Below are 57,671 nucleotides of genomic sequence, written 5' to 3'. Positions count from 1 at the left end.
ATCTGGCGTATAATCTCTGCCTGCAACAAGGTTATGCCAAGGCCGATCTGTCGGTCGTCTATCCGGTCGCCCGCGGGACGGGGCCGCTTCTGTCGGTGCTCGGGGCGTTTGTTCTGCTGCAAGAGCCTGCCAGCCTCACGGGCATCGCGGGGATGCTCTGCGTGGTGACGGGGATCGTGCTGATCGCGTCACAAGGACGGCTGGCGATGTTCTGGCGACCGGAGGGGCGGACGGGCCTGCTTTGGGGGCTGCTCACCGGCAGCCTGATTGCCTGCTACACCCTGACCGATGCGACCGCCGTCAAGCTGCTGGGGGTGGCACCTGTCCTGCTGGAATGGGTGTGCAACCTGATGCGCGTGGCCATGCTGGCTCCTCTGGCCCTGAAAAACCGCCATCTTGCAGGTCAGCGCATGCGGGGGCACTGGCGACGGGCAGCGGCCATCGGGCTCTTTTCGCCACTGGCCTATATTCTGGTGCTCACCGCCATCGCGCATGGGGCACCGCTCAGCCTCGTGGCCCCGCTGCGCGAAAGCTCGATGATGGTCGGGGCCTTGCTGGGAATGGTGCTGCTGAAAGAGGCTGTCGGTCCGGCACGTCTGGCAGGATGCGCCATTCTGGTGCTGGGGGTCGTCTTGCTCTCGGGCAGCTAGGCTCGCCTGCGCAAAGCTGGTATGGGCGGAACCACCGATGATGATGAAAGGATGTCCCCATGATCGCCCCCACCGCCTCTTTCAAAGACAATCTGGCGCTTTTGCCACCCATCGACGGGCTGAGCCATATCGAATTGCTGGATGCGACAGGGACGGTTCTGGCCCGCATCGAGAACCAGCCGGGCAAACAGGGCTCGCTTGCCGTCTATCACTATCTCGCCCAGATGTTCGGGGCGCTGGATGCACAGGCCGCAACCTACGCCATCGCGCTTTTTGCCGAACATAGCCTTGATGCCAAGGCCCGCCCCGGGGCGCATCCCAATATCGACCGGCTGTTCGAGATCACCCAAGGAGCGCCCGCGCAGATGCTGCGCGTGGTCGCCAAGGCCTAGACATAAAACGCCCCTCCCCGCCAAGCGCGCGGGAAGGGGCGGCCATAGGGCGATGGCTCAGCCAACCAGCGCGGCGTCGTCACGCTTGACCGCGATCACGGTCGAACGCGGCAGGCCGCTGTCCGAAGGCCAGCTTCCGCCGGGGTGCTGGATGCCGACAAACATCGTGCGGCGGTCTGCCGACCAGCACAGGCCGGTGATCTCGCAGCCCGTCGGGCCGGTCAGGAAGCGCGCAATCTCGCCGGTGACGGGATCGCCCGCAAGTTGCTGGTTGTTGCCCATGCCTGCGAAATCACCTTCATTGCTGTCTTCGCCATCGGTCTGGATCCACAACAGGCCCGCGCTGTCGAAGGTCATCCCGTCGGGCGAGTTGAACATATTGCCCTGCGTGACATTTTTCGAGCCGGCATAGGCATCGCCATGCACGGTCGGGTTGCCCGCCATTACGAACAGATCCCATCTGAACGTATCCTTCGCATGGTCATCCTCGTCGGGATACCAGCGTACGATCTGGCCGTAATGGTTGGCCTGACGCGGGTTCGGGCCACCAACGGGGGTCTCGTCACCACCGGCATTGGGCTTCACACCACGGTTCTTGTTATTGGTCAGGCAACAATAGGCCTCGACCGCATAGGGGTTGACGGCGATCCATTCGGGACGGTCCATCGTGGTCGCGCCCAGCTTCGAGGCCGCCTGACGCGCAAAGATCAGCATCTCGGCCTTATCCATGCCGGTGCTCTCCGGCGTCAGCGCCATCCATTCGCCGGTCTGGTCATCATTGAACTTGGCCACATAAAGCGTGCCGTCATCCAGAAGACCATCCGTCGGCTGACCCGCGACATAGGGGTTGGTCGACACGTAGCGATACAGGAACTCGCCGCGCTCGTCATCGCCCAGATACACCACCACACGCCCGTCGGGCGCCAGCGTCACCTCGGCGTTCTCGTGCTTGAAACGGCCCAGAGCGGTGCGTTTGACCGGCGTGCTATCGGGATTGGTCGGATCGATCTCGACCACCCAGCCGAAGCGATGCGGCTCGTTGGGGTTATGCGAAAGATCGAAGCGCGCATCGAATTTCTCGTAACCATACTGGCTTTCGTCTGCCAGCCCGTACCGTTCGTAACCGGCCTGCACCAGATCCGACAGCCCCTCGGCCTTGCCACCGAAATAGCCGTTAAAGTTTTCCTCGCAGGTCAGATAGGTGCCCCACGGGGTTTTGCCCGCCCCGCAATTTCCCATCGTGCCCAGCACATTCCGGCCCTCGGCATCCGCAGCCGTCTGCAACAGCGCATGACCCGCTGCCGGACCGGACATGGTCATCGGCGCATTGTGATGCAGCCGCCGATTGAAGCGCGATCCCTTGACCGGCGCGAAACCGCCCTGCCCTTCGGCGATTTCCATCACCGTGACACCTTGGAAATTCTGCAGCATCCGCACATCCTCAGCCGATTGCGGCACGCCGTCCTTGGTGTGGGGAAGGTTGGTTTCGGGGTTCACATATTCATTGTTCACGGCAAGGATCTCGTGCCCGCCGATCTGGAAGGTCTCCATACCGTCGGTATTCTCGCCAAAGACCTTATCGGAGTCTGCCAGCGACACACCTGTGGTGGCCTCGAACCCGCGCACATCCTCGAACAGGGCATCGCCCCAGCTGACCATCGGCTTCCAGTTCCAGCCCTCGGGGACGTGGACGGTCATATCGGTCTGCGCGTCAATCGGCGTGAAAGGGAAGCGCGACACGGCCTGCGCCTGTGCCGAGGTCGAATTCAGAAGCCCCGCCCCCATCGCGACCGCGCCCGAACCAAAGGCTACGATCCCGCTCAGGAAACCACGGCGCGAGATTGCGCGTTCGACAACACGATCGAAGTCATTCTCTTCCGGACGGGGGAAATGCAGCTCGTCCCATTCATCTGCGGGCATCTTGTGTGGCGGCAGCTTGCTCATCTTGGCGATCCTCAAAGGTAATTCGTGAGCAAGGAGTTAATAAGCCCATGAAAAAGTTTCGTGACAGTCCGGACAAGAAATTGCGACACACATGCCGCGGGAATGCTGTGAGCGCTGACAGAAGTATTTTGCGATTTATGTAGAAAAAATCTTGACTTGTCAGCCAAAGCCCCCAAATCTTGCAATGACATGGTGGGCAGAGGTTGTGCCCCGCGCCAAAGATCAAGCAAACCACTTGTTCAGGCGGCATGTCAGGTAAGGTCCCGATTGCGCCGCATTCCGGCCCAGTTCGGGCATTTACCGCCTGTGTCAGAAACATCTTTCGGGATGCACGGCACATTGTTCTCCGGCTCGCCAGCTTGGAAAATTCATGAAACTGTCATGGATTTGTTTCCAATTTGGAAAGTTTCGGGGCGCATACTCTTCTCGTCCTCCCTCTGCAACCTGCAGGAAGACGAAACACACCAAGCTTGCTTTACGAGCATATAATAAAAAAAGGAAATCCGAATGGGATTGAAACTGACTGAACTGAACAACCATCGCGCCAGCGGCGAACTCGATGGACAACCTTTCGAACTGATCGTCGAAAACGGTCAATACTATGTGCGTATCACATCGGAAGACGCAGCCACCGGCACGGACTGGACGCTTGCAGATACCTTTGTGGCCCCCGCATCCGCCCGTAAGGGCGTGGCAGATCGCGTCCGCTCCTATGCCTATGCAGCGACCGCGAAATACCGCCAGTTCCAGCGCTTCGGCACGATCTGAAGCTCTGGCTGAGCCTCTGGTTTTTTCCAGACAGGATTGACCAGCCCCAGCAGAGCGGCCTTGTCTGGCACCGCCACGCTCGGGCTTTGGTCCGCCATTCCCCCGCGCCAATCCCCGTGCAAAGACCGCCACGGCTTGGCGCTGCGGCCCTCGGGACAGACGGCCTGCGCCCGATACCCCGTTTCCTCCGCATTTCCTCCGGCCCTACCCGAGATCGCCACCGCCCCGCACGTGGTCCGGTTCCATCCGGTCGGGAAAGCTCTTGCCGCCAGCCGCATTCGGGGCTGGCTTTTCCACATCCGGTTCCTGTCGCCTCAATGCGGCAGACCGGGAGATGAAACCATCTCCCGGCCCGTCGGAGGTACCACTTAAAGGAAACATCCCGGGCGGAGGACCCGGAACATACACTCAGTATGCGGCTTCGAGGATGGCAATCACCTCCTGCAACGAGGCCTTGCGCGGATTGGTCAGCATGCAGGCATCCTTCTGGGCATTCTGCGCCATCAGCTCGAAATCTTCCCGCTTCACGCCCAGCTCTTCCAGTCCGGACGGAATCCCGACCGACACGGTCAGATCACGGATGGCATCAAGGCCGGCCCGCGCGGCAGTCATATCATCCATGCCTTCGGTATTGACCCCGAGCAGTTGCGCGATCTGCGCATAGCGTTTCGGAGCCGCGATCAGGTTGAAGGCGCAGACATGCGGCAGAAGCACCGCGTTACACACGCCGTGAGGCAGGTTGTAAACGCCCCCCAACTGGTGTGCGATGGCGTGAACATAGCCCAGCGAGGCGTTATTGAAGGCCATACCCGCAAGGAACTGCGCGTAGGTCATCGCGTCACGGGCCTCGATATTCTGGCCATTGGCCACCGCCGGACGCAGATATTCGGAAATCAGCTTGATCGCCTTTTCCGCGCAGGCATCGGTGATGGGGTTGGCTTCCGTCGAGACGAAGGCCTCGATCGAGTGGGTCAGCGCGTCCACACCCGTGGCCGCCGTCAACGCGGCAGGCTTGCCTTCCATCAGGCGCGGATCGTCAATCGCGATCAGCGGTGTGCAGCGCCAGTCGACAATCGCCATTTTCACATGCGTATCGGAATTGGTGATGATGCAGAAGCGGGTCATCTCGGCGGCGGTGCCCGCCGTGGTGTTGACCGAGATCAGCGGCGTCATCGTAACCGTGCTCTTGTCGATCCCCTCGTAATCGCGGATATGGCCACCGCCCGCAGTCACCAGCCCGACGCCTTTGGCGCAGTCATGGGCCGAGCCGCCCCCGAGCGAGACGATAAAATCACATGCCCCGCCCTGATAGGCCTTGACCCCGTCATGCACATTGAGATCGGTCGGGTTGGGTTCGGCCCCGTCAAAAACCACGGTCTCGATACCGACCTCGCCCAGTTGCCGGACGATCTGGTCGGCAATACCAGCGGCGACGATCCCCTTATCGGTCACTAAAAGCGCCTTCTTATAGCCAAAGGCCTTCGCGCGCGGGCCAACCTCGGCCGAAACACCCGGGCCGATCAGACTGACATTCGGAATGAAAAAGCTATAGGTGCGATCCGCAAGCTGCTTGAAAGACATAAATTTCTCCTCCCAGAGATTTTGTAAGGCGGCCTGGGTCCTCCCCGCCTCAGGGATTATTTATGTTATAACGTAACTAATTTGAGCAACCCAATTTCCGGCATTTCAAAGCCCGAAAACCATACTCCCACCTGAAAACTGTCTCAGTTCCGAGACAGGGCGCGCACCAGCACCCGCCTAGCGAAGGTCGAAACTGGTGATGGCCAAAGCGGTGCCCGGGGTCATGGCGGCCTCGGCAAGCGGCATCACATCCTTGGCCAGATGGCCCAACTTGCCGCGCAAGGCCGCCAGAGGTTCATCGCTGGCCAGTGCCAGCACCAGATAGGAGGTGTCGCGCGCCGGACCGACCCGTGTCACCGGCACCGCGAAATCGGCGCGATTCTCGCCAAAAAGACTGAAACGCTGCAGATCCTGCACAACACCATTGGTGTCCACCAGCATCAGCACGACATACCGGCCCGAAGTGCCGCGCACCCCGCCCCGCAACCAGCCACCGCTTGCCGTCGTACTGGCCTCAAGCGAGACCCCAAGACGTGTCGCGGGGTAGTTCGGGCTATGGGCCACGAAATCGAGCGCCGCGCATTGACGCGGGTCGACAAGACGCCGCGTCTGCACAAGCGGGGCATCCTCGGTGCCGAACCCTTTGGACAGGGCGGCGCCATATTGCTCCATGAGGGTTTCCGAGGCGCCCAGCATTTCCAGCCCGAGCCCGCCCTGCAAGGTCCGCCGCGGCAGGGCCACCACGCAGTCGGGCTGCGGGGTCTCGCGGATTTTGCGGATCAGGTCGCCCGCAGCCAGGTCGATGGCCCGCGCGGCAACCGCCCCTGTCCCGTCAGGCCCGACCGTTTCGGCGGCATTCCCTGCGCCGCTGGGCTCTTGTGCCACATCCGGATCGGACGATGGTTCGGGATCTTCCGCCCGCGACATCGCCGGATCTGCAGCCCCGTCCTGCGGCACGGGCAATGCAACTTCCGGCTCTGGCGCAGCAGGCGCCACAGCCGCCCCGCCCGCCCCCACGGCTTCGCCTTCGGCTGGCAACAAAGGCGACGTCCGCGAGGCAGGTTCCGCCAAAGCAACCGGCGGATCTTCGGGGGTCTGCTGTGTCTCTGGCGGCACTTTGACGGCATCCGATCCCGTTTCAGAACCCGTTTCCGGCCCAATATCCGACCCTGTATCCGGCACATTCTCGGGCCCTGCCTCAGGAGACGGCGTGTCCTCGGGCGGCTCCGGCATCGCGGTCAGCGCGGTCTCGGACAAAGGCGGCGATACGGCGGCGGGGTCGGTCGCAGGCATGGGGGCGACCTCGGGCATGGCGCCCTTCTCGGGGTCGGGCAGGCGCGTGCCCGCACCGGCATCGCCATTGGCGATTCCGTTAGAAAGGGACATCCCCGCCAGAGTATCGGTGTCCAGCCGCTGCAAACTGATCGTGAAGGCGGGCTCGGGCGTATCGGGCGCAGGCGCGGGCGCATAGGTCAGCGCCCACCAAAGTCCGCCCAAAGCCATGCCATGCAGGCCCAAAGCCGCCACACCGGCCCAAGCCCAATCGCGATAGACCCAGCCCCTGTTTCCGCCGAAGGAATAAGGCAGATAGCTCATGGCTGCGGCCCCGCCTCCGGTTGACTATGGACCGTCACCAGCACGATATCATGGCCGCTCAGCCCCGGTAGTGCCAGCAGCGAGGTCAGCTCGAAAGCGGGCGCGGTCTTGTCGATCAGCACATACACATCCCCGACAGGCGCAAGCGCGTTGCCAAGCGCGTCGGGCGTCACCGGCGCATCATCCAGATACAGCCCGCCATCGGGACGTTTTTCCAGCAGCGGTTTCGGCAGTTGCGTCACCGCCAGATCGGTGGTCTGCGACAGGCTGACGCTGCTGGGCGCCGCGCGGTTGAACAGCGCCCCAGTGGCCAGAAAGAACATGATAAGCAGCAGCACCACATTGACGATTGCCAAAGCCATATCGGGCTTTTCGCGCGCGGGGGCAGGCGGCAGAAGCGGGGATTTGCGCGCCATCAGCGACCACCTTCCGCATCAATGGCCAGCCGCACATTCTGCAGCCCCTGCGCGTGCAACCGCGCCATAACGGTCACCACATCCTGCACATGCGCCTCGGCGCGCGCCACCAGAACGACATCCGGCACCGGTTCTTGCTGCGCCAGCGCCTGTGCGAGAGCGTCGATCTGGGCGAAGGGGAAATGCTGGCCATTGGTCTCGACATCGCCCGCGCCGATACGCCAGAGCCGCTGGTCCTGATCACGACCTCGCGCCGGTTGCGCCGCCCCCTGCCCCGTGCCGGATGCGGTCATGGTCTGGCCACCCGCCCCCGAGGCACCGCTAAGCCCCAGCAGCGAATAGGGGGTCAAGCCCGAAGACAGCATGAAGAAGATCAGAAGCTGGAACATCGTATCCGCCAGAGGCGTCAGCGCCACGCGACGCGTGCGGCGCGGCGGAGGCGGCAGAAGGGGACGGGCCGCACACATCGGGCCTTATCCCTTATGCGCCGGATCAACCCGCCCGTAGATCGCCGCGGAAATCAGCGCCTCGGCCATGATCCGTTCCTGATCGATGCGGCTTTCGAACCATGTGGTGATGAAACTTGCCACCAGCGCCAGAGCCAGCCCCGCCGCCGTGGTCGTCAGCGCCGTCCAGATCCCTCCGGCAAGGCTGGCCGGATCGGCCATCCCCTGCGTGACCGACAGCGTGGCGAAGGCGTCGATCATGCCCAGCACCGTGCCCAGAAGCCCCAGCATCGGGGCCGATTGCACACAGATATCAAGGAAGCGCATGTACCGCCCCATCCGCGCCAGTTCGACAAGCGCGGTCTGGCGCCCCAGCTCTTCGGCAAATCCGGTATCGCCCGGGCGGGCCTGAAGCCCCGAGATCACTCCGGCCAGAACACGCCCCAGCACGGTCTTCTGGGTGCGCGCGGCGGTAACCGCCTCGTTGACGCGCCCCGCAAGCCACAGATCCAGCGCGGCCTCTGCCTTATGCCCCCCGCCGACGCCCATCTTGCGGAATTGCGCCAGTTTGCGAAGGGCCACCGTCAGCATGGCCAGAGACAACAGTCCCAAAGCCGCAAAAACAGCGAGTGAAAGCGGAGAAAGAAGCTGTGACATGGCAACCTTGTCAAAATCAAATCGAAATAGGTATGGCAGGGATCTGGCACAAAGGCCCGAACGTCTCTGTGCCGACCTATCATAAGCTATAGTAACATGGCCAGCCCGATCCGCCGCAGAGCGCCGATCGGCTTCCTGTCTCTGCCGCTTGCTCTTCGCACATCATGTCTGGCACTTGCGCAAAAGCCGCCCATAGGTAGCCGTCCTGTCTGTCGCGAGGCGCGGATCATGGCGGCCTTGGGCTTAGACACGCGCCACGGTCCAATCAGCGGGAGAGTGCATGGCGGCGAACTCCGGATCAGCCAGACCCAGCTTGGGCAGCAAACGCTGATAGGTTCTTGCCTCACCTATAGGACTAGGCACGCGGCATCAGGCGTCCAGAACACAACCGAAACACGAACCGCACGGATGCCACCATGCGGAGGATCCGCCGCGACGATTGACAGTTTCTATCCTATATGTCTGACTGGCTTATGATTTTAAGAACCAGGTAGCGCAAAATGTCATTTGATACGGCTGAGGAACACACGCGCGGCCAAGTCGCGTTGGAGCTTGACGTCGCGCAGAAAGTGAATTTTGCATCCTCCCAGAATGGCGTTTCCGTGCTGAAGAAGGTTGCGCTGCAGAACCTGACAGATGTGCCGCTGGAGAAGCTGACCCTCGAGCTGTCCTGTCGCCCCGGATTGATCCGCCCGAAAATCTGGACGGTGGACCGGTTGATGCCCGGCCAAAATCAGCAGTTGCCTGACCTTGAAACGCCGCTTGATACACAGCTCCTTGGGGGGCTCAACGAGGCGGAACGGGGGGAGCTGCGATTTGTCGTCAAACAGGATGGGGCGGCGCTGCTCGACGAATGCCATCCGATCGAGATGCTTGCACGTGACGAATGGGGCGGTGTTGGCGACATGGCGCATCTGCTGGCAGCTTTCGTCTCTCCGAATGATGCGGTCGTCGCAGCTGTCCTGAAAGACGCCGGGCGGCTGCTGGAAAGTGCTGGGCAGAGCGGCGCGATGAATGGCTATCAATCCGGCGACCCGTCCCGATCATGGATGCTGGCAGGGGCGATCTGGTCGGCGGTTACGGGTATGGGGCTGACTTATGCGGTCCCGCCTGCAAGTTTCGAACTGAACGGCCAGAAGATCCGCGATCCCGGACGGATCAAATCCGAGGGTCTGGCGACCTGCCTCGACACGGCCCTCCTACTGGCGGGCTGTTTCGAGGCAGCGGGCCTCAATCCGGTTGTTCTTTTCTCCGAAGGCCACGCCTGGACCGGTGTCTGGCTGACCGGACGCGACTTCGGGAGCATCAGCGAGCCTGATGTGATGACAGTCCGCAAAGCCATCGAGGCGCGTGAATTCGTGGTCATGGAAACCACCTTGCTGACGCATCGGCCCAGCGTGGGATTCGAGCAGGCGGTTGATACGGCGCGAGATCTTGTGTCGGAACGCAATGAACATAACTTTGTCATGGCAATCGACATCCGGCGGGCGCGGGCCGCGCGCATCCGCCCGCTTGCCAGCCATCGCTCCGCACCGGAGGCCGAAGCCGAGGAGGTCGTTGCAAGTCCGGCGGCTTTGCCACGACCGCTTGATCTGGGGCTTCTGCCGGGCGAACTGATCGAGGAGGCCGCCTCGACCCCTGCGGACCGGATCTCGCGCTGGCAACGCAAGCTGCTGGATCTGTCCTTGCGCAACCGGTTGTTGAACTTCAAAGACAGCAAGCAGACGCTTCCCTTGCTCTGTCCCGATGTCTCGGCGCTCGAGGACCAGCTGGCAGAGGGCAGGAAGTTCCGCGCGCTTGCGCTCAAGGACGAAGATCCGGTCGGCACGCGTGACCTTCTGGCAAAAGACGAGCCCAAGCTCCTTGAAGAAGTGGCGAAGGACGCGTTTGCCAAGGGCCAGATTGCGGTACCACTGACGGGCAGGGAAAGCGAGCGTCGGCTGCTGGAGCTGCACCGGCGTGCCAAGAGCGACCTGCAGGAGGGCGGCACGAACACGCTGTTCCTTGCGGCAGGCTTCTTGCGCTGGAAAAAAACCGAAGGGGATACCCGCAGCTATCGGGCGCCGCTCCTTCTGGTGCCGGTGAAAATCTCGCGTAAGTCTGCCCAGTCGGAATTCGTGATCGAACATCACGAAGATGACGTGCGCTTCAACACTACCCTGCTGGAGTTCCTCAAGCGGGACTTCGACCTTAAGGTGCCCGAACTGGAGGGCGAACTGCCGCGCGACGAGAGTGGTTTCGACCTGCCGCGTATCTTCGAGATCATGCGCCGCAAGGTGCGCGATGTTGCGGGGTTCGAAGTGGTCGAGGATCTGGCGCTCTCGACCTTCTCTTTCGCCAAGTTCCTGATGTGGAAGGATCTGGTCGAGCGCACGGATGGCCTGCGTGAAAGCGCCTTGGTGAGGCACCTCGTCGACAACCCGACAGAACCGTTTCTGGCCGAAGGGGCGCCCGGGTTACCGGTTGCGGTTGATGTGGACCGCAGGCTTGCGCCGCGTGATCTGTTCACGCCGCTCCCTGCGGATTCCTCGCAGCTTGCAGCGGTTCTGGCCGCGCAGGAGGGGCATGATTTTGTCCTGATCGGTCCGCCGGGAACGGGCAAGAGCCAGACGATTGCCAATATCATTTCTCAATGCCTTGCCATGCAGAAGACCGTTCTCTTCGTGGCGGAGAAATCGGCCGCGCTGGATGTGGTGCAGCGGCGTCTCGCTTCGCACGGACTGGGCGATGCGGTGCTGGAGTTGCATTCCAACAAGGCCGACCGGAAATCGGTATTGGCGCAACTGGGCCGCAGCTGGGCGCGGGCGAGCAGTGCTTCTGAGGCCGAGTGGATCAGGGTGACAGATGACCTGACGGTCACCCGCGAACAGCTGAACGCCTATGTCGCGGCCTTGCATGCAAAGGGCACGCAAGGCTTCAGCGTGTTTCAGGCCATCGGAAAAGCCGCTGGTCCGGCGCAACCGTTCAGCCTGTCTTTCGCCAATAAAGACGCGCATGATGCACAGAGCTACATGCATTTGCGAAAGCTGGCCGAGGCGCTTGGCCGCTGCCATGACATCATCGCAGGCCGTGCGCCGCTGCCGCTGATCGAGGCGGCGGAATGGTCCTTCGGCTGGCAGGCCGATCTTCTGGAGCGCGGCGCGAAACTGAGCCTCGCCACCCAAGAGCTGTCCGAGGCGGCAGAGGCGCTTGCGCATCAAGCGGGGCTGGCGTGGACAGGTGCGGGCGATACGTCAGAGCTTCAACCGCTTGTGCTTCTGTCGTCGATCCCCGAAAGCGGTGCGGATGTCAGCTGGTCGCTCAAGCGCGATGTCCGCGAGCTACAGGCTCAGACAGAGGCGCTTACGGAAAACCTTACCGCCTACAGGGACGCCGCCGCGCGGACGTCCGGGCGCTATCCGATGGATCGGCTGGACAGTATCCCGCTGGATCAGCTTGATGCCAACTGGCGGCTCGCGCAGACCAAGATGTGGCCGTTCTCGGCCTTTGCCAAATCTTCGGTTCGCAAGCTATTGCAGACCTATGCCGAGGGGGGCAGTGCCGATCCGCAGACCGATATCGTCGCTTTGGCCGATGCCAAACGTATCAGGGCCGGTATTGAAGCCACGCCACTCAACGGGTGTCCTGTGGTCAAAGGCGTGCAAACGGATACCGCACAGCTGAGCGCATGGGTCGATCAAGCGCGCGCGTTACACGCGGCTATTGCCCAAGTCACGCCGATGGTCACCGATCCCGTTCGGTGGGATCTGGCCTGCCAGAGCCTTGCGAGGGAAAGCGGCGGCCTGAGAGACGCGATCACGTTCTTCCGGCACAGGCAGGGTGTGTGGAAGGAACATGCCGATGCCTTCGCGCAGATCGCGCAGGTATCGCCCGACGGTATGGCGCTATCCGATGTGCTGACAGCTTTGCAGGTCATTCAGGACAACAAGGCGCATCTACAGGACTGGACCCGTTGGGTCGAAATACGGACGCAGGCCACGGGCGCGGGGCTTGAGGCGCTGGTTCTGGCTGTGGAAGAGGGGCAGATCGAGGACGATATCGAAGCTGCCTTCACCTCTGCCTATGCGACGTGGTGGTTGCCGCAGGCCATGGATGCCCAGCCCGAGCTGCGCGGATTCTCCCACTGGTCGCATGAGGATGCGATCAAGCGCTTCAGGCAGCTGGATGATCGGGCGACCTCCATGGCGGCGGATCAGGTTCTCTCCCGCATCCAGCACGGGTTGCCCGCGCAAGACGCCGTCGCGCGCCGCTCGGAACTGGGCACATTGCGCCATCAGCTGGGGCTGCAACGGCCCAGCATGCCGATCCGGGAGCTAATCTCGGAAATGCCCGATGCCTTTACCAAGCTGGCGCCTTGCGTGCTGATGTCGCCGCTTTCCGTGGCGCAATATCTGCCTGCGGGACAGGCCGCCTTCGATGTGGTGATTTTCGATGAAGCCTCCCAGATCACCACGTGGGACGCGATCGGTGCGATCGCACGGGGCAAACAGGCGATCATTGTCGGAGATCCGAAACAGTTGCCGCCTACGAATTTCTTCGGACGCAGCGATGCCGGAGAGGAGGATCTGCCGGAAACAGAGCGCGATCTGGCCTCCATTCTGGACGAGGTTGCCGCAGCAGGGATTCCGACGCAGCAGCTTGACTGGCACTATCGCAGCCGGGACGAGGCGCTGATCGCCTTTTCCAACTGGCATTATTATAGCGGTCGACTGGTGACATTTCCCTCTCCGGCGACGGTGTCGGACGCGGTGCAACTGCATCAGGTGGATGGTGTCTACGGGCGGGGCATGGGACGGACCAACGAGTCAGAGGCCCGCGCGATTGTCCGCATGACAGTGCGCCGTCTCAACGAATGGCTGGCTTGGCCGGAAGAAGAGCGGCTGACGCTCGGGGTCATCACCTTCAATGCCGAACAACAGGGGCTGATCCTCGATCTTCTCGACGAGGAACGCCGCAAGAACCCCGATCTGGAATGGTTCTTCGAGGATGCGCGCGAAGAGCCGGTTATCGTGAAGAACCTCGAGAACATCCAAGGCGACGAGCGTGATGTCATGCTGTTCTCCATCACCTTCGGCCCCGATCATGCGGGCAAGCTCTCGATGGCTTTCGGGGCGCTCAACAGTGACGGCGGCGAAAAGCGTCTGAACGTTGCCGTCACGCGGGCCAGAGCCGAGCTGCATGTTTTCGCCTCGATCCGCGCGGACCAGATCGACCTGACCCGGACCAAAGCCATTGGCGTGAAACATCTCAAAGGCTTCCTCGATTTTGCGGCCCGCGGTCCGGTGGCACTTCCGGCGCAGGATAATGGCTCGCTTGGTCCGGTCGAGAATGTCTTCGAGGCCGCGATCAAGCTGGCGATCGAGGCCAAGGGATGGGAGTTGCGTCCGCAGATCGGCGTCTCGGGCTTCCGGATTGACCTTGGCGTTGTGCATCCCGATCACGCGGGCGTCTACCTTGCAGGGATCGAATGCGATGGCGCGACCTATCACGGCTCGGCCACAGCGCGGGACCGTGACAAGGTGCGGCAGGCGGTGCTGGAGAACCTTGGCTGGACGATCTTCCGGATCTGGTCGACCGACTGGTTCCGCAACCCTGCCACTGTGGTCGAGCGTATTCATGCCGCACTGAGCGCGCATCTCGAGGCGGATCGGGCCAGACGTGCGGAAGACGAGGCCGAACGTGAGGCCAAGTTTGTGGAAACGCTGGAGGAAGAAGACACGGACGTTGATGCGGACGAGAGTAACAAAATCGTCTCCGCCGAAACGCCGGTGCCGCAAGAGGTCAGGACATCCCCCGCACCCGCCCGTCAGCCGCCGAAATTTGCCAGCGGCGCGCAGGCAGGTATCGTGGAGCCCAATGATGCGACCGAGATCATTCCCGATCCAAGCAGGTTCTATGATGCCGATTACATTCCCATTCTCGAAAAGATGATCGCGGAGATCGTCGGGCAAGAGGGCCCTATGCCAGTGGCCTTACTCGGCAAGCGTGTGTCGGGGCGCCATGGCTGGCAACGGACAGGACGGCGGATCTCCGAGCAAGTGTCCGCAGCTCTTGGCCATGTCGAAATATATCGCGAGGGAGACGTTGATTTCCTTTGGGTCTCCGGCACGAAGACCGACAGGCTGGCGTTCCGCGCGGGGACGGATCGCGCGATCCGGGACATTTCCCGGGCCGAAATCGCCGAACTTTACGAGCGCCACGCAACCGAGTTGAGCCGAAGCGAAGATCCGGTGCTCGATCTCGCCCGTCACGCGGGGATCGCGAGACTTTCGGCGGATGCGCGTTCGTATCTTCTGACATGCCTAGAATGGCAAAGGGCCACAAGGCTTTAAGGCCGCAGACCTTCGGGGAGGGTCCAGAACTTTGTGTATCGGCCCCGATCCGTGCGGTTTGGATGCAAGGGCGTCGAAGCGCCCGCCACAGGATGGCTAAAGGATTGCGCGGGTCTGTGGTGAACAGCAGTCCCGACATGCTGCAGCTTGGTGCAAATCGGCCGTAGAGTGGAAGGCATCGCGGCTTCAGGCACAGCCAAACCGGCCGGTGGAAACCGTCGATCGCTAGCGATAAACGCCGATAAAATAGCCCGGCTCGGCATCCGTCTGGGCGGCGACCGGTTTGCGCATCTGTGCTGCCTCACGGGGCGGGGCGGCATATGCGTAGGGCACAACCGTTGAAAGAGGCGCCCCTGCCGTGACGGGATAGGCTTCGGGCGCACGCGCTGGCACAGGTGCCGCGCGCAGGGCAACAGACCCTGTCGCCGGTGAAGGGGTCGCAACGGGGCGGTTTTGCGGCAAGCGGACGGGCGCATCAGCGGCGGGGGCAGGCATGGCATCGACAGATGGCAGCGCCGCCTGTTGTGGGAGCGGCACGCGCGGCAGGGTGCCTGCTGCGGGCCGTACGGCTCCGGCGCTTTGCCCCTCATACCGGCCAAGTTCGTAGCGGGTGCTGCGCCTGACTTCGGGCAGGGCCGACGGCGCGGCAAGGCTTGGCGTGGCCGGTGCCTGCGTGCCATGCCAGACGGCCAGACCGACACCGCCTGCAACCGTGCCGCCAATCAGAAATGCCGAAACCACAATAAGTTTAATCATCTGTCGAGCGTAACCCAGAATACGAAAAGCCGATAGGCAAAAATCATTACTCGGCCGCCTCATCAGGAGCAGGATGCAGATGGATCGGTGTCACCCGCACCGAGACCTGTTGCCCCGTCTGCCTGATCTCGGCCAGCAGTCCCGGCATGATCTTGGCGGCCTCTGCGCCATCCTGCAGCGTCGCCAGACCCACAAGCGCCTGCGTGCTGGCGATGCTCAGCACAAGCTGCGTCTGTGCCTGCCCTGCCGCGCCGGTCGAAAGGGCAAAGGCCAGATCCTTGCCCGTCAACCGCCCGCCAAGATTGTAGATCTGTCCCTCGGGCGTCACCAGCCCGACCCATGTCTGGGCCTGCGGATCCGCCTCGAGCGTGGCCCGCAGGGTTTCCCCGGAGGCGATATCGTCATTGGCCACGGTCAACGCCAGATCAGGGCCCGGACGGGCCTGCATCTCGCGGGCGAAATCCAGCACAGGGCATTGTGCATCGGTAATACGGGCATCAAACCGCCCCGGTGCCGCACCGAATGTCTTCGCATAATCGGACACCAGATCCGGTGCCGGCAGAGTGGTGCCCGCATCGGCCGTCGACAGCACCGACAGCACCCCCGTGCGCGGGCCTGCGGTGAGACGATGGGCATAAAAACAGGCCGGAGCCGACGGATAGCTGGCCAGAAACGCATCGCGCGTGCCTGCCTCGCGCGGGGCCAACCCGTTGGCGGCCTCGGCCACAGCCCCCGTCCCTGAGGCCTCCATCTGGCCCTGAGGCCGCAACCAGCCGCTTTGCCAGCCTGCAAAGCCCAGCACAGCGGCAAAAACCACCCCCATCAACAGCACAAGCCGCCGCGGCAGCGGGTCGCGTTTGCGCTTCGGAGCAGACGCCTTGTCCATGCCCGACCGCTCGGGCACAGGGGCCTCGGGCGGGAGCGGCCCCTGCAAGCCGGGCGGCAGGCTCAGACCGGCCACGGGGCGCGGCTGGGCGGGGGCACGCAAAGCCTCGATCTTGGCCAGAAGCGCCTCCATCGAGGCCGGACGGTCCGCCGGATCGGGGGCCAGCATCTGCCGCAGCAAAGGTTGCAACCGCAATGGCACCGCACTGATATCGGGCACCTCGGCACGCCGCTCGATCGCTTCTTCGATCGTGGCGCCCATCTGCAGCGGCTTGCCCTGCAATGCCGCAATGACCAACAGGGCCAGCCCGTAGATATCGGCGCGCGGTCCCGCATCGCCGCCATAAAGGCCAAGCTGTTCCGGAGCCACATATTTCAGCTTGCCCGCAAACTGGTTATCAAGCTGGCGGTCGCTCTGGATAGCCGAGCGCGCGATCCCGAAATCGATCAGCCGCGCCTGTGCGATATCACCGCCCGGCAGCATCACGTTATCGGGCGAAAGATCGCGGTGGATCACTCCCAGCGCATGGGCGGACCCCAAGCCCCCCGCAAGCCGTTCCATCAGAGTCAGCGCCGCTTCCGAGCCAAGCGTGCCACGGCTGACCACGTAATCCGACAGCGCGATCCCGTCGATATATTCCATGACAAGGAAATACCGGTCGAGTTGCGGGTCCTGCACGTAATTGTAATAGCGCACGATGGCCGGATGGGTCAGCTGGCGCAGCGTGCGGGCCTCGCGGCGAAACAGCATGGCGGTCTGCTCGTGCTCGGCCAGAACCGACAGCACCAGCTTGATGGCCACCGGATCCCCCGTCCCGATCTCCACCCCGCGATAGACCGAGCCCATGCCTCCGGCCTTCAACTCGGCGGTGACGCGGTAATTGTTGTTGATCAGCGTCCCGATCTTGAGATCGGCCTGCCCTGCGGATGGCTTGGCAGAAGGGGCGCCCGCTGCCGCCCCCGTATCGAAGCGTGTCGCCTCCTCTGTCGCGGGCGCAAAGGCGAATTGCGTGCGCTCGTCATCGCCTTGCGGCACAGGCGCCTGCACGACCGGAGGCTGCGGAACGGAGGCCTGCGCAGCAGACGGCAGGCCCGCCAGACGGGTCGCTTCCTCATCGCCCTGTGGCGGATCGGTCGGCATATGCGGAGGGCGGGTCATACGGGTTGGGTCGTCTCGTCAAACATGGTCGGGCTGCAGCTTATCACAACCACCGTCACATTATCGCGTGCCCCGCGCGCCAGAGTCTCGCGGATCAGCTGGTTGCAGGCCGCCTGCGGCGGATAATCGCGCACGATGGCGGCAATCTCGCGATCCGCCATATGCTCCATCAACCCGTCCGAGCACAGCACGAACAGATCCCCCGCCCTGAGCTTGCCCGAAACGATGTCGCATTGCGGCTCGGCGGTGACACCGATCGCGCGGGTAATGACATTCTTGCGCGGGTAGCTACGCGCGTCTTCGGGGCGCAGCTGTCCGCCGTCCAGCATGGCCTGCAACTCGGTATGGTCGCGGCTTTGCTGCACCAGATGACCCTCGCGCATCAGATAGGCGCGGCTGTCTCCGGACCAGACGACAAACCAGTCCTCGCCCTGCACGAGGAGCGAAACCACCGTCGAGCCGATGGTCTGCCCGCCCAGTTTGACCGCATGGCTGCGGATCGCCTGATTTGCCCGCACCAGCCGTTCCATATACCGCGCCTGCAGATCCTGTTCCGAGGCCGCCACCCCGACCGAGCCGAGTTCCTGCACGATCATGCCACTGGCATAATCCCCCGCCGCATGGCCGCCCATACCATCGGCCACCGTCCACAGACCGAATTCGGGACGGCAGATCAGACTGTCCTCGTTGATCGACCGGCGGCAGCCCACATCGGTGGCGGCGCCCGTTTCGAAACAGAACACACCATTGCTGAAAAAACCGTCCATCCCCACCGTCTCCTGCCCTTACGCCGCCTCCGGCATGCCCCCCAAGAGCCAACCCATCACCCGCGCATCGGGCATCTGCGGTCCGGCAATCCACTGGGCCGCGCGGCCCGCCTCCCCCTTCGTCCAGAAATGGACCCGCGTCAACATGGCGCGCTCGCGCTCGACCGTCGCAGCCGAGCGCAGCAGCGCCGCAAGGTCGCCCTCGGGGTGATGCGCCCAGACCTGCGGCCCCTGACTGGCTTTCGCAGCCTCGTCGGGCAAGGCCAGATCAAGCCCGTGCAACAGTGCCGCAGCCCCCTGTCCCGGTTGCGCCTTGTCGAGATGCGCCGAGAACCTGTCCCACAGGCTCTGGTCCGAGGCGGGGTCGGTCGGGGCGGGCAGATCCGCCCCCTGCGTCAACAGCAGCAGCGGGAACCGCCGCCCCACCTTGTCATGGGACGGCCGCAGAACCCCCGCCAGCGTCTGACCGAAATGGCCGCGCCCGACCCAGAACCGCAGCTCTTGCGCACGGTCCCAAAAGGCAGGCCAGTCATTGCCCATCTCGTCACGCAGCCCCCCCAAAGAGGCATCAAGCCACTGATTGAGCGCCTCGACAATCGAGGCCCCCAGCCCTGCCTGCAGGAAATCGCCATAGCCCGGATGCTTGCCCAGAAGACCTATCGGCGCGGTGTTCAGAACGGATGCCTCCTGCATGGCTTACTCCACCGAGACGGGACAGGTGAATTCGGACAGTTCCGGCATGAGGAACGGCACCGTGGTGCTGTCGAATTCAAAGCGATAGGTGATCGAGCGCCCGCCCACCTGCTCTGCGACATTGGCGACATTGCCATTGATCTTGACCACGCCATTGCGCAGGAACGACACGATATCCCAACGCCCGTCATTGAAGTTCAGCGCGGAATTGCCCCCCTCGCTTTGCGGATAGAGGCTGAGATTGACCCCCGAGGATTGCCCCGGCCACACCATCTCGGCGGCTGTCGAATTGGGCTGGGTGCGCAGTTGCTTGCCATTCATCGTCAGCACTGCAAGCTGCACCGAAGGGCTGGAGCTGACATGGGTGATCGACATCGACACTTCCGGCTCGGACGAACCGGAGGCAAAAAACGCCATCCGGATCGCTTCGGCCTGCGAGAAAGAGCGCAGGAGTGCGGGCGACAGACGCTGCCCCAGCGCATTGTCGGGCGCGGGTTCCAGACCGTTTTCACCACGGCTGACATAGGGTTGCAGATAGGTGGTGAAATAGCGGTCCATCCGCCCTCCGGGACCGAAGAACTGCCCGAAAATCGCAGGCGACACATGGCGGCCATTTTGCGCGAAGGGGAAATAGGGCGCGATGAATTCGCGGCAGAAGGCCCCCACATCATCATTCAGCGCACGATTGAGCTGGCTGACTGTCGCATCCTGCGCCACCGAGGAGAATTCGCGCTCGACCCCGTTGAGCATGGTTGCCAGCGGCTTGGGCAGGGCCGAATTGTTCATCGTCAGCGTCGCAAGCTGCTGGCGCAGCATGGTTTCATCGGCCGGGGTCGGTGCCAGTGACGCATTGCGCCGGTTCTCGCGCAGCGCCTGCAGGTTCGACAGAACCACGTCAATCGCGCGCCCGCCCTGTTCGCCGTCCAGCAGACGGTGCCAGATCGCGAAATCGCCACTGATACGTTCGACCTGCGCGCGCTGGCTGTCATCGGTGGCCGAGGCCCCGCCCGCGCTTTGCGCGCGGGTCTGGCTCTTGCCGGTCGAGCTGGCGCGCAGCTGGTCCATCACCACGCGCTGGAAGACCCCCGACCCCGCATAGATCTGGTTGAAGGCCGTATCGCCCAGAGCCGCCCCCAGATCGCCCCCGCCTGCGGCCATCTGCGCCGCCTGTTCGGGGCTGAGGGTATCGAGCTTGTCGTAAAGGCGGCTCAAACGGGTCTGCCGGTCCACCTCTTCGACAAGGCGCAGCAGCGGCGAGTTGACCGACGACCCCGCCACGGCCAGTTTATCATAGCGCGGCGGGTCCGCCGACATCCGCTGCAGGGCCAGACGTGACAGCACGTTGTTCCATGCCGCATCGAATTGCTGGCGATACATGCGATGCAGATCGCGCGACAGCGACCCCAGCTGACGCTGGTAATCCACACGGTCGGCGGCATCGCCCAGCACCCAGCGATCTTCTTCCAGACGCGCGCGCGCATTCGTCAGCTCGTCAAGGAAGAAGCCCCAATAGCCCTCGAACGTATACAGACCGGGCACCACAAGCTGATGCAGGTCGGTGCCGTCATTGGTGGTCAGCACCTGATCGACCTGCCCGCCAATGGCATCGGCCAGCCCGAAGGCCGTCTGACCCGAACTGATGGCCCGATCCTTGATCGAGGCATAGGCCTGCTCGGCCAGCGGCAGGTTGACAATGGCATCGCGGGCCTTGGTCACGATGGCATTATCGATACCGATCAGGTCGGTACGGTCACCATCGAGTTGCAGCATGGCTTGCAGATGGCCCATAAGCTGGTCATGGATACGGGTCTCGCCGGGGGCGGAATATCGCGCGCTCCACAGATCGTCGAAATAGCTCTCGACCGCTGCCATATCGGACGATTTCGCAGGCCCCTGCCCGCCCAGCAGCAGATAGACCTTCAGCGCCCGATAGACGCCGGCGGTGTTGCCGTCGGCAATCAGTTGCGGAATGGTGTTTTCAAGATAGAGCACCAGACGCGGGCGCAGCATCCGCTCCAGCCCGTCGGAATAGGCGCGATTGGCCGCCTGATGCAGCTCGCTCCAGCGCGACAGGCCCATATTCTCGATCAGCGGCGGGGCGGTCTTGTCGGCATAGCCCGCGCGCATATCGCGCAGACGCTGCAATTCCGGCAGAACGGGTGCCGGATCATCGTCCGAGATCACCGTCTTCGACAGTTCCTCGCGAGCGGTATCGGCATAATCGCTGGCATCCACCTGCGCCGCGCGCAGCTGGTCGGCGCTTTTCCAGAACGCATAGCCAAAGCCTGCCATTCCCAGAAGCGTCACCACCGAAATCAGCGCCAGCCCGCCGGTATGCAGGATCTGGCGGCGGCGCACGGCCTTGCGGTCAAAGCCCACCCAGTCGCGCTCGGCAAAGATCACCTTGCGCAGAAGGTCATGCAGGAAATAGCTCTTGCCCTTGCCCGACATGAAAGCGGGACGGAAGCCCTCGGACTGGCTGTCACGCGCCATCGCCCCCAGCACCTGATCGACGGGCGTGCCCTCCTGTGTGCCGGAGGTGAAATAGAAGCCGCGCAGGATCGCCGCCGATTTGTAGCGCGTCGGTTCAAAGACCAGCCGCAGGAATTCGGCCATCTTGTCGCGCAGCATCTCCATCTGCCCCGGCAGGCCGAAAATCGCGATCCTCGAGGCGGGATCGGGCTCTTCGGTCATGCGGTCCACGACCTCGTCGCTCAGCCGCGTCAGCAGCGCGTCAAAGGCGGCGGGCACCTCTTCATGGGTGGCGGCCTTGCGGTCGCGGGTCTGGAAGGTATGCCCCCAGACCAGCTTGCGCCGCGACTGCGAGAAGGACCCGAAATATTCGCGGAACCCCGAGATCAGGTCGGCCTTGGTGAAAATCGCATAGACCGGCACATCGATGCGCAGGGTCTCGTGCAGTTCGGCCAGACGGGCACGTACGGTCTCGGCATGGGCCTGAAGACTATCCTCGGTGGCGTTCATCACGTCTTCCACCGAAAACGCCAGCATCACGCCATTGACCGGCTGGTCGGGGCGGCCCTTTTTCAACAGGTCCAGAAACGCCTTCCATGAGGCCTGATCGGCCTGACGGTCGCTGTCTTGCGTGGTGTAGCGGCCAGCGGTGTCGATCAGAACGGCATCCTCGGCAAACCACCAGTCGCAGTTGCGGGTGCCACCAAAGCCGCGCGCATGATCGGCCAGACCGTCCTGCCCCGGAAACTCGATCCCCGAATTGGCCAGAGCGGTCGTCTTGCCCGCGCCGGGCGGACCGATGATGACATACCACGGCAGATCATAGAGATAGTTGCGCCCGCCCGATTTGCGCAGCTTGGCCATCGCCTCCTGCATGCGCTCGTTCAGCACCTTGCTGTCGCTGGCGGGGGCCGAGAACAGGCTGTCTTCCAACGCCTGCGCCTTCTTGCGCCGCTTGCGCCAGCGCAGGAACCAGACAAGCCCCACCACCGCATATAGCAGGGCGATCACCCCGCCGCGAAGCCAGGGCGAGGCCAGAAGATCAAGGCCGGTCATCACAAAGCCGAACCAGATCGCCAGCCCCGCGCCCACCAGCGCCAGCGCGATCATCACACGGCGCACCCATTTATGCCGGAAGCCGGACGCCGTCGCGCGGGCTGCCTTTTTCAGAAGAGAAAATGCCATCTCAGTCCTCCCGCGGGATCATGATCTCGACCCGGCGGTTACGGGCGCGGCCTTCAGCCGTCTTGTTATCGGCCACCGGATCGGTCGCCCCTTTACCTTCGGCGCTGATACGGGCGGGGTCTTTGACCAGCCCCTCGAGCACACCGGCAACGGTCTGCGCCCGCGCCTCGGACAAGGCCTGATTGGTCTTGAAACGCCCGCGGCCCGACATCGGCACCGAATCCGTATGGCCCACCACGCGGATCGGCCCGTTTTCCTTATCCAGCGTCTGCGCAATCGCGCCCAGAAGCGGCATCACCGATTGCGTATCGGCCAAGGTCTCGCGCCCTGTGGCAAAGCGCAGTGCATCGCCCACGCGCACCAGAACCCAATCTGTGCTCTGCGTCACCTCGACCCGCCCCGCATCGATTTCGGATTGCAGCGCATCGCTGATCCGCTGCATCTGGGTCGAGCTGGCCTGATAGGGGGTCACCACGGGCTCTGTCCGCTCGATCGTGACATCGGGGATCCCGCGATGCAGCGCCAGAACCTGATCGCGCACCGTGGCAGACTGGCGGGTCAAAAGCGTGGAAAGCGTCGCAAACAGCGCCACCAGCATCGCACCTGCAATCAGCCCCACCACCCAGACGGGCGTCGCGCCGCGCTGGCGGCGGCCATGCATCGGCACGCCCTCCCAAGCGGGCGAGACATCATCATCGGGGCGCGGGCTGACACGGCGCAGGGTCTCGTAGATAGCGGAGCGGATACGCGCCAGCTCGACCGAGCCATTGGGCAGCGTCCGGTACTGGCCTTCGAAGCCAAGCTGAAGACAGCTCAGCATCAGCTCCAGCAGATTGAAGCTCTGCCCCGGCACCTTCATCGCCTCGTCGACCTTCTGGAAGAAGCCGACACCCGAGGACCGCTCGCCAAAGAAGCGCGCCACCATCGAATATTGCAGCCACATGCCACGGTCGGCACCGGGAAGGTTCTGCACGATATCATCGGCCGTGGCCGAAAGCGCATATTTCGCATCGCGCACCTGCGGCGCGGGCAGGCCACGCGCCAGAGCCCGCGTCTCGAAATCATCAATCGCGCGGGCGACATGGTCCAGCAGCGGGCCGGATTGCATCTCGACCAGCCCCGTGCGCAGACGGCCCAGCAGGATCAGAAGCCCCGTGGCCTCGGCCAGAAGCGGGTTCGAGGCCGCTCCCTCTCCGCTTTGCCGTGCCGAAGCGCGCAGTGCATCAGCCAGTGCGATGCGCGGGGCCACGCGCGCGGCCTGCGCCTGTGGCTGGTTGAGATCGGGAAACATCCCCGCGCCTTCGGGCCGCGCACCGGTATCGGGCTGGTAAAGCGGCTGGCCATAGGGAGTGGCCGCAGGCTGCTGGGGCGGCAGATAGGGGTTGGGACCGGGCGGGTTCTGCCCGGGATAGCCGCCTTGGGGCACGTGCTGCGGTGGTTGTGGCGGCACCGGATGCCCCCAGCCCTGCGGGGGCTGAGGCGCAGGATAGGGCGGCTGTTGGGGGGACGCGGCAGGATAACCCTGCTGCGGCTTCAGCGCCCCGCCAAGCCATGTGTCATCCTCGCGGGCGGGCGGCTGGGGCGCCGCCGGTCGTCCTGCATCCTTGCGCGGCGGGAAAGAGGGCAGCGGCTGCCCGAAGACGGTTTTATCGTCATCATCCGACATCAGGCGCTCTCCGGTACGGCCCAGAGTTCCAGCTTCAGATCCGGCCAGTTACCGGCAAAATGCATCCCGATCGCGGGCGCGGTCGAGAACTCGCGCCAGAGCTGGGTGGATTTGTCCAAAAGAAAATAGACGTTGGTGGACACAACGCGGATCTGCCGCGGCGGATTGGGCAGATGCACCAACCCGATACCCGGGAGGTTGTTGTTGATGATGGTCTTCATCTGGGTCGAGGGCCCGACCTTGCACAGCTGCGGGAACTGGCTTTGCACCTGCGTCAGCGGCAGCCCCGAAGAGACCTCCAGCACGAAGGTCGCCTGCGCGAAAAGCGAGCGGTCATTGACAAGGGCGGCAAAGGAATTGGCGCGCACCTCCTGTAGCGGCAGGCGCACCGCACGGCCCACATCGCGCGCCAGAAGACGCTGGATATCCGAGACCACGGGCTGGAAGCTTTCATTGGGCAGATCATGTTTATAGCCGCCGTAATCGCGCGCATGGCGGTCGCCCTGATCAAAGGTCGTCAGCTCGCCGGCCAGCGCGATCAGCCGTTCATACAGCCGCTCGGGATGGACATTGGCCATGGATTTCAGATGCCGCAGCACCGGAAGCTCGCGGTTGAGCACCATCAGCATCAGATAGTCGCTGGCCTGCATCCCCCCGCCCGAGGTCGGGTCCGAGGCATAGCGGGCCAGCGTCTCCAGCTTGGCCTCGATCCAGCCGATCACACGGCTGAGATAGCCATCATAGGCCGGATGCGCGGGCAGGCGCAGCGCCGAGGGCGGCACGCGGTCATCCAGCGTCACGATGCCGTCGCGCAGCTCCAGCACGCGGCCCAGACGGATGTTCTGATAGCCCGGACGCGGGGTCTTGCGGATGGCGATCTCGAGGCGCGGATGGGCCACTTCGATCACCTGTTCGGACCGGCTGGCGGACTGGTTATCGACCACGGTATCGCTGTCGAGCACATAGCGCGTGCTGGCATCCTTGGCCTGAGGCGCGATGTCCTGACCATTGATCGCCGCATCGGGCAATGTCAGCCAGATATCCAGCCCCGCGCCATCCTCGGGCACCTCGACCGCCAGCGGCAGGGGCGAGACCCCCGGCGCATCGAACGGCGTGCCATCCGGCATGATGCCCGAAACCTCGGTCAGCCCGATCTGGCCAAGCTGGGCCTTGTCACGATCCAGCCGCAGGGTCGCAATCCCCCAAGGATAGGGGCTGAGCACCCCCACACGCGCGCGCGTCAGATACTCGTGATAGCGATCTGCCTGCTGCAGGTGGTGCGGCTGCAGAAACAGCCCCTCTTTCCATGCGACCTTACTGAAAAGTGACATCGTCCCGAAAGCTTTCTTCCAAAGGTGCGACCAGCAAGATAGCCGCGTAAAATCCGTTCCTTTGTAGGGGGTCACCCGATTTGGTCAACCCCCCGCCCCTGTTCCGGCCCGACCGGATCAGAACTGCCAGCGCAGCTGTGCCGTAACCCCCCAGCCGTCAAGCTGATCGGAGAAGCGCCCGTCGAAGCGTGCCGAGGCATCGAACTGCCGCGCCGGAAGCGCCATGCCGGGGTTGAGAACCTTGGTATAGTTCAGACCAAAGCTGATCTCGCCGTAATCGGTCAGCAATTCGTTGGTGGCATCCAGACCGGTGCCCGATTTGTTGCCCTCATCATCCAGCACGTAATAGGTCGCCTTCGCGGAGTCACCGAAATCGTGGTAATAGGTGCCCGTCGCGAAATAGTTGATCGCTTCGGTGCCCGAGGCAAGGATCTGCCCGCGCGACAGTGTCAGCGAGGTGAAGGCGATCTTGTTGGTGATCGGGTCGAATTCCAGCACGCCATCATCGGTGCTATCATCGGGATCGTTCGAGAAGTAGATGTCATCCGCCTGCGAACGCGTCCACGAGAAGCCCGCCGAGGGCACGAGGTTCATCCCCGACACAAGGCTGTCAAGCGAGAAGGCATAGCCCACAGAGCCCGACACCGTATAGCCGTGGCTGTCGTAGCTCTGGTCATCCAGCCCCAGCGCCTCGCCATATTCGTTCGCGGTCGCACGGTTCTTGATGTCATAGCTTGTGCGGTCCACCCGCGCCTGCAGATCGGCCACCCAGCGCCCTTTGGACAGGCCGATATATCCGCCGCCATAGATCTGGTTGAAATCGATCTTGTTCTCGCTGGTCTTGATCGCGGTGTTCAGCGTCGCGGTCGAGGTATCGAAGAGATAGACCGGCTGTTCGATCTTGCCGATGTTGAAGCCGCCGATCCCGCCGAAGCTGACATTCCAGCCGCCGATGATATCCTTGAAGCAGCTATGGTCAAAGCCCGCCTGTGCCCCGCCATAGGTCGCCTCGACCTCGTTCTGGAAGGTGCCAAGCGCGGTCTGCGACGCGCCGGTGGCGGTGGCCTTACCCCCAACGAACCGGCCCCAACCGCCAAAGCCGCACAGATCGTCATCTTCTGTCGCAGCGGCCAGACCCGAGATATAGGGGCTGGTCGGACGGTTGATCACCGAGCCCATCAAGGACTGGGTCAGCGCCAGCCCCGAGGCGATCCCGCCGAAGGCAGGGTTGGCACCGGAAATCAGGTTGATGGTGTTCGAGCTGCTGTCATCGGACAGCGCATAAAGCACCGCCCCCGTCTCCGGCAGACCCGAGGTCGTGGCGCTGAAGCCATTATTGCTGCCATAGGTGAGGATCGCCAGATCGTCGTCAAGCAGGGCGTAATCATCGCCTGCCAGATTGTTGAAGACGATCGTGGCATGGCCGCTCAGCGCGCCCGACACCGCGATCTTATCCGCCGACTGATCCGTCGCACCCAGAGCCGCATCAAGGACGATGGTCCCGTTCAGCGCCGCATCGCCATCAATGCTCAACGTGGTGGTCGTGGTGTCATCGGCCAAGGACAGAAGGCTGCCCGACGCATTGCTATAGCTGCCCGAAATCGACGCGCTGCCCGTGACATAGACGGTGGAATAGTTGGTCGTCGCGGCGCTGACCGCCGCATCCTCGGACAGATAAACGGTGCCGAAATTGCGGAAGCTGCCCGCCGAAAGCTGACCGCCTGCCAGCGTCAGGACCGCGTCCTGCGCATCGTCATCCGCCGTGCCGAGAGTGAACTCATCGCCAATGGCCAACGCCCCATCAATGTCGAACTGGCCCAGCCCCGACAGCGATCCGGTGATCGTCGCGCTGTCATCTGCCGCCACCGTCAACACGCCGCCGGTGGCTTGGCTGACATCGCCATCCACAGTCCCCGCAAGCGCCAGAAGCGCCCCGCTGGCATTGGAGACCGTGCCGGTGACCTCGCCCCAAAGCGCAAGCGCCGCGCCGGTTTCATTGCTCACATCGCCTGTCAGCGAACCGGTCAGTGACACGGTTCCGGCATTGACGAGATCGCCGTTCATGGCACCGGCCAGTAGCATCTGGGCCCCGGCCTCGTTCTCGACATCCATCGAGAGCGTGCCCCCCGACGCGACCGAAAGCGTGGCATCTGCCGCGTTGGTGAAAACCGCACCTGCGTCAGATCGCAGCGTGCCGCCGGTGATCGACACCGTGGTCGCATTGCTGACGCCTTGCGCGCCCGTCAGGCTGAGCGTTCCAGCCGAAAGCACCAGCGCGCTGCTGCTGGTCTGGCTGATCGAAGTCACCCCGTCCAGATCGCCCGTCACCTCGACGCTGGCAGCATCGGTGATGGCCAGCGCCCCGTTCAGGCTGCCCGCCAATGCGGTCTGCGAGCGACCACCCGCCGCCAGATCGCCCTCAATCACCCCAGAGGTCATCACCAGCGTGGCCGCGTTCTCGACCGCGGCCTCCAGCGTGCCGCCCGCGATCTCCAGCGTGCCGGTATTGGTCAGGCTGCCGCTGGCAACCGCCAGAGTGCCCGCGCTCAGCAGCAGGCTGCTCTCGGTCGTGTTCGTGACATCGGCCACCGACAGATCGGAGAGGATCTCGGCGCTGGCCGTATCGCTCAGGGCCAGAGTGCCCGCGATGGTGCCGGACAGCTGTGCCTGCGCCGCCCCCGATAGTGTCGCGCTGCCAAGGATGGTGCCGGTGGACGTGAAGCTGCCGCCGGTGATCGTGGCATTCCCCGTCACCGTGCCGCTTGTCACGGTCGTGCCCGCGCTGACCAGATCGGCCAGTTGCCCCGCATTGGTCAGGCTGCCGCTGCTGCCCACGCGGGTGGTGCCGGACACGCTGGCGGCTCCGGCCAGCTCCGCGCTGCCGCCGGTGATACCCAGATCGCCCGTGACGCTGCCCGCCGAAAGCGTGGCGCTGCCACCGGTGACCGACAGCGCCGCAATGCTGCCTGCGCTTTGCGTCAGCGTGCCGCCCGCCAGCGTGACCTCGGCCAGAGTACCGCTATTGGCCAGCGTGCCTGCCGTCATTGCCAGATCGGCGCTGACCGCGCCACTATTGACGATCGCGCCGCCCGCATTGGTCAGGCTGCCAGACACATCCAGTGTTCCGGCATTTTCCAGCGTGCCGGTATTGGTCAGGTTGGCAAGGCTCAGGCTGGCCCCGCTGCCGATGCTCAGCGCCCCCGCATTGTCCAGATCGGTCTGCGTCGCCACGACGCTGTCCAGCGCACCGATGACGAAAGTGCCGGTGGCGGTATTCTCGAAGCTGTTGGCGCTGCCATCGCCGATCACGATGGTATCATTGCCGCCTGCGACAGTCTGGATCAGACCGTCATTGACAAGCGCGGTGCCGTTATCGCCCGTATCGGCGGCCAGAACGCCCGACCCGTCATAGGTGATGGTGCCGCTGTTGTTGATCGCGCCCGCATCGGTGACCGTGCCGCCATCGCCAACGGTGATCGTACCGTCATTATTGAGCGTGTTGCCGGTGCCCGAAAGAACGGCCCCCGCGCCCAGCGTGATCTCGCCGCTATTGTTCATCGTGGCCGAGGCCAGTTCTGCCCCTGCGCCCAGATCGATGGTGCCGCTATTGTCGACCACCCCCAGACCGGTGAAGGCCACGGCATCCGCAACAACCAGCGCGCCCGCATTGGTCAGGTCATAGCCTGCGCCCGACACATCGGTGGTCACGGAGATCGTGCCGCCAAGCTGGTTGGTGACATCGTCTTCCAGATCATTGGTCAGCTCGACCATGCCCGCATTGACCAGTGCGCCCTCCAGCACGACATCGCCCAGAACCGAGGCCGTATCGGCCACGATAATGGTCGAGGCCGTGATGCTGATCTGGCCTGTCGAGCCGTCAATCGTGCCGTTATTGGTGAAATCACCGGCCACGCTGACACCGGCCCCCGTGCTGTCTGCGGTCGTGATGGTGCCGTCATTCACCAGATCCCCGCCCACGCTGGTCTGGCCCGAGAGTTGCAGGACAGCCCCGCCCGCGCCGCTATCACCGGCAAGCACGACATCGCCCGAGAAGCTGCCACCATCCGACACCAGCAGCGCCCCGTCCGACACGCTGGTATCGCCGGTCACGCTGCCGCTATTGGTCACACTCCCCGCAAGCAGATCAAGATCGCCGCCAATCGTCCCCGCATTCTCGAGGCTGCCCCCCGACACGGTGGCATCGCCCGCAAGGGTCGCGTTGCTTTCGTTGATCACGCTGCCGCCGGTCTGGGTCAGGGTGCCATTCAGCGCCCCGCTATTGGTCAGCGCGCCCGCAGAGACGGTGATCGCACCGGTCACGCTGCCGCTATTGTCGACCTCGGCATCGGTGCCCGCCAGTGTCAGCCCGCCGGAAATGGCACCGCTCGTGTCAAGACGACCGCCGGTGACCGTCGCCAGACCGCCAATCGTCCCGTCATTGTCGAGGCTGCCCGCCGAAATATCGACCGCTCCGAGGATCTCGCCCGTCGAAAGCGCCGTGCCGCCCGAAAGCTCCAGCGCGGCCAGAATGCCCGCATTGACCAGATCGCCGCCCGATTGCGTCACGCCCCCCGTGAGCCCGCCGACGAGGTTGGTAAAGCTGCCATTGGTCAGCATGACGCCGCCCGAAATCGTGCCGCTATTTTCGGTGCTGCCGCCATCCTGCGCCAGATTGCCGCTCAGCGTGCCCGCATTGGTGAAGCTGCCCGACGCAAAGCCCAGATCCCCCGCGATGCTGCCCGCAGCAGTCAGCGTCAGCGCGCCCTCTTCCAGCGTCACAGCATTGGTCAGCGCCATGCCCACCGTCACATCCGCCGTGCCGGACACCGCCAATGCACCGGCCAGCGTGCCGCCCGAAAGCGTCGCCTCTCCGGCACTGGCCACAAGCCCGTCGGCCACGCCGCCCGACAGCGTGACGTTGCCGCCCTCCTGCGTGATCACGCCCGACTGCCCCGAGAGATCCAGCGTGCCGCCCGAAAGCGCGATGCTGCCCACCGTGCCGTCAATATCGACCTCGCCGCCGGTGATCACCCCCGCAGCGCCTGTGCCCGCAAGCGACAGACGCCCGTCGCTCACCGTCCAGTCGCCAAGGCTGCCGGTGCTGGTGGCCGTCCCGCCCGCAACGATCAGCCCGCTTGTGATCGTGCCGCTATTGACCAGCGTTCCGGTGCTGGTCAGGGCGGTGGTGGTGGTCAATGTCCCGCTATTGGTCAGGCTGCCGCTTGAGGTAAGCCCCGCCAGCACGAGGCTGGCATCCTGCCCGACGATGATATTGCCCGCGCTATCGACCGTCGTGGCCTGCCCGTTCAGGCTCTGGCCGTCCTCGACTGTCAGACGACTGCCCGAGGACAGCGTCAGCGAGGCGCTGCTGCCCAGCGAGGCCGCCGCCCCCGAGACCGTCAGAGCGGCCCCCGATCCCAGCACGAAACTGTCCGAGATATCCAGCACCGAACCGGAATTCAGCGTGAGGGTCCCGCTGCCTGCAAACCGCTGCGCCGCAAGGCTGGCCGTGTCGGCCAGAACCAGATCGCCCTCGTTCTGGAACAGGTCCAGATTGCCCAGCCCGAAACCTTCCGCGATGGCGAATGTGCCGCTATTGGTGACATCGAACCCGGCCCCATCGACATTGGCCGTCACCGAAACCTGACCGCCCGTCTGGTTGACCAGATTGTTTTTCAGATCCTGACCAAGTTCGACCAGACCGGCATTGGTGACCGTGCCGTCATAGGTGACATCGCCGGTCACGCTGAAGCCCGCCAGAATCTGGATCTCGCCCGCCGTAATGATCAGGCTGCTGGCCGAGGCATCGATATCGCCACCGGCATAGAAACTGCCCGAGGTCAGCGTCAGCAGGACCGGCGTGCTGCCGGAGGTGGTCAGCGTGCCGGTATTGGTGAAATCGCCATCCACATTGACCGACCCGCTCAGCACGACCGTGCCCGCATTGTCGATCCCGCCCGAAACATCGGCATCCGACAGCGTCAGCGTGCCGCCCAGCAGCACCGCCACCGAGCCGTCAAGCATGCTGGTCACCGTCAGGTCACCGCCTGCGCGCAGCGTCACATCGCCAGTGATCGTGCCTGCACCGGTGACCGTCGCGTCGCTGATATCGAGATCCGCGCGGATAGCACCGTTATTGGTCAGGCTGCCGCCGGTCAGCGTCAGATCGCCCGAGATCACGCCCTCATTGACAACACTGCCAGCCAGAAGCGACAGGGCCGATGTCAGGGTGCCGCTGGCGCTATTGGTCAGCGTTCCCCCGCTGACAATCGCCGTGGCCAGAGTGCCGCTATTGATCACGCTGCCGGTCTCGCTCAGGCGCAGAGTGCCAATCGCCCCGCCAAAGTCATTGGTCAGCGCCCCCGCCTGCACCACGGCCTCGGTCAGCGTGCCACTATTGCCCAGCGTGCCGCCCGTCATCTCGACCGAGGCCAGCGAACCCGCATTCGTCACAAGCCCCGTGCCGGAGACCGTCAACGCCCCCGTCACCTGAGCGCTTGCATGATTGACCAGCGTGCCGGCAGAAATATCCAGTCCGGCCAGCGTGCCATCATTGGTAAAGGTGCCGCCCTCCACCGTCACCAGACCGGTGATGGTATCGGTATTGTTCACCATGCCGGAAGCAAGCGTCACGCTGCCGCTGACACGACCGTTATTCTCAAGCGTACCGCCCTCAACCGTGGTCGCGCCCGACAGCTCGCCACTATTGTCCAGCGTCCCGTCCGAGAGCAGCACATCCCCTGACAGGAGGCCACTATTCAGCAGGCTGCCGCCCGTAACCGTCGCCGTCCCCAACGTGCCGGTTGTGGTCACGGTGCCATCGCTCAGGCTCAGCGCGGCCAGCGCGCCCGCATTCGTGACCACGGCCCCGCCAGAAACCGCGAGCACGCCCGCGATCGCACCCTCTGCGTCATTCTCCAACTGCCCGCCCGAAAGGCCGACCGCACCGGTAATGGTGCCGCTGTTCACAAAGCTACCCGCGCTCTGCACCAGCCCCGAGATCTCGCCCGCATTGCTGCCCGATCCCGCCAGCGTGATCTGCCCCGCAGAGCCGCCAGTCAGCACATCCATCTGCGCACCGGCGGCCACATCGACATCCCCGACACTGCCCGCCACCGTCAGCGTGCCGTCGCTGACCTCCGTCGATCCGCTATACTCCGAGACCCCCGACAGCGTCAGATCGCCGGTCGAGACCAGCGACAGCGCGCCCGAAAGCGCCCCGCTGAACGTGCCATCGGCCAGCGTCAGAACCGCCGCCGACGTGCTGCTGATTTCGCCCGCGCCCTGCAGATCCGCCAGCGTCAGCGCCTGACCGTCCAGATCGAGCACCGCGCCGCTTTGTACCTCGGTCGAGGACAGCGCCGCCAGAAGATCCGCCGCCTCCTGATCCACCAGCCGCAGGCTGCCCGAGGTCAGCGTCAGCGTCGATCCGCTGTCGATCACCCCCGCCGTCATATCCAGCGCCAGCCCGTCGCTGCTGCCCAGAGACAGCGCCCCCGACAGATCCAGCGCCCCCGACAGCCGCGTCTCGCCGCTGCCCGTGGCCATGATCGCGCCCGCACCCGTCACCGAGACCCCCGCCGACAGCGCCGCCGCGCTGGTCGACAGCGTGCCCGAAGACAGCGTCACAAGGCCCGAGAGATCATCGGCAATCGACAGATCGGCATTGCTCAGCGCGACCGTGCCCGCAAAGCCCGACAGATCGCCGCTCAGGCTGTTGCCCGTGCTGCCCGCAACCGACAGGACCGCCGCAGACGTGCCCTCCACCGTGCCCGAGAACCCGACCGAGCCCAGCGTCAGATCCGCATCGCCAAGCCCCAGAGCCCCCGTGCCCGACAGCGACGCCACCGTCTCGTCGCCCGACAGCGTCCAGCCGCCATCCAGCACCACCGAGGCCTCGGCCTCCAGCGCCCCGCCTGCGGTCGCAAGCTGCCCCGAACCGCCCACCTCGACCGACCGGCTGGCCAGAGACCCCGTCCACGCCACCGTCAGCGTGCCGCCGCTGACCTCCGTCGATCCGCTATACTCCGAGACCCCCGACAGCGTCAGATCGCCGGTCGAGACCAGCGACAGCGCGCCCGAAAGCGCCCCGCTGAACGTGCCATCGGCCAGCGTCAGAACCGCCGCCGACGTGCTGCTCACCTCGCCCGCGCCCTGCAGATCCGCCAGCGTCAGCGCCTGACCGTCCAGATCGAGCACCGCGCCGCTTTGTACCTCGGTCGAGGACAGCGCCGCCAGAAGATCCGCCGCCTCCTGATCCACCAGCCGCAGGCTGCCCGAGGTCAGCGTCAGCGTCGATCCGCTGTCGATCACCCCCGCCGTCATATCCAGCGCCAGCCCGTCGCTGCTGCCCAAAGACAGCGCCCCCGACAGATCCAGCGCCCCCGACAGCCGCGTCTCGCCGCTGCCCGTGGCCATGATCGCGCCCGCGCCCGTCACCGAGACCCCCGCCGACAGCGCCGCCGCGCTGGTCGACAGCGTGCCCGAAGACAGCGTCACAAGGCCCGAGAGATCATCGGCAATCGACAGATCGGCATTGCTCAGGGCCAGAGTGCCCGCAAAGCCCGACAGATCGCCGCCCAGGCTGTTGCCCGTGCTGCCCGCAACCGACAGGACCGCCGCAGACGTGCCCTCCACCGTGCCCGAGAACCCGACCGAGCCCAGCGTCAGATCCGCATCGCCAAGCCCCAGAGCCCCCGTGCCCGACAGCGACGCCACCGTCTCGTCGCCCGACAGCGTCCAGCCGCCATCCAGCACCACCGAGGCCTCGGCCTCCAGCGCCCCGCCCGCGGTCGCAAGCTGCCCCGAACCGCCCACCTCGACCGAGCGGCTGGCCAGAGACCCCGTCCCGGTCACCGTCAGCGTGCCGCCGCTGACCTCCGTCGATCCGCTATACTCCGAGACCCCCGACAGCGTCAGATCGCCGGTCGAGACCAGCGACAGCGCGCCCGAAAGCGCCCCGCTGAACGTGCCATCGGCCAGCGTCAGAACCGCCGCCGACGTGCTGCTGATTTCGCCCGCGCCCTGCAGATCCGCCAGCGTCAGCGCCTGACCGTCCAGATCGAGCACCGCGCCGCTTTGTACCTCGGTCGAGGACAGCGCCGCCAGAAGATCCGCCGCCTCCTGATCCACCAGCCGCAGGCTGCCCGAGGTCAGCGTCAGCGTCGATCCGCTGTCGATCACCCCCGCCGTCATATCCAGCGCCAGCCCGTCGCTGCTGCCCAGAGACAGCGCCCCCGACAGATCCAGCGCCCCCGACAGCCGCGTCTCGCCGCTGCCCGTGGCCATGATCGCGCCCGCACCCGTCACCGAGACCCCCGCCGACAGCGCCGCCGCGCTGGTCGACAGCGTGCCCGAAGACAGCGTCACAAGGCCCGAGAGATCATCGGCAATCGACAGATCGGCATTGCTCAGCGCGACCGTGCCCGCAAAGCCCGACAGATCGCCGCTCAGGCTGTTGCCCGTGCTGCCCGCAACCGACAGGACCGCCGCAGACGTGCCCTCCACCGTGCCCGAGAACCCGACCGAGCCCAGCGTCAGATCCGCATCGCCAAGCCCCAGAGCCCCCGTGCCCGACAGCGACGCCACCGTCTCGTCGCCCGACAGCGTCCAGCCGCCATCCAGCACCACCGAGGCCTCGGCCTCCAGCGCCCCGCCTGCGGTCGCAAGCTGCCCCGAACCGCCCACCTCGACCGACCGGCTGGCCAGAGACCCCGTCCACGCCACCGTCAGCGTGCCGCCGCTGACCTCCGTCGATCCGCTATACTCCGAGACCCCCGACAGCGTCAGATCGCCGGTCGAGACCAGCGACAGCGCGCCCGAAAGCGCCCCGCTGAACGTGCCATCGGCCAGCGTCAGAACCGCCGCCGACGTGCTGCTCACCTCGCCCGCGCCCTGCAGATCCGCCAGCGTCAGCGCCTGACCGTCCAGATCGAGCACCGCGCCGCTTTGTACCTCGGTCGAGGACAGCGCCGCCAGAAGATCCGCCGCCTCCTGATCCACCAGCCGCAGGCTGCCCGAGGTCAGCGTCAGCGTCGATCCGCTGTCGATCACCCCCGCCGTCATATCCAGCGCCAGCCCGTCGCTGCTGCCCAAAGACAGCGCCCCCGACAGATCCAGCGCCCCCGACAGCCGCGTCTCGCCGCTGCCCGTGGCCATGATCGCGCCCGCGCCCGTCACCGAGACCCCCGCCGACAGCGCCGCCGCGCTGGTCGACAGCGTGCCCGAAGACAGCGTCACAAGGCCCGAGAGATCATCGGCAATCGACAGATCGGCATTGCTCAGGGCCAGAGTGCCCGCAAAGCCCGACAGATCGCCGCCCAGGCTGTTGCCCGTGCTGCCCGCAACCGACAGGACCGCCGCAGACGTGCCCTCCACCGTGCCCGAGAACCCGACCGAGCCCAGCGTCAGATCCGCATCGCCAAGCCCCAGAGCCCCCGTGCCCGACAGCGACGCCACCGTCTCGTCGCCCGACAGCGTCCAGCCGCCATCCAGCACCACCGAGGCCTCGGCCTCCAGCGCCCCGCCCGCGGTCGCAAGCTGCCCCGAACCGCCCACCTCGACCGAGCGGCTGGCCAGAGACCCCGTCCCGGTCACCGTCAGCGTGCCGCCGCTGACCTCCGTCGATCCGCTATACTCCGAGACCCCCGACAGCGTCAGATCGCCGGTCGAGACCAGCGACAGCGCGCCCGAAAGCGCCCCGCTGAACGTGCCATCGGCCAGCGTCAGAACCGCCGCCGACGTGCTGCTGATTTCGCCCGCGCCCTGCAGATCCGCCAGCGTCAGCGCCTGACCGTCCAGATCGAGCACCGCGCCGCTTTGTACCTCGGTCGAGGACAGCGCCGCCAGAAGATCCGCCGCCTCCTGATCCACCAGCCGCAGGCTGCCCGAGGTCAGCGTCAGCGTCGATCCGCTGTCGATCACCCCCGCCGTCATATCCAGCGCCAGCCCGTCGCTGCTGCCCAGAGACAGCGCCCCCGACAGATCCAGCGCCCCCGACAGCCGCGTCTCGCCGCTGCCCGTGGCCATGATCGCGCCCGCACCCGTCACCGAGACCCCCGCCGACAGCGCCGCCGCGCTGGTCGACAGCGTGCCCGAAGACAGCGTCACAAGGCCCGAGAGATCATCGGCAATCGACAGATCGGCATTGCTCAGCGCGACCGTGCCCGCAAAGCCCGACAGATCGCCGCTCAGGCTGTTGCCCGTGCTGCCCGCAACCGACAGGACCGCCGCAGACGTGCCCTCCACCGTGCCCGAGAACCCGACCGAGCCCAGCGTCAGATCCGCATCGCCAAGCCCCAGAGCCCCCGTGCCCGACAGCGACGCCACCGTCTCGTCGCCCGACAGCGTCCAGCCGCCATCCAGCACCACCGAGGCCTCGGCCTCCAGCGCCCCGCCTGCGGTCGCAAGCTGCCCCGAACCGCCCACCTCGACCGACCGGCTGGCCAGAGACCCCGTCCACGCCACCGTCAGCGTGCCGCCGCTGACCTCCGTCGATCCGCTATACTCCGAGACCCCCGACAGCGTCAGATCCGCGCCAGCGACGATCAAAGACCCGGTGCCCGAAATCACCCCGCCATAAGTGGTGGGAAAAACCGCAGCGGGTGTCATCCCGCTCGCCACGGTCAGGTCATCATTGAGCGTGACCGTGCTGCCCGCGACACCACTGAGCCCGCCGACGGTCTCGGCGGTCTCGACGATCAACGCCGTGCCCGCGCTCTCCAGCGACACCACCCCATAATCGCCCAGGGCCGAGCCGCCGATCACCTCAAGGGTGCCCGATTGCACCGACGTGTCGCCCAACTGGGTGTTGAAGCCCGTAAACACCACGGTATTGCCATCACCTGCGTCCACGCTCAGGTTGCCTGCGCCGGAGAAATTCGCCGCGATGGTGGTCAGCGGGGCCGCGTTGGTGATCTCGGTATCGGCGGCCAGAACGAAATCCACGCCCGTCAGATCGGGACTGGTCGGGCCGAGGAAGTTCAACGCAGCAGGATCGCCGCTATCTGTTGCCACAAGCATGATGCTGCCATCGCTGAGCGTGTAGGGCGTGGTGCTGTCAAAGGTCATCCCGCTGAGCGACCAGCTTTGCCCGTCGAGGTCGACATGCTGGGTCATTGCGACATCGCTGAAGGTGACCGTATCGTGATTTGCGACATCCGATCCCGGCGTCGCGGCGAGATCCCAGTTGGCATCCGCGCTCCACTGGCCATCAGAGCCGGTCCAGATATAGCTGTCCGCCCAGACCTGACCCGCGCCGACCATCATTGCCAAGGCCAGAGCCGTGGTGCGCAGGAGAAGGGCAATCCGTTTGCCGCGCGGGGTGCGGGCCACTGCTGCAAAATCGTTACGCTTGAACTTTGTAACAATGAAATGACGAATTACCACACCAGCCCCCAAAGAATATCGAGATAGAAAGCGATCAGAAAAGAAAGTTATCCTCTCTTATTAATGATCGACCGTGTACGGCAAGCCCCAAGTTCTAATAAATGCTGAATATCTCTGCCTGTGAGATAAATCGTGTCCGGTTATACCACCTCGACCCGGCGCGCGTCCCGAAAGTCGGGATGCGAATTGCCGCAAGAAGCTGTTTTACGGGCTTGCATGAACGGGCCTGTGGCTCTAGCGATGGGCCAATCATCATTAGACCTATTTAATCAGGATCAGATCATGCGCTTGTCCCCTATTGTTCTTCTTTCGCTTTGCGCCCTGCCCCTGTCGCTTCCGGCAACATCCATTCCGGCGCTGGCCCAGCAAACCCAGACCGCCCCGACAGATGACCCTCTTGCACCGGCAGTGGCCGCGCTTGACAAGGGCGATGTGAAAGCGGCCGCGAAAGGCTTCGAAGACGCGTGGAATGCCGGCAATGCCGATGCAGGGTTCTATCTGGGCCGGTTCTACGAATTGGGTCTGGGCACCGCCAAGAACCCCGCCCGCGCGACCGAATTCTATCGCGCCGCTGCCGAGAAGGGGTCCGCCGAGGCCCAGAACCGTCTGGGCCTGATGTATCTCGACGGGCGCGGCGTGGTGCGCGATTACAAAGAGGGCGCAAGGCTGGTCTGCGCGGCCGCCGACCAAGGCGATGCGAATGGCGCGTTCAATTGCGGTGTCGTCTATATGAACGGGCGCGGCATGGCCAAGGATGAGGCCAAAGCCGTGGCAGAATGGACCAAAGCCGCCGATCAGGGCCATATCGCGGCCCGCAACCTTCTGGGCCTTGCGCTGAAAAACGGCACCGGCATCAAGGCCGATCCCGCCAAGGCCGTGGCGCTGTTCCAGAAGACCGCCGATCAGGGCAATGCGCTGGGGCTGTACGAGATGGCGCTGGCCTATCAGAGCGGCACCGGCATCACCGAAGATCTGGGCGAGGCCTATGTCTACGCCAATCTGGCAGCCGCACGGAACCATCCCGACGCAGCGAAGCTGCGTGACCAGCTGGAAGAAAAGCTCTCGGCAGAAGATCTTGCCAAGGCGCAGGAAGAGGCCCGCACCAAGATGGACGCCCTGCGCGCAGGCACCGCGGCCAAAGCCAATCCCTGAGCCGCGCGCCAGATCAGGAAAACACATGGGCTTACCACAGGCCCATGTGCTATGCTTTGGGATATGATGACCCCCGGAGGCCGTGACGTGAAAGCCCGTGCTTTCCCTTCCCGCGCCTGCGCCGCGACTGCCCGCATGGAGTGCGACATGACCGCCGCCGCGATACAGCAGCCCCGCTTCCGCTTCCGCTTGCGCCCTTGCGCGGGCAGTTGGCTGGTGGCAGGGCTTCTGGCGGGCGCAATCGGGGGGCTTGCCGCAGACAGGAGCGCGGCACAGACCGAACCGGCGGGCTTCCGGCTGTGCAATGAAACACTGGATGTCTTCAGCGCGGCATTCGGCCAGTCCCGCGACGATCTCTTTGAAACGAAAGGCTGGTGGGTGATCGGGCCGGGCCAATGCGCGCAGCTGACCGACCAGCCGTTACATGCGCGGTTTGTCTATGTGCTGGCCACCGACCCGTTCGGAAAGGTGCTGGTCGAGGGAGCCACCCCGATGTGCGCCGCACCGCAACAATTCGACATCCGCGGTGAGAGCGACTGCCTTGCACGGGGCTATCTCGAAGCGCGCTATCTGGAAGTCGATACGAAAGAGGAAAGAGGCTTTACGCTCTCTGTCTATCCCGATGCGCCGTAATCGCCCTATCGACACGCCCCCCGAGAAAGAAGCGGCGCGCAGGCTGCCGGACGGCCCCAGCTTGGTTATGACATGCCTGGGGGTGGGCTTGGCTTCGGGCTTCGGCCTTGGTGCAGGACAGGCAATGGCACAGGACGCCCCCGCCGAAATCTGGGATGCGCTGGTGGTCGACCTGACGCAAAACGGGGCGGGTCAGCCCCAGAGTGCCGCGCAGGCCCTGACCACTGCCGGTGCCACCCGCACAACCGTGGCCCGCGCGCCGGATCAGGCGGCAATCGCCACAGCGCTGGGGCAGGCGCATCAGGCAGGGCGCGGAATGGTGGTGGCAGTCTATGGCGATATGGCACAAAGCGGCGCGCGGCTGACCGAAAGCGCCCTGCGCAACCTGATCATCCAGAGTGGCCTGTCACAGACCGTGCTGCTGAGCGGTAATTGTGCGCAGGCCTCCGGTGCCCCTGCCGCTCCGCGCACCCTGCCACGATCGGACCGGATCCGGCTGATTGCCAGCGCCGCGCCGGGCGAGACCTGCCCCGACGGCGGAGACCGGCTGTTTGCGCGGCTGCAACAGGCCGGTGATCTGGCCTCCGCACAACCGGTTTCGGCCTATTTCGCGGGCTTCTGGAGCGATGCGGCCCCCGATGCGCCGGATCTGATGCTGACACCGGTTGCCCAAACGGCCCCTGCTACGGTGCAGATCTCGGCTCCGGCCCCCGAGGACAGCAGCGCCGCCCCCCTGCCCGCCGCATTCCGTTACGCCCCCCCGCAAGGCGCGGATCTGACGCAGGTGCCCGACGAGACACTGGCCGCCATTCCAACCGCAAAAGGTCTGCCCCAGCCTTCGGTCATTCTGGGGCTGATCGGCCCTGCCTTCCTGACACCCACGCCCGAAGATGGCACCCAAGCGCGGGATCTCGCCAGCCGGATCGCCCTGCGTCAGGACAATCCCGAGACCTATCGGGCGCTGGTTAATGAAGGTGCCTTCGACCCGCCTGCCGCACAGATGGCCCGCGCGATCCAGACCGAACTCGCACGCATGGGCTGTTACCGTCAAAGCATCGATGGCAAATGGGGTGCGGGCTCGCGCGCGGCCGTGCGCGGCTATTTCAACGAGCGTGACGACACAAGCGAAGCCGTCACCGAAGACGCCGCAGCCGCCCTCTATCGCCAGATCATTCTGGCCCCCGATGTGGCCTGCCCCGCGCCGAAAACCATCGTCCGGGAAGAGACACCGCGCACATCGCCCGTCCGCCAAACGCCCCAGCGCACCGCGCCCCCGCCTGTCGCGCCGAAAGAAGATACACCCGTCATCAAGAAGCTGCGGCTGATGAACGGGGTGTACAAATGAGCCCTAAAGACGGGATCGACCCCGCGTTCCGTGCCGCAAATGCGCGCGCGCGCGCGCGCCGGCGCGCACGGATTGCACGGCGTCTGCTCCTTGGCGCAGCCGCTCTGGCGCTTGGGGCCGGTGCGCTGGCATGGTGGTGGCAGCCTTCCCCCGAGACGCGCCAGACTGCACCCCTTGAGGGGCCCGCACCCCCCCGCACCCTTACGGCACAAACGGGCGCGATTTCGGAAGATCAGGATCTGGCGATGGTCGAAGACCCGCCCGCCCCGCCTGACACAACCACCAAACCCGACCCGTTCGTGGCGCTGTTGAACCTGCCACGCGATCCGCTGATGCTATGGCTGCCGCAACCCGATGCGCAGACCGAGCGCACCCTTGCCACGCGGGCCGAGGACGGCCTGCCAGCCGCGCGGTTGCAAGGAGGCTCGGCGCTGCATCTGTCGCAGGCGCGGCTGGCGGTCGATAGTGACCGGCTCCAGCTCAACCCGCCCTCCAGCCCCGAAGATTTCGCCCTGTATCAGGCCCGCCGCAACCGTGCGCTGGCCCAAAGACGCTCTGCCCCCTTCCGGCCCGCCGCCAACCGTTTGGCCATCATTGCCCGTCCGCAGGCACAACGCCGCGCGCTGTTTCAGGACCAGATCCTGCTGGCACGGCGCGAGGCATCGGGGGCGGGTTTGCTGGAACAGGCGGGGTTTTCGCAGGCCGGTGCACAAGCCGTCATGCGCCAGCTTGCACCGCTCTCCACCGCACGGACAGACGCAGCGCCCGACACAGGGAGCGACGCAAATACCGGCGCAAAGACATCTGCGCTGCCGGCAAAATCGGTCATGGCGCTGCGGCTGGAACCTTCGACAGCCACAACCAAGGCCAACCAGCTTCGGCAGGTCTCGCTTTATGGCCCCGAAGGGTATCGCGGCAGTCTGGCACAGGTCGGGTCTGGCAGATGGGTCCGCGCGGCCAATCCGTGGGACGGCATGGAGCTGCCCGCACGCGCGGCCAAAGCCTTCCGCACGGAAAACGCCCCGCCGCTTTTGCTGGATGCGCTTTACACAACCGCATTGCAAAGCGGGTTGTCCCAAAGCGTGGCGGGCAATCTGGTGGCCATGGTGGCGCAGCGCTTCAGTCTGGACAGGCGCGCCCAGCCCGAGGAGAAGATCACACTGCTAAGGGTGACGGGTGCGGCAGAACAGGGGGGCGCGCTGGGGCAGATCCTTTATGTCGGGCTGCCTGCCGAAACCGCCGGCCACGCGCCGCGCCAGTGCTATGTTGTCGAAGAGGCGGGCGAATGGGCCTGTGCCGGTGCCGCCACCCCCTTGGCAAACGGGGCCCTGCCGACTGCCGGAACGGACCCGTCCGCAAGCGGCCCTGCGGACGAGGATGATCAGGCGATCCGGACCCTGATCGCCCGCATCATCCATGTCGAAAGCGGCGGGCAGGCCAATGCGCGCAATCCGCGGTCCAGCGCGCTTGGTCCGGGGCAGTTCATCATCTCGACATGGCTGCGGATGATTTCGCAATATCACCCCGAACTGATGCAAACCCTGACCCGCGACGAGGTGCTGGCGCTGCGCACCGATCCGGTTCTGTCCGTCGAGATGGTCTATGCCCTGACCCGCGAGAACCGCCGTTATCTGGCCGCAAACCGCATTCCGATCACAGCGGGACGGCTGTATCTGGCGCATTTTCTGGGGCCGCAGGGCGCGGTACAGGCGCTGCGGGCCGATCCCGATGCGCTGGTGAGTACGGTGATGGGGGCGAATGTCGTGTCGGCCAACCCGTTCCTGACAGGCCGCAGCATAGCCGACCTGCAGATCTGGGCGGAACGCAAGGTTGGCGGAAAAAGCACGGCATCGCTGCCGCTGGCCAGCACACAAAGCCCCGCCACCCGCGCCTATCGCCGCGCCATCGACACGATACTGGCGCGGGCAGACGCGGGCTGAGCGACCTCAGGCCGCGACCTTGGCGGCCTTCATCGCCTTTTCCATGAAGGTCTTACGGCGTTGGAAACGGTCTTGCGGCACGCCCAGCCAGTTCATCCGTTTCACGATCTCCGCCCCGAACGCCGCCAGATCGTTAGCAGCCACATGCTTTTGCAGGAATTTGCGTGATCTGGGATCATAATCCCCGCGGAATTTCAGATCGACCAGCATCTCCTTGATGGCCCCATGCAGCTTGCCCCAATTAACCGCGCCATAGGTGGCGACCGTGTCGGCCTTGCTACAGATGCGCATCACAACAGCTTCTGTCTCGGCATAGCTGATATCAAACAGAACCTTCTGGCCCTGCTGGGAAATCTCGAATTTCTCCAGCTTGTTATCGGTGATGAATTTCTCGGCCTGCGCGCCCGATTTTCCCGCAGCCCCCGCGATAAGCGTGGCGTTTTCGGTGCTGACACCTGCGCGCTTCAGATCGGCCATGATCTTCGTTTTGGTCTTTTCTTTCATGTCATAGCCGCGCCCGATCGTAAGGCCCGACGCACTGCTGGGCACATGCAGCCTGCGCGAATGGTAATAGCCCCCCTCGGTGCCTTCGGAATTCCATGTCAGCGACCCTTTGGTCGGCGCGATCTGCACATTGGAAAGCGGTTGAACATCAGCCATAAAGAAATCCTTGTTTGTAAAGTAAAAGGGGAAAAGACGCCCCGCGCGCCGGAGGAAGATCCCCACCCCTATCACGCGCGCAGCGCATCACATCAGGGCGCCTCGACCATATCGGTCAGGAAGGCCGTGCGTGCCTCGGTCATCTTGATGCGGCAAGAGGCCACAAACACACCATAGCCCGAGCCACCGCGCGAATAGTAATTTTCCAGCGCACATTGCTGGTCACGATAGGCCAGCCAGCCGGGTTCGGCGACTTCCAGCATTGCCGCCAGTCCCGGCTCCTCGGCATTGTTGTTTTCCAGTGCCTTCGTATAGGCCGCCTGCAGCTTGGCCTCGGCCTCGGTCAGGGCTTTGTCATAGCACTGGTTCATCTCGACCTGCGTCTTGGCGCTGGCACAGTCTTCGTCGACATCGGCATGCGCCGCGACCGGCCCCATGAGCGGCAGCGCCAGAAGCGCCGTCATCATCAGCCAAGAACTAGGCAATTTCATATGCAAAGGCTCCGTCTTTCATCGCGATGGTCACGCGGGAAATATCCTCGCCCGAAACCATCCGGCGCAGCACCTCGCGCGAGAGTTCGGGCAAAATCGTGTTGGTGATGATATTGTCGATCATCCGCCCGCCCGAATCCGGGTCACGGCATTCCGAGACAATATGCGCGATCACGTCACCGGTATAGGACAGCTCTGCATCATGGGCGGATTTCAGCCGTTTTTCAACCGCTTGCAGCTTGAGCTTGGTGATGCCACCCAGCACCTCCTGCGAGAGCGGCAGATAGGGGATGGTCACGATGCGGCCCAGAAGCGCAGGCGGGAAGACCGTCAGCTGATGCGGGCGCAGGGCCTCGGTTACCTGATCGAGGTCAGGGATTTTGCGCCCCTCATCGGCCATCTCCATGATCACCTCGGTGCCGACATTCGAGGTCAGCAGGATCAGCGTATTGCGGAAATTGATCGCACGGCCATTGCCGTCTTCCATCACGCCCTTGTCGAACACTTGGAAGAACAGCTCATGCACATCGGGGTGGGCCTTCTCGATCTCGTCAAGCAGCACCACCGAATAGGGCTTGCGGCGCACGGCCTCCGTCAGCCGGCCACCCTCGCCATAGCCCACATATCCGGGAGGCGCGCCTTTGAGCAGGCTGACCGTATGGGCCTCCTGAAATTCGGACATATTGATGGTGATCATGTTCTGCGCGCCACCGTAAAGCGCCTCGGCCAGCGCCACGGCGGTTTCGGTTTTACCGACCCCCGAGGGGCCTGCCAGCATGAAGACCCCCAGCGGCTTTTCGGGGTTGGCAAGCCCTGCCCGCGCGGTCTCGATCCGGCGGGCGATGGCGCCCAAAGCGTGGTCCTGCCCGATCACGCGGTCCTTCAGCGTGTCCTGCAGCGTCAGCACGGCCTCCAGCTGGTCGCGCACCATGCGCCCCGTCGGGATGCCCGTCCAGTCAGAGACCACCTGCGCCACGGTCTGCGCATCGACATGGGCAAAAACCATGCGGTTTTCGGGGTCTTCGGCCTCAAGCTCGGCCAGCTGCGCCAGCATATCGGCCCGCAGTTGGGCGGGGTCGTCCTGTACCTGCGGCGCATCCGTTTGAGCGGCCGGCCCCTCCGCCGCTTCGGCGGGTTCCAGAACCGGCTCGGGGGCAGGTGCGCCTTCCGCAATCTTCGCCCGTAGCGCAATGATCTGGTCCACAAGCTTTTTCTGCGTGGCAAAACGCGCCTCTAGCGTGGCAAGGCTTGCCTCGGCCTCGGCACGTTCGGCCTGCGCCTCGGCAATGCGGGCCGAGCCATCCTCGCCCAGATCACCCGAGGCCTCTTTCGCGCCGATCTCGGTGTCCAGCGCGCGGATCTTGGCCTGAAGATCGGCAATACGCGCAGGCGTCGAGGCCTGCGAGACGGCCACCCGCGCACAGGCGGTATCCAAAAGCGACACGGCTTTATCGGGCAGCTGACGCGCAGGGATATAGCGCTGCGACAGTTCGACGGCAGCCACCACCGCCTCGTCGGAAATACGCACGCCATGATGGCTTTCCATCGGTGCCAGCACGCCGCGCAACATGGTGCAGCAGGTGGCGACGTCGGGCTCGTCCACCGTCACCGGCTGGAAGCGGCGGGTCAGCGCGGGGTCTTTCTCGAAATACTGGCGGTATTCGGCCCAAGTGGTGGCGGCAATCGTGCGCAGGGTGCCGCGCGCCAGCGCCGGTTTCAGCAGGTTGGCCGCATCGCCGGTGCCCGCCTGCCCGCCTGCGCCGATCAGCGTATGGGCCTCGTCGATAAAGAGGATGATCGGCACGGGCGAGGCCTGCACCTCGTCGATCACCGCCTTCAGGCGCTGCTCGAATTCGCCCTTCATCGAGGCGCCCGCCTGCATCGCCTGAATATCCAGCATGTAAAGCCGCGTGCCCTTCAGCGCGGGCGGCACCTCGCCGCGTGCCAGTGCCTGCGCGAAACCTTCCACCACGGCGGTCTTGCCCACACCGGCCTCGCCGGTCAGGATCGGGTTGTTCTGGCGGCGGCGCAACAGCGCATCGGTGATCTGGCGGATCTCGTCATCGCGGCCCACCACCGGATCAAGACGCCCCGCTTCCGCCTCTGCCGTCAGATCCTGCGCAAAACGCCCCAAAGCCGTCTGCCCCTTGCCCGAGGCGGTCGAGGCTGCATCGCCGCCTGCCACCAGCCCCGAGCCGTCCATCGGGCGCATGTCCTCTTCATCCGAACCGGCCCAGAGGCTGCGCGCCTCGGAAGCCACCTGCTCGGGCGGGATCTGCGCAAAGACCGACGACAGCGAGATCAACTGCCGTTTCAGCGTGGGGTCCGACAAAAGGGCCACCAGCACATGGCCGGTGCGGATCTGCGCCTCGGCGAAAAACAGTGTCGCATAGGTCCAAGCATGGTTCAGCGCATCGGCCAGAAATTCCGAAATCCCCGGAATGGTGGTCACATTGCGGTCCATCTCGGACAGGATCCGGTCGAGGTCCTTGAGCGCGCGCCCACGATCCAGCCCCAAACCCGTCAGCGTCAGGGACAGATCGCTTTGCTGGTTGGACAGCGAGGCAAAGACCCAATGTGCCAGATCGACATGGCGATGCCCTTCCGAACGCGCCTGCCGCATCCCTTGCAAGAAGGCATCATAGCCCACGCGGTTCATCTTGCCGGCATAGGTTTCAATGGTGATTTCTGTCATCAAAAGGGCTTTCGTCTGGAACTGGAAATGTAAGAAAGGGGGCGCGGCCTATGCCGCGATCCCTTGGGGTCGGGGCGGCGTCTGATCGCCGTCGGGAAGGCTGAGCGTGTAGCGCGTGGCATGGACCTGCTGCTCGGGACGGCCCGGATCGGGGGCGATGCACGCCATCCAGCCGATCCGCGTCGACTGCCCCAGCACCGCAGGCATGATCTGCGGTTTGGGCAACCAGAGCGCCACATCCACCTCGGTCACAACGCCCAGATACCAGCGCACGAGGTCACGCAACTCGGCATGCCCCTGTGCGCCGGGCAACATATGGTTGAACTGCACCATATCCGGCACATGCAGATGGATGGTGATCTTCTCTCCGATCGAGCGCACCTGCGCCCCCAGATGCAGATTGCGCCCGAGCCCCGCACATTGCAGCCCCAGCGCACTACGCGCCTCGGGTTCGATGCGCAGCCATGTCGGCACCATCTCTTCAACCTCGACACGCAGGCCCGCGCCGAAATGCACCGACAGCATCTGGCGCAGCTTGACGGGGCTTTTCACACGCCCGATCGCAAAAGGCGCAAGATAGGCACGGCTGGTGGCGGGCAGCGCCTGATCGGGGTAGCTGTCGGGGGTCGCGGTGCCGGTAAAGGCCTGCAGGAACGCGGTAAATCTGTCGTCGCGATGATCGAACTGGGTGATCGCGCGCGCATCCGACCAGACGCGGAAAAACAGCTCCTGAAAGCGGGCCGCGAAAATATCGGTAAAGGCGGCAAAACTGCCATCGCCGCTTTCGAACCAGCGCAGCACCTCTTCGGTCCAGTTCAGCGGCAGCGCCCCGAAGGCCCCGAAGAACCCCAGAAACTGCGCCCGCACCGAGGGCACCTGCCCGCGCTCGCCCATCCGCGCCAGATCCTGCGCGGGGAAGCTCAGGAACGGGTCCTGCCCCAGCCGCACAAGCGACTGTTTGAGCCGCGTATTCCGCCCGATACGGGGCCGACCTGCGGGGGCCTCGCGCTCGATCCGGCGCAGCGCCGCCAGCAATCCCCTGCCCACCGCCCGCGCCATTTCACCCTCGCGGCGTGCCAGCACGGTGCTGGCCTGCGACACCGCACTGCGCGTGGGGTCCAGAACAGGGGCGGTCTCGGCGCTCACAATAAGGGCCCCCGTCCGGTGCGCGGGGGGAAGGTCAGGATGTGACCGCGCTGGCGGGTCTCGATCCTGACTTGGGTGAAGGCATTGACCGCCGCATATTCGGCCAGAAACCGGTCCAGCACCGCGCCAATCAGAATGGGACCGGAGCCTTCGTAATCATCGTCATTGAAGGTCAGCGTGACTTCCAGTCCCCGCGCGGCATGGAAGCCATCGGCCATCGCCACGGTGCGGGTAATCGGGCGTGTGGCAAGATGGGTCACCCCTGCCACGGCGGCCCGTGCGGCCGGATCGGCATGATTGGCAAACACCGACAGGATCTCGCGCAGCGCCGCCGCCCCATCCTCGCGCCCCTGCCCGCTCAGCCCGAACTGGTTGAGCGACAGGAAAGAGATCAGCCGCCAGTAGACATGCCCCTCCTGACCGCGCACCCCCGCCAGCGTCGCGTCCTGCGCCAGCGGATAGCGCGGCGCCGACGGGCCCGAGCGCACGCCCAAGGTGACGGACTGGTCATCGTTCAGCGTAAAATCATCACGGCTTTCGGCAATCGGCAGGCTTTCGGCCAGATGGCGGTTCGAGGCCAAAGCCTTGACCTGCAGGCGCTGCACCTCTTCCTGTCCGGGCGGTTCATAGATCGAGATGAAGGTCTCGGTCCCGCGATACTGCGACCGCTGCATCCCCAGACGGCGTTCCTTCGCCGTCAGGCGGCGCTGTTTACGGCGGGAGGTGTAGTAATAGCTCTGGCGCGGGTCGGTGCCGCCTTCGGGCTGTGCGTAAAGCGGCAGCACATCGGCCTTGCTTTGCAGGCTGGCAAAATGCGCCTGCACCCCCGTAATCGCATGGATCTCGTAATGCGTCATCGGCGTCGAATTGGGCATGACGACAAATTCGCTATGGCGCTCGTCCACCCGCACGGTCGAGGCCATTTCCTCGAAGAGATTCACCGCAGGCACGCAATGCAGCGCCAGATCGCGCCGCCCCAGCCGTTGGGCAAGACGGCCATTGGGCTGGTCGAATTCGAAGATCACCTGAAGCTCCGAGCCCGGCAGACGCTTGAGATAGGCCGCCAGCCCCGTAAGGCGCAGATTGAGGAATTTACGCGGAAAAATGAAGAACTCGCGCAGCAGCGCATAGCCGTCAAAAAGGCGGTCATGATGCGGCAGCAGCCGTTCGTCCAGATCGAAGCCCCCCTGCTCCAGCGCCTCTTTCGGCAGGCGGGCAAAGCAGGCATCGCCGTTGCCATCAAGCCAGCGCAGGCTGATGCGGGTCGTATCGGCCAGAAGCTGTTCATAAAGCGCGCAGGCCTCGGCCATCGGGCCGGTCAGATGCAGGTCCAGCCGGTCCATCGCAAGTTCCGCCAAAGGCGCGGAGCCGTCCGTCAGACCATTCGTGCCAACCCGCGCCAGATCCAGCACAAGCCCCGCACGGGTGTCGGAATGCGGCTCCTGCCCCAAGGCTCCGATCGGCCCTGCCCCGCCGTGATAGGTCACTCCCGTCAGGGCGATCGGCCAGATGGTCAGCGGCGCGGCCAGCATGAAGCGGCAGGCAATGCGACGGTCGGCATCACGGAAGCGGGCATCCATATAGGCCCCGGGCGCAAAGCGCAGCCCCTCGGTAATCGCCGAAGCATCCGCGGGAATGCTGGCCTCGGCCAGCAGCACCGAGGGCACAGGGGCCAGCGCCTGCGGGAAAATCTGCTCCAGCAGCGTTTCGGTGAATGTCTTGAACTCTTCATCGATCTTCAGCTGCACCCGTGCCGCCAAAAAGGCAGAGCCTTCCAGCAGCCCCGCAACCGTCGGGTCCAGATTTTCGGCCAGCAGGCCGCCCAGGCGGTCCGCAAGACCGGGATAATCGGCGGCAAACTCCGCCGTGCGTTCCTTCAGCAGCGCCAGTTCGCGGTTATAGGCGTCACGGAACGCGCGGTTCATGCTTTCACCCTGAGCGTCGACATCTTCATATTGCCCGATCCGAGATCGACCTCGGCATCGAAATCGACCGGAATATCGACAGGATCCCCCGCCATCTCGGCCTCAACCGAAATGGACAGCCGCTGGCGGGCATTGCCATCGGGCTCCACCACGCGCACATGCAGGCTTTCGGCCAGAAGGCGCGGCTCGTGGCGCAGAAGGCTTTCACGAATGGATTGCACAAGATCCTGCCGCTGCAATTCGGCCAGCGACACGGAAGACAGGTCGCGAAACCCGTAATTCAGGATCGAATCGGCCACATAGGGGGCGTCGTCCAGATCCTGTGCGGCATCCAGACGGATCGTGTTGAGAAGCGCGTCGAGATCGCTTTTGAGATGGCGACGCAACTGATCGGCAGACACCCCTTCGCGGCGGGGCTTCGAACGCTGGGTCACCTCAACCTCGCCGCCCTGCGCCGGACCGTTGGCACGACGGGCATCATGTTCCTCGAAGGCCGAGCGGAACACCTGAAAGATCGAGATTTTGGCGCGTTCATGTCCGTTCCAGTGTTTGAAACCGGATTTCGGCTGCGCTGGATCACGGGCGGCCATCACACGTCCCCTTCGCACAGTCCGGCCCACCCCAGAAGGCCTGCCAGAGCGTCAGAAAGCGGAAGCCGGACAAGCCGGCTCCCGCAGTGATCTGGATCACAGATCCGAATGGGCGGATTAGGCCGACCACTCGATGTTTTCTGCGATTTCCCAACCGGCTGCGCTTTCCGGACCTGCGCCACCATCTTCTTCCTGCATGGTGTAGGTCACTTGGAAGGCGCGGAAGTTCAGGGTCAGCGTCTCTTGAACGCGGTCCAGACCATCCTTGGTGCCACCGGTGAGGTAGGACGTGATCATCACGTCTTTGAGGTCGATTTTCAGGTAGTCCACCGGTGCGGTGCCGCCCGATTTACGCACGACCAGCTGACCGCCGGTGATGTGCTCGCCCGAGCAGCAGCGCTTGATCAGGTCGTGGGTTGCCGCATCGACGTATTTGGTGATGGTAATGTCTTGAACATCGACTTTACCGCCGCCGCCACCGTGGCCTTGGTGGGTGGTGCCGGATTGGCTCAGGCCCCAGTTCCACGACAGGACGTCGATCCAGTCTTTGTGTTTGTCATCATGGGACTCGCCCTTGATGTTGTTTTCGAGTTTCAAAAAGCAATCAATTGCCATAGCGCGGTCTCCTAGTTTGCTGCGCTTTCAGAAAAACTTGGTTTTGTGCGATGCTTACTTCCCTGCCGGCAGCTTCGATACCAGCGACATGCCGATATCCATGCCTTCCAGCTGGAAGTGAGGCCGAAGGTAGAACTTACCCTGGTAATAGCCGGGGTTGAGCTCGTCTTCGACGACCTCCACCTTTGCACCTGCCAGCGGTTTACGGGCTTTTTCAAGCTCGCTCGCGCTTTCAGGATTGCCCGAAACATATTTGTTGATCCAGGCCTGCAGCTGTTTTTGCAGCTGAAGCTGGTCGGGGCTTGTCCCGATTTTATCGCGCACCATCACCTTCAGGTAATGGCTAAACCGAGACACAGCAAAGATGTAGGGAATGCGCGAAGACATATTGTCGGAGGCCGTTGCAAGGTCATCGACATAGGTCTTCGGACGATAGAGCGATTGCGCACCGATAAAGGCGGCCTTGTCGGTATGCTGACGATGGATCAGCCCGATCAGACCGGCTTTCGACAGCTCGCCCTCGCGACGATCGGTGATCGACACTTCGGTCGGACATTTCATGTCCTTCGAGCCGTCCCCGGTGTCAAACAGATGGGTCGGCAGGTTTGCCACTTCGCCACCCGAAGTCACACCACGAATACGCACCGTCCAACCGTATTCCTTGAAGGCGCGGTTGATATTGGTCGCCATCGCATGGGCCGCGTTCATCCAGGCATATTTCTTGCCGTCATGACCGTCAGTTTCTTCTTCGAAATTGAACTCTTCAACAACTGAATTGGAGTTCGGGCCATAGGGCTCGCGCGCCAGAACACGGGGGGCCACCAGCGCGAGAAAGCGCGAATTCTCGCTGTCACGCAGGCTGTTCCACTGTGCATATTCGGGGGTCTCGAAGACCTCGGACAGATCCGGCGGGGTGCCGATCTCGTTCCAGCTATCAAGACCCAGAAGCTCGGGGGCCGTGCCAGAGATGAAGGGCGCAAGGGCGGCCTCCGAAATCTTGCCCAGCGAATTGAGCAGATTCACATCCGGCGAGGAATGATCGAAGTAGTAATCCCCGATCAGACAGCCGAAGGGCTTGCCGCCCAGCGTGCCGAGATTTTGCTCGTAAACCGCATTGAACAGCGGCGACTTGTCCCATTTTGCACCCGGATAGCGGCGCATCATCGCCTGCAGTTCCGGTTTGGACATGTTCAGAACCTTCACCCGCAGCGAGGCATCGGTTTCGGAGTTATTGACCGTATAGGCCAGACCGCGCCATGCGGACTCGATCTTCTGGAACTCTTCCGCATGCATGATCTCGTTGACCTGATTGCTCAGCTGCTCGTCGAGCTTGGCAATCATCGCATCCAGCGTATCAACCACATCTTCCGAGATCAGATCCTGCGAAAGAAGCGCCTCACGCGCAAGCGCACCCACTGCATTATCCACCTCGCGCGCGGCCACTTCGCTGCGCGGTTTGATGGTCTGCTTGAGGATGTCGGAGAACTCCGAGAGCTCGTCAAGAGCTGCGGCGGGCTGGCCGCCTTGGGCCTGAAGGGAATCAGTCATTGCGCGTCATCTCCGGATTTTGCGTCCGCTTCGGCAGCCTCGCGCTCTGCACGATCTGCCAGCGCGGCCAGAAGTTCGGGGTCTTCGAGAAGGCGCTGGATATGCTCTTGCGCCTTGGGTTTCGCGGCAAGATAGCGCTGCAGGTTGGCCAGTTGCTCGCGCGCCTGCAACAGCTTGTTCAGTGCCGGAACCTGACGGGCGATCGCAGCCGGTTCGAGATCGTCCATTTTCTCGAATTGCAGATTTACGCCCATACGGTCGGTGGAGTTCGGGTCCAGAGTGTTTTTGACGACGAAGCTGACGCCCGGTTTGACCGAACCCATATAGTCATCAAGCGTCGCGCTGGTCACATCCGAGAAGCCACGATCTTCAACAGCAGGTTTTTCCACGCCGGGATTGTTGCCTGACAGATCAGACATCACCCCCATGACAAACGGCAACTCGACCATTTTCTCGCTGTCGTAGGGATCCTGATACTGAATTTGAACGCGCGGCGGACGGTTGCGCTTTACAAAATTGGAACCAGAATCTGAAGCCATGGAAAACCAACTCCTTGATAATTAATTAATGTAGTGAGTAAGAACCCCGAGAGGCGTTTCTTGTCAATCTCTGTTTAGGCAGACAGCATGAAGTTTCTGCGAAAAATTTGATTTGAAACGTATAATTTCCTACCCGTCTGCTTTTTTCGTTAGAAATTCCTTCAGGATTCCCTGAAAGTCCCGTCCTATATAGCTTGCCGCTCGGGCAAGGAGTAGGGGCACGGGGCTCGATTTTTCGCTTCGGCGGAAATACGCCTCGACCGCCGCAATGGCTTCGGCGGCTTTCTGCCCATCCAGGATATCGGCCACGGCAGGCAGGGGCGGCTTTTTCTCGGCCACCGCCGCCTCGGGCAATGTGGCGCTGAGTTTTTGCAGCCTTGCACTATCGAGCACGAAGCCCGTTGCCGGACCAAAATCGATATGCGCCTCGGACAGACGGTTGGGCATCAGGGTCTCGATGGCCTCCAGAAGCGATTTCCCGATCAGCAACCGCGCCTGCGTTACCAGAACCAGCGCCGCCGATGAGGGTTCGGACTGGCGGTAATATTGCTCGACCTTCTCGAGAACCGCCCGCGCATGGTCATGGCTTTCCACCCGTGGCCCCGCCGCAGGGTTGACGGGCGCGGACGGAACCGGTTGTGGTGCCGGATCGGCGATCTCCGGCGCGGGCTCCGCTGCCGCCTGCGCGATGTCCTGATCGGCGCGGCGCACCATTCCCGGACGGGCATGGGCCAGAACATCGTAAATCTGCGTCAGCACCGCCGTCAGCGGCGTTAATCCCAGCGTGATCGGATGGCTGCCGCGCAGGCTGGCCGCGCTGATTTCCGCAATGGCGGCCAACACCCGATCCACGGCATCCGCGATTTTTTCGACGCGCGAGGCCTGACCGGCATCGGCCAGCAGCGATGTCATGGCCTCGCCATCCAGATCCTGTTCGTTCTGCAACGCGGTCAGCTCTCCCGAGGCCACGCGCAACTTGCGCAAAGTGACCTCGGTCGAGCCGGTCAGACCGGCAAATTGCAGCGCCTGCACCATCGTCACCGGCGCCGCCAGATCATTCAGCGCCTCGCGCCGTTCGCTTGGCCCGTCCTGCATCGAGGGGTGCAGATCGTCGCCGAAAGTCTTCATCAGGGCGGCGATTGTCTCGAAGGTCTCGGGCAGATCCAGCAAACGACCGGCCAGCGCCTGCCATTGCACGCGCAGCACCAGAAGCCGCAGGTCGCGGCTGCGCGCCAGCAATGTGTCGATCTGTTTCAGCTCGGCGGCCAGATCCACTTCCGAGGGGTCGAAAACCCGATCCGGCGACAAACTGCCATCGGGCCGCGAGACACCGGGCACAAAGTAACGATCTGGCAACCGGCCAAGCGCGCCGAAATAATACTCGTCGTAATCCGGATCCATCAACGCGCTCAGATCGGCACCGCAAGGGGCCTCTGCACTGACGGGGGTCAGCAGCTTTTCCATATTCATGATCGCTCTCCCAGAATAGAGTTGCGGACCGGATGGCCAAGACCCGCCTTAGCCATGATCGCTATGAGCCTGCGCATAGGCCTGCGCGAAAGCCTCCAGAAAGACATCCAGCATTCCGTTCTCGCCACTTGCCGCACGTTTGTCCCAGCGGGACACATATTCATCCCATGCCCGTCCCTTGCGCGCCCCCGGCAGGATGCCCCCCTGCAATCCCTCTTCCACCTCTTCGGGCGAGAGATCCTTGAGCACGGCGCTCAGCGCGGGCTGCAAGGCCGCAAAAATGGCCTGCTGGTGGCGCTGGATATCCCGCAGCGCCGCCCCCACACCTTCGGCACCGCTCTGGAAACCGTCACGCGGCTGCAAGAAGAGCGCCGTCACCGCCTCATCCACATTCGGGATGAATTTCAGCGGGTTATTCCCGCTTGCGGCACGCATGGTGCGCTCTCCGGAGCGGGTGAACTGTTTGACATGCGCGCGTTCGCGCAAAATGGCCATGATCAGCGCGGTCGACACCTGACTGGCCTCGCCAAGGCTGCGCGCCAAGGCCAGCGGATCGGTTGTTTTGGCAAGCTCCGGGTCAAGCCCTGCGCCTTCGCAGAAGGCCTGCAGAATATCCTGCCCCTGATCGCGGGGCGGCGCTTCGGCACTGCGCTGCGGCACGAAAGGCCGCGGTTCGGGCGCATTGGGCGGGCCACCCTGCGGACCGGCACCGGACATGAATTCCGGTGGCGAAAGCGGCGGGATCGGATCGGGGCGCGGTGCCGCCCCCTCCGGGCCTTGCGGGAAGGCCGGCATGGGCATGGGCGCGGGCCAGCCTTGCGGCTGCGCCTGCGGTGCAGGAGACGCGAGCGGCACGAAGCCGCCCAGAGACTGGTCGATATCGCCCGAACGCGATGCGGGCGCCAAAGGCGTGGCCGCAACGGCCGGTGCGAAACCGAAATCCCAAGGGTCATCCGGCGCCGGCGCTGCGGGGTCGGCGGCGGGCATCGCATGGCCCGTAGAGGGCGGCAGCGCTGCGCCCTGTTCCTGCACCACGATGACATAGCGCCCGACCAGAAAGCGCTCGCCTGCCCGTAGCGGGTGCGGTGCCTGCAGACGATGCGACTGCCCCTGCAGATAGGTGCCGTTGGTGGACATGTCGATCAGCCAATACTGCCCGTTTTCCATCCGCAACGTGAAGTGATGGCCGGAAATCAGGCGCGAGGGGTCGGGCAGCACCCAATCCATCGCATTGCGCCGCCCCACATGCAGCTCGCGGCCATCCAGCGGCAGGGAAACCGGTCCGCCAGTGTCAAGATGATCGACATTCTCGAGAGTTAGGATCAGGGTCATCGGGTTTGAACAGCTTTAACAAAACAGGGGCGAGAGACGGACAGGGGCCGGGCCATGGCGTCAATGTGCCGCAAAAAGGCGCGCGGCCTCGTCAATGATCTTCGCAAGCAGGATCGGGCGGTCGCGCAGATCCTGCATGGCAACGGCAGACAGGATGGCGGCATTGATCGCCTGCGGCATCCGGTGGCTGGGGACGGGGGCCGGATCATTGGGCGCAATGGCACCGCCCGACCAGCCGACAGCCAGACCCAGATAGACCGCCGGACTACGCACCGGCGCAAAAAGCGCGCTTTGCATCACCCGCCAGCGGTTGGTCGCATCCGAAGAGCGCGTCCAATCGGCCACCAGCGCCAGAATGGCGCGGTCCGGCGCGGTGGGCTCGGGCAGGGTCCGGCGCAGGCACTCATAGGCCCACCAGACCACCAGATGGGGCACCGCCGCAAACGCCGTATAAATCACGGCCTCTTCCGGCGTGGTGGAGCCGCGCAGCCGCAACAGGAAATTCAATCCGGTTTCCTCGGCTCCGGGCCGAAGCTGGGTCATCCGTGTAAGATAGGGTTCGGCCCCGTAGAGTTCGGCAGGGGTATCAAAACGCAAGAAACGGATGGGCGGCTGGGTTTTATCCGACATTTCGTCTTCAGAACGGAACGGTTCGGGCAGATCCATCGGGGTATCCATCAAATCCAAGGCAACCGGACCTGCACCACAACAGGACCAGACGGCCACCTCTCAATAAAGCCTAGCAATCGCCGCGAACCCTAAAAGCAAGCTCGCCACATAGCAAGTGCCCCCGACGGCCGTCGCGTACCCCGCGACACAGCGCCCCGCCCCCGCGCGGATCATCCCGCCATGACCGGCGTCTTGGCTTCGGCATGCAAAACCACCAGAGCCGCCGCCCGTGCATCCTCGCCCGCATCGTGATGCACGAAACTCAGCCCCAGATGGTCTTTCAGCGAGGCAAGCCCGTGCCCGCCGCCCCGTCCCTTGAGCTGCGGCCAGGCCTTACGCGCCACGATCACACTGTCGCGCCATTCCCAATCAGGCGCGGGCAACTGCGCCTGCAGACTGGCCCGCCCGATGGCACTCCGGTCGAAACCGGAATGCTGATAGATCACAAGCCCCTGTAACGCGGGTCGCAAGATCTCGATCACCTGCGCGAAAGACGGCGCCCCGAGAACGGTCTGGGCCGTAATCCCGTGCACCCAGCTGCACGACCAGTCCGCCGTTGCCGGATCGATATAACAGGACCATGTCTCGATCTTATTGGCAGGGGCCACACCCGGATGCACGAAGGCCAGCCCGATCTGGCAGATACTGCTGCGATCACGGTTCGCCGTCTCTACATCCAGAGCGACAAAACGGAAACCGCCCTGCGGCAAGGGCGGCATGAAGGGATCTGATGGGACATGTGTCATAACCGCCTTAGAACCCATAAAATCCAAGCGCGCAAGCATGGGCGGCATGGCTCCCGCCATACGGGAATTCCCGAAAGACCCGAAATAACGTG

Annotated in this window: 35 protein-coding genes (1 of these 35 running past the window's edge); 8 read left to right on the top strand and 27 right to left on the bottom strand. The window is 64.1% G+C overall.

Annotation, left to right across the window (positions count from 1 at the left end):
- Window positions 1–650, top strand: partial view of an EamA family transporter gene (locus tag AC2ISB_RS15970; protein WP_486577196.1) — the 3' portion only. It extends 253 nt beyond the left edge of the window; only the last 650 of its 903 coding nucleotides appear in the window; the start codon falls outside the window, past its left edge; it ends in the stop codon at window positions 648–650.
- 59 nt (window positions 651–709) lie between these two features.
- On the top strand, window positions 710–1,042 hold the full coding sequence (locus AC2ISB_RS15965) for a DUF2322 family protein (RefSeq protein WP_486577195.1): 333 nt from the start codon (window positions 710–712) through the stop codon (window positions 1,040–1,042).
- 57 nt (window positions 1,043–1,099) lie between these two features.
- On the opposite strand, the gene AC2ISB_RS15960 is transcribed toward AC2ISB_RS15965, so the two are convergent.
- Window positions 1,100–2,986 carry a PhoX family protein gene (locus AC2ISB_RS15960; RefSeq protein ID WP_330647202.1) on the bottom strand — a complete coding sequence of 629 codons (1,887 nt, stop codon included), beginning with the start codon at window positions 2,984–2,986 and terminating at the stop codon, window positions 1,100–1,102.
- Between the two features lie 507 nt (window positions 2,987–3,493).
- Between AC2ISB_RS15960 and AC2ISB_RS15955 the strand changes: the two genes are divergently transcribed.
- Window positions 3,494–3,754 (top strand): hypothetical protein, encoded by a 261-nt coding sequence (locus AC2ISB_RS15955; protein WP_330647203.1) that lies wholly within the window; start codon window positions 3,494–3,496, stop codon window positions 3,752–3,754.
- A gap of 408 nt (window positions 3,755–4,162) precedes the next feature.
- Here AC2ISB_RS15955 and AC2ISB_RS15950 read toward each other — a convergent pair whose 3' ends face one another.
- The 5 genes from AC2ISB_RS15950 to AC2ISB_RS15930 form a co-directional block, all read right to left on the bottom strand.
- Window positions 4,163–5,335: an iron-containing alcohol dehydrogenase gene (locus AC2ISB_RS15950; protein WP_339109545.1), complete on the bottom strand. Its 1,173-nt coding sequence runs from the start codon at window positions 5,333–5,335 to the stop codon at window positions 4,163–4,165.
- 177 nt (window positions 5,336–5,512) lie between these two features.
- Window positions 5,513–6,931, bottom strand: coding sequence for a hypothetical protein (locus AC2ISB_RS15945; RefSeq protein WP_486577194.1), 1,419 nt, complete (start codon window positions 6,929–6,931; stop codon window positions 5,513–5,515).
- Window positions 6,928–7,347: an ExbD/TolR family protein gene (locus tag AC2ISB_RS15940; protein WP_330647206.1), complete on the bottom strand. Its 420-nt coding sequence runs from the start codon at window positions 7,345–7,347 to the stop codon at window positions 6,928–6,930. The genes AC2ISB_RS15945 and AC2ISB_RS15940 overlap by 4 nt, the downstream gene beginning before the upstream one ends.
- Window positions 7,347–7,814 (bottom strand): ExbD/TolR family protein, encoded by a 468-nt coding sequence (locus AC2ISB_RS15935; protein WP_486577193.1) that lies wholly within the window; start codon window positions 7,812–7,814, stop codon window positions 7,347–7,349. Before AC2ISB_RS15935 ends, AC2ISB_RS15940 begins: the two co-directional genes overlap by 1 nt.
- Before the next feature lie 6 nt (window positions 7,815–7,820).
- Window positions 7,821–8,450, bottom strand: a complete 630-nt coding sequence (locus AC2ISB_RS15930; RefSeq protein ID WP_486577192.1) for a MotA/TolQ/ExbB proton channel family protein — start codon at window positions 8,448–8,450, stop codon at window positions 7,821–7,823.
- A 500-nt stretch (window positions 8,451–8,950) separates the two neighbouring features.
- Here AC2ISB_RS15930 and proA point away from each other — a divergent pair, with 500 nt between their 5' ends.
- Window positions 8,951–14,782: an anti-phage protein ProA gene (proA, locus tag AC2ISB_RS15925; protein ID WP_486577191.1), complete on the top strand. Its 5,832-nt coding sequence runs from the start codon at window positions 8,951–8,953 to the stop codon at window positions 14,780–14,782.
- Between the two features lie 225 nt (window positions 14,783–15,007).
- On the opposite strand, the gene AC2ISB_RS15920 is transcribed toward proA, so the two are convergent.
- From AC2ISB_RS15920 to AC2ISB_RS15885, 8 genes are all read right to left on the bottom strand, one after another.
- A complete protein-coding gene (locus AC2ISB_RS15920) occupies window positions 15,008–15,538 on the bottom strand; it encodes a hypothetical protein (protein WP_339109796.1) in 531 nt (176 codons plus the stop codon).
- A 46-nt stretch (window positions 15,539–15,584) separates the two neighbouring features.
- Window positions 15,585–17,582, bottom strand: a complete 1,998-nt coding sequence (locus AC2ISB_RS15915; protein WP_330647211.1) for a serine/threonine-protein kinase — start codon at window positions 17,580–17,582, stop codon at window positions 15,585–15,587.
- Window positions 17,579–18,349: a PP2C family protein-serine/threonine phosphatase gene (locus AC2ISB_RS15910; RefSeq protein WP_330647212.1), complete on the bottom strand. Its 771-nt coding sequence runs from the start codon at window positions 18,347–18,349 to the stop codon at window positions 17,579–17,581. Before AC2ISB_RS15910 ends, AC2ISB_RS15915 begins: the two co-directional genes overlap by 4 nt.
- Window positions 18,350–18,367: 18 nt before the next feature.
- Window positions 18,368–19,042, bottom strand: a complete 675-nt coding sequence (gene tagF / locus AC2ISB_RS15905; RefSeq protein ID WP_330647213.1) for a type VI secretion system-associated protein TagF — start codon at window positions 19,040–19,042, stop codon at window positions 18,368–18,370.
- A 3-nt stretch (window positions 19,043–19,045) separates the two neighbouring features.
- Window positions 19,046–22,699 carry a type VI secretion system membrane subunit TssM gene (gene tssM, locus AC2ISB_RS15900; RefSeq protein WP_330647214.1) on the bottom strand — a complete coding sequence of 1,218 codons (3,654 nt, stop codon included), beginning with the start codon at window positions 22,697–22,699 and terminating at the stop codon, window positions 19,046–19,048.
- Between the two features lies 1 nt (window position 22,700).
- Window positions 22,701–24,365: a type IVB secretion system protein IcmH/DotU gene (icmH, locus tag AC2ISB_RS15895; protein WP_486577190.1), complete on the bottom strand. Its 1,665-nt coding sequence runs from the start codon at window positions 24,363–24,365 to the stop codon at window positions 22,701–22,703.
- Window positions 24,365–25,696 (bottom strand): type VI secretion system baseplate subunit TssK, encoded by a 1,332-nt coding sequence (gene tssK, locus AC2ISB_RS15890; RefSeq protein WP_330647216.1) that lies wholly within the window; start codon window positions 25,694–25,696, stop codon window positions 24,365–24,367. The genes icmH and tssK overlap by 1 nt, the downstream gene beginning before the upstream one ends.
- 117 nt (window positions 25,697–25,813) lie before the next feature.
- Window positions 25,814–38,029 carry an autotransporter-associated beta strand repeat-containing protein gene (locus AC2ISB_RS15885; protein ID WP_486577189.1) on the bottom strand — a complete coding sequence of 4,072 codons (12,216 nt, stop codon included), beginning with the start codon at window positions 38,027–38,029 and terminating at the stop codon, window positions 25,814–25,816.
- A 336-nt stretch (window positions 38,030–38,365) separates the two neighbouring features.
- On the opposite strand from AC2ISB_RS15885, the gene AC2ISB_RS15880 reads away from it, so the two are divergent.
- From AC2ISB_RS15880 to AC2ISB_RS15865, 4 genes are all read left to right on the top strand, one after another.
- On the top strand, window positions 38,366–39,235 hold the full coding sequence (locus AC2ISB_RS15880) for a tetratricopeptide repeat protein (protein ID WP_330647218.1): 870 nt from the start codon (window positions 38,366–38,368) through the stop codon (window positions 39,233–39,235).
- A gap of 147 nt (window positions 39,236–39,382) precedes the next feature.
- Window positions 39,383–39,868, top strand: coding sequence for a DUF1036 domain-containing protein (locus AC2ISB_RS15875; RefSeq protein WP_486577188.1), 486 nt, complete (start codon window positions 39,383–39,385; stop codon window positions 39,866–39,868).
- Window positions 39,869–39,929: 61 nt separating this feature from the next.
- Window positions 39,930–41,213 carry a peptidoglycan-binding domain-containing protein gene (locus AC2ISB_RS15870; RefSeq protein WP_486577187.1) on the top strand — a complete coding sequence of 428 codons (1,284 nt, stop codon included), beginning with the start codon at window positions 39,930–39,932 and terminating at the stop codon, window positions 41,211–41,213.
- Entirely contained in the window at window positions 41,210–43,153 is a 1,944-nt protein-coding gene (locus AC2ISB_RS15865; RefSeq protein ID WP_486577186.1) for a lysozyme family protein, read from the top strand. The genes AC2ISB_RS15870 and AC2ISB_RS15865 overlap by 4 nt, the downstream gene beginning before the upstream one ends.
- A gap of 6 nt (window positions 43,154–43,159) precedes the next feature.
- Here AC2ISB_RS15865 and AC2ISB_RS15860 read toward each other — a convergent pair whose 3' ends face one another.
- The 13 genes from AC2ISB_RS15860 to AC2ISB_RS15800 all read right to left on the bottom strand — a co-directional run bounded on the left by AC2ISB_RS15860 (window position 43,160) and on the right by AC2ISB_RS15800 (window position 57,579).
- Window positions 43,160–43,813 (bottom strand): lysozyme family protein, encoded by a 654-nt coding sequence (locus AC2ISB_RS15860; protein WP_330647221.1) that lies wholly within the window; start codon window positions 43,811–43,813, stop codon window positions 43,160–43,162.
- 92 nt (window positions 43,814–43,905) lie between these two features.
- On the bottom strand, window positions 43,906–44,304 hold the full coding sequence (locus AC2ISB_RS15855; RefSeq protein WP_486577185.1) for a lysozyme inhibitor LprI family protein: 399 nt from the start codon (window positions 44,302–44,304) through the stop codon (window positions 43,906–43,908).
- Window positions 44,291–46,999 carry a type VI secretion system ATPase TssH gene (gene tssH / locus AC2ISB_RS15850; RefSeq protein ID WP_486577183.1) on the bottom strand — a complete coding sequence of 903 codons (2,709 nt, stop codon included), beginning with the start codon at window positions 46,997–46,999 and terminating at the stop codon, window positions 44,291–44,293. Before tssH ends, AC2ISB_RS15855 begins: the two co-directional genes overlap by 14 nt.
- Before the next feature lie 48 nt (window positions 47,000–47,047).
- Complete coding sequence (gene tssG, locus AC2ISB_RS15845) at window positions 47,048–48,145, bottom strand: type VI secretion system baseplate subunit TssG (RefSeq protein ID WP_341485913.1); 1,098 nt, start codon at window positions 48,143–48,145, stop codon at window positions 47,048–47,050.
- Window positions 48,142–50,070: a type VI secretion system baseplate subunit TssF gene (gene tssF / locus AC2ISB_RS15840; RefSeq protein ID WP_486577182.1), complete on the bottom strand. Its 1,929-nt coding sequence runs from the start codon at window positions 50,068–50,070 to the stop codon at window positions 48,142–48,144. The genes tssG and tssF overlap by 4 nt, the downstream gene beginning before the upstream one ends.
- Window positions 50,067–50,660, bottom strand: coding sequence for a type VI secretion system baseplate subunit TssE (gene tssE / locus AC2ISB_RS15835; RefSeq protein ID WP_330647226.1), 594 nt, complete (start codon window positions 50,658–50,660; stop codon window positions 50,067–50,069). Before tssE ends, tssF begins: the two co-directional genes overlap by 4 nt.
- A gap of 117 nt (window positions 50,661–50,777) precedes the next feature.
- On the bottom strand, window positions 50,778–51,275 hold the full coding sequence (locus AC2ISB_RS15830) for an Hcp family type VI secretion system effector (protein ID WP_330647227.1): 498 nt from the start codon (window positions 51,273–51,275) through the stop codon (window positions 50,778–50,780).
- A gap of 54 nt (window positions 51,276–51,329) precedes the next feature.
- Window positions 51,330–52,823 carry a type VI secretion system contractile sheath large subunit gene (tssC, locus tag AC2ISB_RS15825; protein WP_330647228.1) on the bottom strand — a complete coding sequence of 498 codons (1,494 nt, stop codon included), beginning with the start codon at window positions 52,821–52,823 and terminating at the stop codon, window positions 51,330–51,332.
- Complete coding sequence (tssB, locus tag AC2ISB_RS15820) at window positions 52,820–53,362, bottom strand: type VI secretion system contractile sheath small subunit (RefSeq protein WP_330647229.1); 543 nt, start codon at window positions 53,360–53,362, stop codon at window positions 52,820–52,822. Before tssB ends, tssC begins: the two co-directional genes overlap by 4 nt.
- 129 nt (window positions 53,363–53,491) lie before the next feature.
- Complete coding sequence (locus AC2ISB_RS15815) at window positions 53,492–54,832, bottom strand: type VI secretion system protein TssA (protein WP_486577181.1); 1,341 nt, start codon at window positions 54,830–54,832, stop codon at window positions 53,492–53,494.
- A gap of 48 nt (window positions 54,833–54,880) precedes the next feature.
- Window positions 54,881–56,164 carry a type VI secretion system-associated FHA domain protein TagH gene (gene tagH / locus AC2ISB_RS15810; RefSeq protein ID WP_486577180.1) on the bottom strand — a complete coding sequence of 428 codons (1,284 nt, stop codon included), beginning with the start codon at window positions 56,162–56,164 and terminating at the stop codon, window positions 54,881–54,883.
- Between the two features lie 60 nt (window positions 56,165–56,224).
- On the bottom strand, window positions 56,225–56,830 hold the full coding sequence (locus tag AC2ISB_RS15805) for a DUF6931 family protein (protein ID WP_339109783.1): 606 nt from the start codon (window positions 56,828–56,830) through the stop codon (window positions 56,225–56,227).
- Window positions 56,831–57,003: 173 nt separating this feature from the next.
- Window positions 57,004–57,579 (bottom strand): exonuclease domain-containing protein, encoded by a 576-nt coding sequence (locus tag AC2ISB_RS15800; protein WP_486577179.1) that lies wholly within the window; start codon window positions 57,577–57,579, stop codon window positions 57,004–57,006.
- Window positions 57,580–57,671 lie beyond the last annotated feature (92 nt).

The sequence above is a fragment of the Thioclava sp. NS-SX20 genome (genome assembly GCF_057380695.1).
This window is presented reverse-complemented; position numbering and strand designations above follow the sequence as displayed.

Excerpts from the sequence above, each read along its gene's own strand:
- AC2ISB_RS15800 (WP_486577179.1), bottom strand. The coding sequence starts at position 57,579 with ATGACACATGTCCCATCAGATCCCTTCATGCCGCCCTTGCCGCAGGGC.
- AC2ISB_RS15920 (WP_339109796.1), bottom strand. The coding sequence starts at position 15,538 with ATGATTAAACTTATTGTGGTTTCGGCATTTCTGATTGGCGGCACGGTT.
- AC2ISB_RS15935 (WP_486577193.1), bottom strand. The coding sequence starts at position 7,814 with ATGTGTGCGGCCCGTCCCCTTCTGCCGCCTCCGCCGCGCCGCACGCGT.
- AC2ISB_RS15830 (WP_330647227.1), bottom strand. The coding sequence starts at position 51,275 with ATGGCAATTGATTGCTTTTTGAAACTCGAAAACAACATCAAGGGCGAG.
- AC2ISB_RS15805 (WP_339109783.1), bottom strand. The coding sequence starts at position 56,830 with ATGGATCTGCCCGAACCGTTCCGTTCTGAAGACGAAATGTCGGATAAA.
- AC2ISB_RS15915 (WP_330647211.1), bottom strand. The coding sequence starts at position 17,582 with ATGACCCGCCCTCCGCATATGCCGACCGATCCGCCACAGGGCGATGAG.
- AC2ISB_RS15815 (WP_486577181.1), bottom strand. The coding sequence starts at position 54,832 with ATGAATATGGAAAAGCTGCTGACCCCCGTCAGTGCAGAGGCCCCTTGC.
- icmH (WP_486577190.1), bottom strand. The coding sequence starts at position 24,365 with ATGTCGGATGATGACGATAAAACCGTCTTCGGGCAGCCGCTGCCCTCT.
- AC2ISB_RS15860 (WP_330647221.1), bottom strand. The coding sequence starts at position 43,813 with ATGGCTGATGTTCAACCGCTTTCCAATGTGCAGATCGCGCCGACCAAA.
- AC2ISB_RS15955 (WP_330647203.1), top strand. The coding sequence starts at position 3,494 with ATGGGATTGAAACTGACTGAACTGAACAACCATCGCGCCAGCGGCGAA.
- tssC (WP_330647228.1), bottom strand. The coding sequence starts at position 52,823 with ATGACTGATTCCCTTCAGGCCCAAGGCGGCCAGCCCGCCGCAGCTCTT.
- tssH (WP_486577183.1), bottom strand. The coding sequence starts at position 46,999 with ATGACAGAAATCACCATTGAAACCTATGCCGGCAAGATGAACCGCGTG.
- AC2ISB_RS15945 (WP_486577194.1), bottom strand. The coding sequence starts at position 6,931 with ATGAGCTATCTGCCTTATTCCTTCGGCGGAAACAGGGGCTGGGTCTAT.
- tssB (WP_330647229.1), bottom strand. The coding sequence starts at position 53,362 with ATGGCTTCAGATTCTGGTTCCAATTTTGTAAAGCGCAACCGTCCGCCG.
- proA (WP_486577191.1), top strand. The coding sequence starts at position 8,951 with ATGTCATTTGATACGGCTGAGGAACACACGCGCGGCCAAGTCGCGTTG.
- AC2ISB_RS15950 (WP_339109545.1), bottom strand. The coding sequence starts at position 5,335 with ATGTCTTTCAAGCAGCTTGCGGATCGCACCTATAGCTTTTTCATTCCG.
- AC2ISB_RS15855 (WP_486577185.1), bottom strand. The coding sequence starts at position 44,304 with ATGAAATTGCCTAGTTCTTGGCTGATGATGACGGCGCTTCTGGCGCTG.
- tssK (WP_330647216.1), bottom strand. The coding sequence starts at position 25,696 with ATGTCACTTTTCAGTAAGGTCGCATGGAAAGAGGGGCTGTTTCTGCAG.
- tssE (WP_330647226.1), bottom strand. The coding sequence starts at position 50,660 with ATGGCCGCCCGTGATCCAGCGCAGCCGAAATCCGGTTTCAAACACTGG.
- AC2ISB_RS15960 (WP_330647202.1), bottom strand. The coding sequence starts at position 2,986 with ATGAGCAAGCTGCCGCCACACAAGATGCCCGCAGATGAATGGGACGAG.
- AC2ISB_RS15910 (WP_330647212.1), bottom strand. The coding sequence starts at position 18,349 with ATGGACGGTTTTTTCAGCAATGGTGTGTTCTGTTTCGAAACGGGCGCC.
- tssF (WP_486577182.1), bottom strand. The coding sequence starts at position 50,070 with ATGAACCGCGCGTTCCGTGACGCCTATAACCGCGAACTGGCGCTGCTG.
- tssM (WP_330647214.1), bottom strand. The coding sequence starts at position 22,699 with ATGGCATTTTCTCTTCTGAAAAAGGCAGCCCGCGCGACGGCGTCCGGC.
- AC2ISB_RS15880 (WP_330647218.1), top strand. The coding sequence starts at position 38,366 with ATGCGCTTGTCCCCTATTGTTCTTCTTTCGCTTTGCGCCCTGCCCCTG.
- AC2ISB_RS15965 (WP_486577195.1), top strand. The coding sequence starts at position 710 with ATGATCGCCCCCACCGCCTCTTTCAAAGACAATCTGGCGCTTTTGCCA.
- AC2ISB_RS15940 (WP_330647206.1), bottom strand. The coding sequence starts at position 7,347 with ATGGCGCGCAAATCCCCGCTTCTGCCGCCTGCCCCCGCGCGCGAAAAG.
- AC2ISB_RS15865 (WP_486577186.1), top strand. The coding sequence starts at position 41,210 with ATGAGCCCTAAAGACGGGATCGACCCCGCGTTCCGTGCCGCAAATGCG.
- AC2ISB_RS15875 (WP_486577188.1), top strand. The coding sequence starts at position 39,383 with ATGACCGCCGCCGCGATACAGCAGCCCCGCTTCCGCTTCCGCTTGCGC.
- tagF (WP_330647213.1), bottom strand. The coding sequence starts at position 19,042 with ATGCAGGAGGCATCCGTTCTGAACACCGCGCCGATAGGTCTTCTGGGC.
- tagH (WP_486577180.1), bottom strand. The coding sequence starts at position 56,164 with ATGACCCTGATCCTAACTCTCGAGAATGTCGATCATCTTGACACTGGC.
- AC2ISB_RS15930 (WP_486577192.1), bottom strand. The coding sequence starts at position 8,450 with ATGTCACAGCTTCTTTCTCCGCTTTCACTCGCTGTTTTTGCGGCTTTG.